We start from the raw sequence: 57,671 nt of genomic DNA, 5'->3' as shown, positions 1-57,671 counted from the left end.
GGGAATCAAAGAATGCCAAGAAGAATTGGGCCAACTATGGTGTGAATAAGTTCTTTCAAGAGTTCAGAATGGCAACGAATAAACTTCGCTCGAAAGGTGGCCTTTATACTCAAATGGGTGAGAGAGTGAATTATGCCTTTCAAGAAGTTGTTTATAAAGGTGAGTCCGTTATTGTTAACCTAGTTGATAAAGAGTCTATGTTCAATTCTATGCCAGCTGTTGCTTATAGCTTTGATAGACCTAATCGCGTTCTAAGAAAGAGATCTGTTCTTCAATTAGGGCAGCTTGGTCTAAGTTTTCTGACTATAAATGGTACGATCAAAGATATGGCGACAAATTTTATTAAGTCATTCTATGAGAATCAAACGTTAACAGAGGGAGCTCTTTATGCTCACTTTGATATTCAAAATAACGAGTTCATGAAAAATGAACTTAAGAAGCAAACAGTAAATCCATTTGAAACAAGTCTCTAATATTTCATAAAAGGGGGAGTGTATTCCCCCTTTTCTTTCAAAGACCCTTTAAAATTCTCTTCTTTATTTGATATGATAAGTAAAACGATCATCATCTAAGGGTTTTTCTATGACAATTCAATCAAAAATCGGTTTTGGTGCTTACAGAATAAGTATTCGATCAAATGAGCACTATCTGGCCTTAAAATCAGCCGTTGAAGCTGGACTCGATCTTATCGATACATCGGCCAACTATACAAATGGAGAGTCTGAAAAACTTATTGGTAAGGTCTTAAAGGAGTTTCCTGATAAAGATATTAAAATTGTCACGAAGGGTGGTTATATCCAAGGTGATAATATTAAGTTGTTAGAAGTTCTAAACTCTGAGGGCAAGGCCAAAGAAGACCTTGTTGAGGTGAATGATCAACTCTATCACTCAATTCATCCCGAATTTTTACAGTCGCAAATTGATTTAAGTTACGAGAGGTTAGAGCACCATAAAATTGATTTTTATCTCCTTCATAATCCTGAGTATTATTTCTATGAAGACAACGCTAGTCAGGATGAATTTTATCGTCGTATTGAAAAGGCCTTTCTCTTTTTAGAGAAAAAGGTGGAAAGTGGAGAAATTGAAAATTATGGAATTAGCTCTAATGGATTTGTTTTAAGTGAAGATGATAAGCAACATGTTTCTCTGAAGCGCATTATTGAAGTTGCAAATAAGATAGGAGCGAAGAGGTTTAAGGCCATTCAGTTTCCGGCCAATCTCATTGAAGTTGGTGCCTTTGAAAAAGATAGTGAAGGACTTTCACTTATAGATAGGGCCAAGCAAAGTGGTTTGATTACATTTTCTAATCGTCCGCTCAATGCTTTTAAAGATCAAAGATTAGTTCGACTTGCTTCTTATGAAAAGCTGTTTTCTATACCAACGATTGAAGAAGTAAGAGCTCAGTTAGATCACTGCTTAAACTTGATGGAGGAGAAATTCCAGTCTCAATATTCAGACGATGAGCAGCGCTTTAAGGAGCTTCCTCTTGTGGTCCAGCTCACTGAGATTTTTGATACTCTTCCGACGCCAGATGCTGTTGATCAAGTTTATTTTGAGCACTTCTTTCCTTTGATTGCAAAGGTGTGGGGTGGAGAGGGCCTAAGTGCTGAAGAATCAGCTCCCTTCTATCATCTTTACGAACTAAATCAACTTCTTGCTAGAAAAAATATGGGTGATATTGGAAAGAGCTTTTTTACACAAGCACAAAATATGGGTCTTATTCAGGCCCAAGGTGATAGGCCTCTGTCTGTTATTGCTATTGAATATTATTTAAATAATGGTATCGATCATGTTCTAGTAGGTATGAAGAAAATAGACTATGTGAATCAGCTAAAAGACTTTTTCTAAGAAAGTTTTACGCCTTCAATATTTAGTCTTTTGATTCTTCTTCTTTTTTTGAAAGAGGGAAGAATTGTAGATTCAATTGATATACTTCATCACCTGGATTAGCTTCGAATTTTTCAGAGAATTTGATTTGAAAATCTCTTATGAACTCTTTCATTTCTGCAAGCTTTTCTTTTTTCACTGTTAGTGTTGATCCATGGAAAGCACGTTCTGTAAAAGGAACATCAAAGGCTTCTTTGCCGTTTTCCATTTGGTCTGTGTGGTATTGTCTGGCATGTTCTCTGTTAATTTCTTGTTTTGGAACAATGTGATTTGTTGGTCTAAGTTTTCCATCTTCATCGGATAGAACACCCTCTTGAATCATTTGCTTAATGATAACAGAAATCATATCAGGAGAGATTTTATTTTTAAGTCTTTTGCTGATCCATACGGGATCATTTTTGAATTCTTTTAATTGAGTGATTTCTCTAATAGCATAACTGGCCCAGTTAAAGACGAGTTGGATTTTATCTTCTGTCGTTCCTTTCAGTTCTTTGATCTCTTGAGATTGCTCAAGCATCAAGACAACATAGGAAGGATCATCTTTTGCTGATTTTTGAATCTTAACGAGCTCTCTAAAGTAGCGCTCTTCTTTTTCTTGGAATTTAAAATATTGGCAGATCTTGTCTTGAATACCTTTTCCGGCATGACGTTGACCATTAATAATCATCGTAATAGCAGATACGCTACTTAGGCCCATTTGTTTTGCCCACATACCAAAGGACCACTGAGGATGAGTGGACTTCTTTTGGTTAAAGTGATCTTTCAAAAAGTCACGATAATCTGTGTACTCGAGGATATTAATCTTTTTTGATTCCATATATCACCTATTTAACAACTTATCGGCATCTAAATCTAGAAGCTTAAGTGTTTTTTCACACCTTTTGTGAAGGGAATTTGCTCTAAACATTTTTCAAATGCTTTGAAATCTAATCCTCAACAAATTACATTCGGTTCACCATAAAAGGGGAACATCGATGAAAAAGTTTTTAACAGGATTAATGATCGCGCTTAGTATTGTAAGCCATTCTGTACAGGCTGATAGCCAAGTTGTCTATAGTTGTGTCGATTCTACAGATGTCGTTGGTGATTCTCAGGTTGTTTATAACCTTGCAAATTTTGGACTACCAGAAGAGCTTCATGCACAAGTAAATTGTATGATCACAAGAGCTCTTGTTGATAATTGTCTCAATGTTTTTGAGGCCGGACGTGAGATCATTCTTAAGAATATCCGCTTTAGAAAAGATGGGGCACAGAAATCAACAAACTCTGGAGAGCTCGTTATGGATCTAGAAATTAGAGTTGAAAAGTTAAGTCGCTCTAATGGGAATATTCTCAAGTCCATTGGAACTGAGACGATCCAAATTAAATTTGAATCAGAAGATAAGTTAAAGCCTACACTGGAAAATATGAAAGTTGTTGACATTTCCTCCAGTGGTGTGTGTAAGTAGGTTTTATTGGGGCAGGTGGCGTGGATGGCCATTTGCTCCTTTCTTAAAGCTCTTTGAAGCAGCTTCCATCATGAAAATCTGGCCTCTCTTGCGGGTGATCTAATGCAAGAAATTCTTGATTATAATCATAAGAAAGAACCGCAGTGGCGTTAAAGAAATCGAAATCATCTAAGTTATAGGGCGATAAATTAATCTTTGTGTCAAAGCTTCTCTCTCCATTCCAGTAAAATGCAACGGGTCCTTGAATCTTTGCTTCTAGGAGATCAGAACGATAGGATGCGAACTCGTAGCAATTCCAACGACCATCATGGGTGAAATTGAATTCTAAGTAGTGGCCATCTTTTGATTTTAAAAATAACTCAAAACATGTTTCCATCCATAGCTCTCTTTGTCTTTTCTCTTTGCTATTGGAACTATGAAACAGGGGAGAATCTCCGATTATTTCATAGGAGAGTTGTATTAGGTCATCATGAATAGATTGGAGTTGAAATTTAATAGAGAGTCCCTTTTTCTTAGAAAAAGGGACAAGTGTTTCTATTATTTTCATTTCTTTTCAATCATTGACTTCATAAGATCGATTGGCAGTGGAAAGAACGTTGTTGATTTTCCTTCTCCTGCAGATATTTCTCTCATGGTGTCAAGATAGCGAAGTGTGATGGCATTATCTTGAGTGTTGAGCATCTCGGCTGCCTTTGCAAGCTTTTCCGAAGCTTCAAGCTCTCCTTGAGCACTAATAACTTTCGCTCTCTTATCTCTTTCTGCCTCTGCTTGTTTGGCCATGGCCCTTTGCATTTCTAGTGGTAGGTCAATGGCCTTCACTTCAACTGCACTAACTTTAATTCCCCAAGGCTCAGTTTGCTCATCGAGAATTACCTGGAGTTTAGAATTAATTTTATCTCTTTGTGAGAGAATTTCATCTAATTCAAATTGACCAATAACAGAGCGAAGTGTTGTTTGCGCAATTTGTGCTGTGGCCGACCAATAGTCTTCTATGGCGATGATGGCCTTTTCCGAATCTTCAACGCGAAAATAGAGAACACCATTAACTTTTAAAGTAACGTTATCTTTTGAAATAATATCCTGAGAGGGAATATCCATTGTAACTGTTCGAAGATCGACTCTTCTCATTTTTTCAAGTCCAGGGATAAGAATGATAAGACCCGGTCCTCTTACACCTGTTAATCGACCTAGTCTAAAAACAACGGCACGTTCGTATTCTGTTAAAATTTTAATCGTATTAAAAACGAGAATAATAAGAATAATAATCAGGGGAAGAAATGAATAAATTTGAGGCATTGCCTTTGACTCCTTTTAAGATTCATTAGTATTCTATCCTTACAGATTATTTATTGGCAACAAGTGGCGACAAAGGAGTGTTTGCCTCATGACACCATTTCTACTGAGAAAACGTAATAAGCAGCAAGAGCGCTATGATAAAAGAAAGCTTAAAAAAAGCTTAAGAAGAAGTGGTCTGCACGAGAAAACCTGTAATGAGCTAGTTGAAAAAATGGAAAAGGAACTCTCTAGAGAAGTCTCCACGACCAAGCTTCACGGTATGGCCAGAAGAGAGCTAGAAAAGCACTCTAAAGTAGCTGCCGCTAATTATCATATAAAAAGGGCCATGGAATTACTTGGACCAACTGGTTACCCGTTTGAGATTCTCTGTAGTGAACTTTTAAAGATGAAGGGTTTTAAAACCAAAGTCAGTCTTAATGTTAAGGGACAATTTGTTTCTCACGAGGTCGATGTCTATGCCACGAGAGCTGACATGGACTTAATGTGTGAATGTAAATATCACAACTCAAGAACTCATAAAAATGACATTAAAACGGCCCTCTATGTTTATGCTCGAAGTTTAGATATTAAGGCCAATCCCATTTCTCCTGGTTTTGATCATTTTCTTATCATCTCAAATACATATTTTTCAAAAGATGCCATCACTTATGCAGAGGGAGTTGGACTTGGATTAATCTCCATGAATTATCCCGATAGTGAGTATAACCTTGTCGAAAATATTATTCGTTATAAAGTTTATCCTGTAACCGTTTTAAAATCCTTAAAGGTCTCTGATGCCAAATCTCTTTTAGGCGAGGGGATCGTTGTGATTAGACAACTAAAGCGCAGAAGAAAGTTTGTGCAGGAACATCTTGGCCTTGATCATGATAAAATGGAAAAGATTATTGAAGAGATCAATTGCCTTTTGGCCAAGGCGATAAACTCAAAGCGAGGGGATTTATGAACATCACTTTTATCGGGGCCCTTGGAACTGTAACAGGTTCTAAAACGCTTATAGAAATAGAAGGGAAGAAGTACCTTATCGATAGCGGTCTTTATCAAGGAAGTGATCTTGTTCAAAAAAAGAATTTTGATGCTCTAGGCTTTGAAGCAAATGAGATCGAAGCAATCTTTTTGACACATGCTCACCTCGATCACGTAGGGCTCATTCCACTTCTTTATAAAAAAGGTTTTCGCGGAAAAATCTATGCCACAAAACCTACAATTGAAATTAGTAAAATCATTCTAGAGGATAGTGCAAAAATTCAAGAGCATGAAGCGAGAGAGAAAAAAACGAGCCCACTCTATACAATCGAAGATGCCTTTAGTTGTTTTGATTTGTATGAGACGATCAGTTTTCACAAATTATACAAATTGGACAATCTAAGTTTTCGCTTCTTAAGGGCCTCTCATGTTCCAGGTGCCGCAGGCATCTCCTTATATGATGGAAGTCGTGGAGAGAGTATTTATTTCTCTGGGGATCTAGGGCGCAAAAATGATGATCTTCATCACTCTTATGATGATTTGCCAGAAGTTGATGAACTCGTTTTAGAAGGAACCTATGGTGATCGACTGCACGGTGCTGATGATTTTCTAATAAAAATGAAAGAACTCATTATGAAGGCCAAAGCTTCAAATGGACTTCTTTTAATCCCTTCATTCGCTTTGGCGCGAACTCAGGTTCTTATTTATCGACTCTTTGAACTCATGAATCATGCTCCTGAATATAAAATCCCTGTCTATGTTGATAGTCCAATGAGCACAAAGATCACTGAACTGTATCGAACTTTTGGTGATGAATTGAAGATTAGCGAAAAAGATTTGAATAAGGCCTTTGAATTCGCACATTTTATTGAATGGTCAAAAGAGCGAGAGAAAATCTATCGAGATAATGAGGCCCGAATTGTTTTAAGCGCAAGTGGAATGGCAACAGGTGGTCGCGTTGTCGACTACCTAGAACGTTATCTTAAGTATGAATCAACGAGTGTTCTTTTTTGTGGATACGTAAGCGAGAACTCCCTTGGTCGAGAGCTACTTAATGGCGAGAAAGTTGTTCGTGTTAATGGACACAAACAAAGAGTTCGCGCCCATATCGACCAGCTTCATTCTCTTTCGGCTCACGCTGATTATCAGGAGATGATCGATTGGATTTCTAAGTCAGATAAAAGGCCAAGAAGAGTTTATTTAATTCATTCGGAACAAAGAGTGAGGGAGAATTTTAAGAAGATTCTTATGGAGAATTTTGATTTTGAAGTCATTTTACCTTAATGCTGCTTCGAGTTGTCTGAATTGACTAAAAGTTGACATTGAGATGACGCAAAGATGGGAGAGAATTGCTTTAATAGATATCAAGAAAACGGGGATCGGAAACGCAATCCAAAAGTTTAAGTAGCGACATCCCATTCGATACTTATCATCTTGTTTCTGACTTTCTTCTCTCTCAAAAAGGCTCCGGTCCCATTTCTAAGGTTAGTGCAAAGAATGAGCTCGACAATCGTCGGGCTTTTCTTTTATTTTGTCTTAGAAACTAAGGAGAGATTATGAATACATCTGAATATGTTAAAAATGCTATTAAAACTGAAGCGACTGACTTTAAGGCCATGGATGAGCGCCTAAGCGATGATGGATTAAAGAGACTTTTACACGCTGGCATTGGTCTTTCTACTGAAGCAGGAGAGTTCTTAGATGCTCTTAAAAAGCATATCTTCTATGGAAAAGAGCTCGATCGCGTAAATCTAGCTGAAGAGATGGGTGATCTCTTTTGGTATATGGCCATCATCTCTGATGAGCTTGGAGTAGAATTTTCAGATGTTATGAATCGTAACATTACGAAATTAAAAGCAAGATATGGAGAGAAGTTCTCTGAAAGCGCCGCTGAAAATCGTGATCTTGAAAAAGAGAGAGCAATTCTAGAAGAGCAATCGTTTAAATCTTAGTAGCATCTATTCTTTTTTCACACTCTCTATCTCTAATTCTATTTCTTTTATAGAATTGTACGAAAATCAGTAACTTAAGGGATAGAGAGTGAAATATTTCAAGGCCTTTTTCTTGGCCTTCTATTTATTGGCATCTTCGACTATTGTCGATGCAGCTCCAAGAAAAACAAATTGTTTCGCTCTTGTTGAGGAATTTATCGGTTCGATGGATACCTCTCCAACGCGAGATTTTTCGGCCCGCATAGAGGAAAGTTCTATGGCCCAAAGGGAGCCGATAATAAGAAGTTTCGTCTCATCTCAACCATCGCCATTTTGGTCATCAGATTTTTTCAAACAAGATTTCTTTTTAAAAAATAGACGCTCTCCCGTTGTAGGAGATGCTTTTGAAAGTATGAAAAGGCGCGTATTTGCTTTAGATAAAAAAATACAAACTCTTTCTTCACAAGTAGAGACTCACGAGAATAGTTTTTATTTTGATACATTTCGTTCTCAATTAAGAAAGATTGTCATTGCGGCCAAGAAGAACTTTGAAAAGTCTTCCCTTGATAAGAAGCGACTATACACTCACTCTGATCACTATACGATTATTTCGAACTTTCTTCTTGTTCCAACTCTAGGGGAATTAGCGGAATTAAAAGTTGCTCTTTCTAGGGCCAATGTTATAGGCCGTAGTATTTATCCATTTACTTTAAAAGGGATAAATTTAAGTAATATGACACTGGTTCAAAAGATATTTAAAGAATCCCTTGAGCGCGAGATAGATCATTTAGTCAGGAATATTGAGCTTGGTGGATTAAGTGTTGATAAGATTAAAAGGCAATATCCTAGACTAGCTGGAACAATTGTAGAAGATGAGAAAGATATTTTTGTTAACAAGCTCCGTTCAAAGATAGAAACAAAAGAGATTGATCTCATTAGTATCAATCCTGAATCGGGAAAAATTACGTTTCACGAAGTAAAGCACTCAGAAAAAACAGTGGGGCGAATTGCTGGAACGAGAAAAAGTATTGTGGATCAGGCAAGGTTAACGTTAGAAATTCTGCAGTTTACTAGACTTGATAAAATTGTTGAAACTGAGGTTGTATTTCCATTTGGCGGAGACAAGGAACTGGCAAAAAGTCTCGAGGCCATTGGCGTCTATCACGACGGGGAAGTTCGCGTCTCGGAAATCCCCATCGATGAAATGGTTGTGGTTCCCGATTTTTTAAAAGAGGGCCTTGAAAGTAATTAGTCCTTTAAACCAATTAGCAAATTCTCTTCTAAGCCATTCAATTTCTTTCATCGAAATCTCTCCCTGCTTAACAAGAGTGAGAGCAATATTTAAAACGTAACTAAAACGGACGCGTTGGGCCATTGTTTACTCCTAAAAATAAAATGATTTACCAAAATGTAGTCGATCTCTTTTAGATGATCAATTGCATATTTGTATTTTGTTCTTTAATTACAACTTTATCACCTTGATTGTGCTGGATAGGACTTTGGGCCTTCCAAAACTCCCCGTTAACTTTCACTTGATACAGATAAAACTCACCCTCTTGTCCAAGGGAAGTGATAACTGTCCCCTCTAGGCCAACAAATTTATTGAAACTCTTTTTTCCTACATTTTTTTGATCTCTCAAAATAATATAGGCCATAAAAATGAGAAAAAGCACAATGGCCGACGTGGCAGAGAAAATAAGTTCTCCGCTAAGATGTATGTATGAGTCATTGGTGCGAAAGAGAAAGAGTGAGCCGGTCACTAAACTCGCTATTCCCGCTATAGAAAGAATCCCATAAGAAGTGATATAAACTTCCATGATAAATAGAATAAAGGATAGGGCCAATAACCCTAGTGCTCCAAGGTTCAGTGGAAGAACTTGAAAACCAATGGCCGCAATAATAAGAGATACTGCCCCAAGTGCTCCAGCGATCATGCCTCCTGGAGTTTGTAGTTCAAGATAAATCAATGCCGCACCAATTAGAAAGAATAAGTAGGCCAGAGATGGGTTGGCAAAGATATTGAGAAGTACTTGGCCTAGATCCATTTCTTGTTCAACGACTATAGGAGTAGCACTCATTTTTAATCGACTGTCAGTTCCCTTGATGTGGATGACTTTATCGCTTAGAAAGTTTAGTAGCTGAGCTTCACTATTAACTATGCCATCGATAACTTTCTTTTCTAAGGCCTCTTTGGCCGTAAAACTTTGGGCCTTCGTGATCATGAGCTCAAAGGGCGCTGGATTTCTTTTTCTGGTTTCACTTAGGCTTCGAACAAGGGCCACAAGATCGTTTATCGCCTTGTCTCTAAGGTCGTCTTCTTTTATTTTTGAGCCCATTTGAACAGGTGTTGCCGCGCCGATATTGGTTCCTTCACTCATTAGAAGAATATGAGCACTGGATGAGATGATCGCTCCTGCACTTGTGGCACTCGAACCTTCTGGGGCCACCCAGACAATAAAGGGCAGGGGAGAGTCCCCGATGAGCGTGAGAATTTTCTTGGTCGTCGAGATGAGTCCACCAGGAGTATTCATTTTAATGACGACTAGGTTGAAGTCTTCTTTAATGGCCCTTTTTAAAGCATTGTCTAAATAATTAAAGGTTGCAGGATTAATTGATGAATCAATTGTGGTTAAAAGGATCTTATCTACTTTGTAGGTCGTCTCATTTGGAATTGTTTGCGCCATAGCACTTAGAAGTGGCGCTAAACAAAGACAAAGGATTGCGTAAAAACGTAGAAAGTGATACCTCATGATGTCCACCTTTTAAAAATTGAGGAGAATTCTTTTGAATCCATTATACAAGATAATCTTATGTGATTATATCAACCCTTTATCGGATAAAAAGTGCGAGTTTGTTAAAAATGGCGCTCTTGTCTTAAAAAAATATAAAGATGGCTATAAATTTGTAGAAAAAGGCCTAGAGAAAAAAATCCTACCGAAATACGCCAGTAAAAAATCAATTGAAGTAAAAGATGCTATCGGTCAAGTGGCCATGCCTGGTTTCTATGATATGCACTTTCACTGGGTGCAAGATGATGTACGCCTCATGCCAAAAGATAATCTTCTCGATTGGCTTTCAAATTATACGTGGCCATATGAAGCTAAATTTAAAGAGAGGAAATATTCTAAGGAAAAATCTGCTAGTTTTGCCACAGAACTTCTTGCTTGTGGAACACTTGGAGGAGCTGTTTATGCGTCTATTCATCCACACACAGTAGATGATGCGCTAAAGAACTTTGTTGGGGATTACATTGTCGGAAATGTCCTCATGACAATGAACTCACCAGAGTACTTAAGCCAAACAAAGAAAAACGCAATTAGCAGTGTTACAAAATTAGCGAGTAAGTACAAAGAAAAATATGCCATGACTCCTCGCTTTGCTATCACAACGCATCCTGATGTCATGAAAGAGTCTGCAAAGATTGCGAGACAAAATAAATCTTTTATTCAAACTCATTTGAGTGAGACTCTCAATGAGATCGATTTTGTAAAATCAATCTATAAAGATATTAAGGGTTTTGAAAAGGTTCCAACTTATACTGATATTTATAAGAAAAGTGGTGTTCTTGGGAAAAAGACAATCATGGGTCATGGAATTTATCTTTCAAAAGAAGAGTTGAAAACGCTCGCTAAGACACAAACGGCCGTTGCACACTGTCCAACATCAAATGCACCCGTTAAAGAAAAAGGTCTTGGTTCTGGACTTTTTGATTTCAAGTTTACTGAAAAGCACGGAGTTCGTTGGGCATTAGGAAGTGATATTGGAGGAGGACCATTTCTTTCAATGTTTGATGTTATGAGAAGTTTTGTTGAGCAAAATGAAAAGAAAAAAGTAAAGGGTGCAACTTATATTAAAGCACTATACCGTGCAACAATGTCTGGTGCTGAAATTATGGGTAAAGAGAAGAAAACTGGAAACTTGGAGAGTGGAAAGTTTGCAAACTTCATTCTAGTAGATGCTCCTAAGTACCAAGACAAAGATAAGGCCGAAGAAGTTTTAAAGAAAATCATCGCGCCAATGAAAAAGAAAAGGGCCGAGTACGATAAACTCGTCAATGAGACTTATTTTCTCGGCCAGTGTGTTTTTTCTAAAAATGACTAACTAGTTAGTATCGATTTCTAAGACGATTGGGCAGTGATCACTGCCCAAGATGTCTATTTGATGGTAACAGTCCTTTAAACTCTCTTTTAGGCCTTTTGAAACCCAAAAGTAATCAATGCGCCAGCCAATATTTCTTTCGCGACAATTAGAACGATAAGTCCACCACGTGTAATGGCCGTTGCCCTTAGGGTTGAAATGGCGAAAAGCATCGATAAAACCCGATTCTAATAACTTATCCATCCAGGCCCTTTCGTTGGGAAGAAAACCTGTGGTTTTTTTATTTGTCTTTGGATTGGCAAGGTCGTCTTCTGTATGGGCCGTATTGAAATCTCCTGTGATCACAATTTCTTTACCCGTATCTTTCATTAGTTCTTTTGCTTTCGCTAAAACAAGCTCACAGAAGTCCATTTTATAGGGGACGCGTGCGTGATCACGCTGACCATTGGGGAAATAGCAATTTATTAAAAAAAAGTGCTTAAACTCAGTAATTATTGTTCTTCCCTCATCATCAAAAATATCTTCGCCAAGTCCTATTTTTGAATTGGCCTTGAGATTTTTATGAATCCATGTAGAAACACCACTATAGCCCCTCTTTTTTGCGGGGGCGTATAAAGTATCGTGATCTGGTGGAGTGACAACTTCTTCTGGCAACTGGTCAACCATGGCCTTGGTCTCTTGAAGGCAGACCACGTCAGGGGCCGAATTAAGGTACCAGTTATAAAATCCTTTTTTTACACAAGCTCGAAGGCCTGCGACGTTCCATGAGGCTATTTTCATACAAAATCCTTAGTTTTTCTTTAGGTATTTATTACAAATTAGCTTTATTATTTCAAAAGTATTTATTAAATAAATTGGGGTTGCTAAAAAAAAAGACTTGATTTATGATAGAGTTAGAGTTGAGGTTGTCTTTAGTTAGGTGTCTTAACTTGTTGAAAGTTCGTTTTTGCTTGATCTTGATCACCTAAACAAAATAATGTAAGGTAAGATAACCTTAATTTAAAACAAAAGTAAAGGTGTTTAGGCTAAATCTCGAGTTTTATTTAGAAGTAATAATTTGAGAATGCGAAGATTAACTAATAATTATTTTGAATTTGATCATATGTTTTTTGATATTGTCTTAGTTAAGTTAAGACAAATAAACGGAGATTTTACAGGAGAATATTTATGCGCTGCTTTGAAAACATTGCAAAACTAATTAGAACAAAAAGAATCAACCACCCAAAAGGTTATTCTCAATCTGAACTTTCACACCTTCTTGGTTACAAGAATGGTCAGTTCATCTCGAACGTTGAAAGAGCACTTTGTAACATTCCACTAAAAATGCTTACAAGAGTTTCTGAGGTTCTAGACATCGATCCAGCTGAACTTAAAGCTGCGATCCTTAAGGATCACGAAAGAACACTAGATAACTACCTTGAGAAAGGAAGAGCACAAGCTGCTCAAACTAGTGAAGTACAAGAGTCTTCTGCTGCTCTTATGTAATTTAAAAAAAATGGTTGCGAAAAAAAGCCCCGCTTTATAGCGGGGCTTTTTGTTTTTTAGGCTTAGTTTAGAGACCTTTGTAGGCCTTGTAGTCTTCTATTGATCCCACACTTTCCTCTGTATCTTCAGAGTAGTCAGAATCAGACTGAGTCGTTAAATAGTGAGGATCTTCGATATCTTCATACTTAACTTCGATCTCTCCCATCTTTGGAAGTTCATGATTATTTGAATAGATTTGATCGGGAGAGAGGCCATCGAAATGCTTGTTAAAGATTTCCTTTTCCTTCTCATTGAGTCCACTTTCAAACTCTCTCACTTTATTCATACTGGCTTCGTAGTTGCGCTCAAGCTTCGCAAGCTGTCTTTCATCAGCACGGTAGTATAAAGAAAAGTACTTTCTTCTAGCATGGAGATGTTGTTCTAAAATATTGAGGTACTTCGTAATAACTCGCTGAGGTCCGCTAGGGGCCTTTCTATTATTTCTATTTTGAGGTCTACGACGTCTCTTATTATTGGATGAACCAGAAGTTTTCTTTGGACGAGTCGCCTGGGCGCTCTTTTCTCCTGTGTTGCTTTTTTGAGCCTCTGGATTATTTGAGCGTGGTTTATTAGAAGAGTTATTTCTTCTTCTCGACTTACTTCTATTTGGGCGGTTCGAGTTTTTGGCCGGACGGTTTGGTTTCGAACCATTATTTTTATTGTCTTCAGACATAGTGTGTTACCTTCCTTGAAAGTTTAATAATAGTCAAGGCCGACTCTACCGTCAACTTTTGTCCATAACACATTGGGACTGTTCAAACTGTGAAAATTTGATACTGTTAGGGAGATTTCTATTGATACTTAGGATGCCACAAGGAGTTTTTTTTATGGCAAATAAAAAAGTTAAAGTTGCGGTAACTGGTGCCGCTGGTCAAATTGGTTATGCAATCCTTTTTAGAATTGCTTCTGGACAAATGTTTGGACCTGAAACAGATGTAGAGCTATCTCTTCTTGAACTACCTCAAGCACTTGGTGCTCTTGAAGGTGTGAAGATGGAACTTGATGACTGTGCTTTCCCACGTCTTAAAGGAATTACTTGCACAGATAAGATGGAAGTAGCTTTTAAAGATGTAAACTGGGTTCTTGCAATTGGTGCAGTTCCAAGAAAAGATGGAATGGAGAGATCTGACCTTCTTAAAGTAAATGGTGGAATCTTTGGTCCACTTGGTAAGGCCATGGCAGCTCACGGTGCTGATGACTGTAAACTTTTTGTTGTTGGTAATCCATGTAACACAAACTGTCTTATTGCTATGGAAGCTTCTGGTCTTCCTAAAGAAAGATTCTTTGCTATGACAACTCTTGATGAAAATAGAGCAAAGACTCAACTTGCAATGAAAGCAGGTGTTGATGTAACAGAAGTTAAGAACATGACAATTTGGGGGAACCACTCAGCAACTCAATATCCAGATTTCTACAATACTAAAATTGGTGGGAAATCAGCTGCTGAAGTCATTACAGATACACAATGGCTACAGGGTGATTTTATTTCAACTGTACAAAAGCGTGGTGCTGCGATTATTAAAGCTCGTGGAGCTTCATCTGCCGCTTCTGCTGCTAATGCATGTGTTCAAGGTGTTTACAACCTTACTCACGATACTCCGGCCGGTGAGACATTCTCTATGTGTCTTTCTTCTAAAGGTGAATATGGAGTTGATGCTGGTCTTATTTTCTCATTTCCATGTAGAGTTGAGAATGGTCAATTAAAAGTTGTTGAAGGTGTTGAGCACAACGAATTTGGTAAACAAAAATTTGAAGCAACTCTTGATGAACTAAGAACAGAAAGAGATACAGTTAAAGAACTCGGACTTATCTAATAAAAAAGGCTCCCTAAGGGAGCCTTTTATTTTTGCATTTCATTAAACATTTGCATTCTTTGAAATTGGGCCTCTTGTTGATTGGCCTGCTTTTCATCATGATCTTCAACCCAACTTAGTGGGACGCGAAAATTATTTGATGTACAAGCACTCACTACAAGCACAACGAAGAGACAAGGCAATAGCTTTTTCATAAGAACTCCTTTTTAAGTTCTTATCGTCATATTTGATTAATACTTGAGCTTATTTGTCGCCTTTTGTGATTGAGAGAATATGTCTTTGTTCTTCTATTGATAAGGCCTCGATTTCATGGACTTTTTTCTTCTTCAGTCCATTCTTTCTTACAAGCTCATCGGCTTGGCGAAGTCTCTTTGTTAAGTCTTGTCCCATGCGATAGAGCCAGTTTGGAAAAACTTTTTGGCTTTCCTCTAGAGGTAATTGAATTAAAGTACAATCTGTCTTGGCCATGACATAGGCCGATCGTTTTTGATGATCAAAGTAGGAGAGTTCCCCTAGAAATTGTCCTGAAGGAATAATGGCAACAGGATGAACCTTCGTTCCCTCTGTTACAAAAACGAGGAGCTCACCTTGTTCAACCCAATAGAGATCAAAGTCTTCATCTCCTTGAGAGCATATGAGTTCGTCTTTTTTATAAGTTTTTCTAATTCCAGCTTCCATTACTTTCCCTATAAGTTAAATGTTTGCTCTATTTGAAAGAGAAGTTCTTTTTCTAGTTGCTCGTAGTAAATCGACTGAGGCGTATCATCAGATAGAAAGAGTGCCTTTCTTCCAAGCTGAATGTTAACCATGTGATCGAAGTCGATAATTGGAATAGACTCTCTCTTTGCTTTATTTCTAATAATAGAGTTTAAAACAGGGTGTGTTCGCCAAAATTTACAATCATAGGCATGGGCGAGCATTAACTCTTTTTTTGCTTCCCCGTATTTTCCAAGTCTCATGGCACTGTGGCCGACAAGATAGTGTGAATAGGCATTTCCATTGGTCACAGAGAGAAGTTTTCTCGATCTATAATAGGCATCTTTAACTTTTGATTCTTTAAGAAGTCTTCTAATATCATTTTGCTCAATAACAATGGTGTTGCTATTGGCGTTGTCGCAAACTTCTTTAGGCGCAAGCTCAAAGTTTATGGGATCAGTGATAAAAAGTAGCTTTGAGTTGTTTTGCCTGGCAAAGTAAATTAACTCACTGAGTTCCAGCTCAAAGATTTTAAAACTAACTTCTAGAATGATTTGCTTGGCCTTTGTCGATATGTCTTTATCAAAAGGGATAATTTCTTTCGATAGCAAAATTGGCTTCACTGGTTCATAGATAAATCGACTTAAATCGGGAAGTGTCATTATGAGTGAAAGAAGTTTTTGATTATCGTAGCGTTCGATATTTTTTAGAATCTTTTGGTATTGATTCGGACGAAATTTCAATTCCGTATGCTCTGAAGATCCAAGGTAGACGATAATCATCTTTGGAAGCTTTTTGAGAGATTTTAATTTGTGGAGAATCCTGTGGAGACCTTCATCTCTTTGTGCCCAAAATTCAACTTTCAGAGGATAGCGTAGGTTTTTTGATGTTACTTTAACGATATTATCGGTAAGTGATTTTAATTCGAGTGCCTTTTGGTCGCCAAAAACGAGGACATCGCTCTGGTTAATTTCCTGGTTAGGGGATTGTTCATAGGTGAATTTGTATGGGTAGGGCTCAATCTGCTTTTGAGTACTTATGAACCTGTGTGTCACAACTCCAATAGCACCTAGAATTAAGAGCAAGAAAATATATTTAATCTTTTTGAGCATAGAGCTAAAATCCGATGTTTTGGGGTATAAAAAAGCATCTATACCTTTATTGTATTAGAAAAATCTGGTAGTTAAAAGACGGGTTTTTCTGTCCTATTTTTAAGACTTGGATTTTGCTTATGACAAAAAGATGGGTGCCTGAGCTACTTGCTCCGGCCGGTAATTTAGAGAAATTAAAAGTGGCCATTCTTTATGGGGCCAATGCTGTCTATCTTGGAGGCCAAAAATTTGGACTTCGATCGGCCGCCGATAATTTTACATACGAAGAGCTAGAAGAGGGTGTGCGTTTTGCTCATGAGAGAAATGCTCAAGTTTATGTCGTACTCAATAGCTTTTTACATGATAAAGAATTAGATGAGCTTCCTGAGTTTTTGGAATTTTTAGAAAGTATTGGCGTCGATGCCTTAATTGTTTCTGATCTTGGTGTTATTACGACGATTCAAAATCATTGCAATATAGAAATCCATTTATCTACACAAGCAAGTTGTTTAAATGTTTATGCAGCAAAAATGTGGAAAGAGATGGGAGTGACTCGCATCGTTCTTGGTCGTGAGGTTTCACTAAAAGAAGCGTCAAAAATTAAAAAAGAAACTGGCCTTGAAGTTGAAATGTTCATTCATGGTTCAATGTGTATGGCCTACTCGGGAAATTGTGTGATCTCAAATTACACTCAAGGGCGTGATTCTAACCGTGGAGGTTGTGCTCACTCTTGCCGTTTCGAATATAGCTTAGATTTTGAAGAAGAACAAAAGAAGGCCTACTTCATGAGTTCAAAAGATCTCGAAGGAATTCGTGTTCTGCCTGAGTTCATTGACTGTGAGATTGATTCGCTAAAAGTTGAAGGTCGAATGAAATCTCATCACTACGTTGGAACGATTTCAAAAGTTTATTCTGATGCCATTAAATATTATGAAAAAGAAGGGCATCTTCTTAGTGAAGATATGAAGGAATGGGAAACGGAGCTAAGAAAGATTACTCATCGTGATTATACTCAAGCCTCTCTCATTGAACCTGCTGGTGCCGACTCTATTTATACGGAACGTCTTCACGATGAAAATGAATACGTGGTAGTAGGAGTAGTTCTCGATGTTCATGAAGATGACCATCTTGTGATTGAAGTTCGCTCAGCCTTTAGACCTGGTGATACCTTAGAGCTTGTTCCTTTTTCTGGACCAAGCCAAGAAATTGAAGTTTCCTTTGCTACGACCATTATGGATGAACCTTATGAAAAAACTAAGCCTGGTTACTTAGTTAAAATTCCTTATGTAAAAGAGGCCCAAAAGTGGAACATCGTCAGAGCGAGGTTATCATGAAATTAATTAGTTATTTGCAAAAAGAAGAAGACCTCATAAGGGCTAAAGAAGCCGGTCTAGAGGAAGTAATCATTGGTACAGATGTCTTTTCTCGCTTTGGTTCACTCACAATTGATAAGGCCAATGATCTTGCAAAAAAGTGCCTTGCTCTTAAAATACGACCTGTTTTTGAATGGGATGTTTTGATGGTGCAAACTAAATTTGAAATAATCGTTCCAAAATTAAATGAAGTCGATTTCAACTCTTTTAAGGCCATTCGTGTTCAGGATCCAGGGGCCTTTGGTTATATTTTAGAACACTACCCAAATTTACCAATTCAACTTAATCTTGAAACTGGAAATCACAATCTCATAGGGATTCAGCGATGGATCGACTCGGCCAAAGAGAGAGTTGAGCGAATCATTTTATCTATTGAATTTCCAAAAGCTAAACTAGAAGAATATATTACCAAGCTCAAGGTTTCTGTAGAATTTTTGGGACTTGGGCGTATCTTGTTATTTTACACGCCAAGAAGTCTTCTCGGTCCACTTGTTTTTGATCACGATGATTCAGAAGTCGTCTCTGTTCATAACAGACCTATTGAAGTTTATGGATCAAGTGAAGAATCACCACACAGTGGTTTTCCAATCATTGAAAATAGACATGGGACTTTTATGTTCAATATAAAAGATCATTGTCTATTAGAGAACTTTCTAGAACTGCAGCAGATGAATCTTGCTTATTGTCGAATTGATCTTCGATTCGTTGAACAAAACACGAATCTTTTAAAAGATATTCAAACTCTCAACGATTCTTTTGATAGTGAACTGGCAAAGTCAATCAAAGAGAAGTATCCAGCGAAGGTCATTCGTGGCTACTATCAAGTTAACAAAAGTGATGCTCTTTTCTCTAAACTTAAGAACAAGAGAACTCTTAGAAATGATGAGAACTATCTTGGAGATATTCTCGAAGTGAATAAGAAAAAGCACTTAGGCCTTCTCATTCGAAATGAATCAAGACAGTTAAAAGTTGGCGATCAAATCGAAATTAGAACACCTGATGGAAAAGTGAAAAATACAGTGATTCACGAACTTAAAAACTCTAAGCACGAAAGTTTAGAGGAAGCTTCAAATGGACAAGTGGTTTTCTTTTCTCATGTTAGTGGCGTTAGTGTGAAGTCGAGTGTCTATTTAGCATGATTTTATCCCTGCGCATTCTCCTTGTTTTTGCTTTGTTTCTTTTGACTAGTACGTTTGCAAGAACAGACTTGGATTATCGATTTCAAGGGAGCTTTCGTTCTTACCCACAAGGGGGAGCGGTTGATTCAGACCTTGGAATCGGAAAGCTTCTTTGGAAGAAAAATCCAATTCTCTATGGATATGTAAGATCTTCTTTGCAACTAAAAACAAGTGCAATCGTTAACTATGCAACAGCGCAGCTTGAAGTCTTTCCGGTATCATTTATTGGCCTTTATATTGCTAAATCATATGGACATCGATCATTAACGAATCTACAGGGGTTTGATTGTCTTGAAGTCAATTGCACAAGCTCTGTTAGGAAAAATGTTTTTGGAATGAATATTGCCCTCGCTTATAAGAAATTTAAGTTGGTTCACTTTTTTCGCCAAGAGCAAATTCATTACAAAGATGAGCAAGGAAGTTTTGCCGAGGAATTATCAAACCTTATTTTAACTCAAAGTGATAAGCTTGATTCGTTTACGACTATCTTTGGGCGAGATTTAAAAGATCAGTGGTTTGTTGGTGCACTTCATCTCTATTCGAAGGCCCATCATAGCAAGAATTTTACTTCGATGAATTTTCTTGTCGTTCAAAAGACTATCGAGCGCTGGAGTTTTCAAGGAGGAGTTGGTAAATTTAGAACTTCTCTTGGTAAGGATCATCTAAGCTCTCTTTTTATTGTTCGTTATAATGGTAAAAAGGGATTGAGGTTATTTTAATGAAATCTATTCTTTTACTTTGTTTTCTTTTTTCTTCTTGTTCTGTCATGTACAAAAAACTTGGTGGTGATTTTTCTCATAAACCAGATGAAATTAACCAGGTTCTATCTCAAGATGCACAAAAATTGATCAAAGAGAGTTTCACTAATATAGATTTAAAAAAGATTGAAGATCTTCATATGCACGTTGCTGGTCTTGGAAAGGGAAATACTGGTCTTTGGGTCAATCCCAATATGAGAAAGTGGTGGAAGCACCTTGGAAAATATAATCGTTTTAATGTTTATCTATCAGCAAGTGGTGTTCAGGACATTGATAAGGCCGATCAAGAGTATGTTACTCGTTTAGTATCGCTTCATAAAAACCTTCCTTTTGTATTTAAGTCTCATATTTTTGGTTTTGATTATCATTATAAAAAAGATGGAACGATAGACTATCATCATTCTGAATTCTATGTTCCTAATGATTATATTGTCGAACTATCAAAGAAGAATCCTGAATACTTTGTTCCTGTTGTCTCTGTTCACCCTTATAAAAAGGGGGCGATAGAAGAGCTTGAAAAGTATGCTGAAATGGGGGTTCGCCATGTTAAGTGGCTCCCAAATGCCATGGGAATGGACCCTTCTGATCAGTCACTTGAGCGCTATTATAAAACTCTCATCGCTAATAACATGACTTTGATCACTCATACTGGTGAGGAGAAGGCGGTTGAAGGAGAGGCCTTTCAAGAGCTTGCGAATCCTTTAAAACTAAGATACCCCCTCGACCTTGGGGTCAAAATCATCATGGCCCACATGTCTAGTCGTGGTCAGTGTAAAGACTACGATCATCAAAATGTGAAAGTGGAATGTTTCGATCTATTTTGGCGACTTTTTAAAGAAAAAAAATACGAAAAAAATCTCTTCTCTGAAATGTCAGGTCTTCTTATTCACGCGAGAATTGGCCGTCCTCTCAATAAATTAATTGAGCATCCAGAAGTTCATCATCGCATTGGTTATGGATCTGATTATCCATTAGTTGCAATTAACTTCATCTATCGAACGAGTCAGTTGTATGAACTTGGTTACTTAACAGAAGGTGAGAAAGAGGCGCTTAATGAAATCTATGGCGTAAACCCTCTTCTTTTTCATTACGTTATGCTTAGAACTGTTCGTCATCCTAAGACAAAAGAGAAGCTTACAAGTGAGGCCTTTCATTCTCCATTTTTATAGAGAATAAACTTCACATCCATTCCGCCATTTTGAAAGAGAAGTTCTTTTTCTTTTAATAGACCTTTAACTTTTGGATCTCTAAATTTTTTAGGAATGAGAATACCTATAAACATTGGCTCATATAGCTCTTTCCATTTCTTTAAAAGAAATTCGAAATACTCTTCTTTATTGCCTGCTATTTTGACTCTTTTTCCATAGGGTGGATTGCAAATGATCGCGAGATTGGTGGAGTCGATTTCTTTTTTTTCTAGTCCATCACCTTTTGATGAAAGAATCCTTTTTGTTGTGTCTTCATATGTTGATTCAAAGGCCTTGATATTTTCAATGAGCCCTTGGTAAGTGGATGCATCCAGCTCGTTGGCATAGAGGTTATTTAATTTAAAGGGGACTTTTTCTTTTAAATCTTTTGGTACAATAGCTTTAAAAGCTTTCATGTACTCATATTGAAAAGATCTCTTTTGATCTTTTGCAAAACTTAATGCTTCAAAGAGAAAGGTGGCCGAACCGCACATTGGATCATACAGATCAATTTCTTTATTTTGATCTTTTAGAAAACTAAATAAACAGGCACTGGCAAGATTCTCTCTAAGAGGGGCTTCACTAGAGTGGAGTTTGTATCCTCTTTGATCGAGCCTATTTCCACATAAGTCGAAATTTAGACTTACGAGATCTTCAGTCACTCTGACATTCAACTGAAATTTCCCCAGAGTTCTCGCAAGCTCTAGGTCTTTTTTCTTTGGCGCCTGTGCTTTATAAAAGTCTTCGATTCCTTTAATTATTGAGGACTCAATTTTTTTTGTGTGCATGAGACGCGAATTTTTACAGGTGACTTTGATTGCGGGAACTTCTCCTAAGAGATAGTCACTCCATTTAATTTTTGTAGTTTTTTTATAGAGCTTAGGAAGATCGCGACACTTAAATTGATCGATTCTAAGTAATATGCGCGTAGGTATTTTAAGCTTTGGAATGAGGGCACTTATCTCTTCTAAAGTGAAGAGACCTTCGAGTACTCCTTTGGCCTTTTCAACTTTAGTGTCTGTTAAAAGTTTGAGCTCTGCTTGTGCGAGTTCTTCTAGTCCAAGAGGTATTTGAATAATGATAGGGAAGTTCATGTCCAATCTATCTCATGGAAAGCTCACAAATAGCTAGGCATATTCTAGACTTTTTCTGCTAAATAGATCTTTGTGAGTAAAAAATTCAGATACTTGGAACCTTTACAGGGCTTGTTTAAGCATCTGTTTTTTGTCATGACGTAAAGGGTCAGACATGTTATGTTCTGCCTGTCATGACAGTATTAGATAAACGAAAAACAGACCACATTGAACTGGCCGTTCAGGCCCAATTAGAAAGTGCACAAGTCGATGGGCGCTTTTACTATGAACCTCTTTTTGGTCATCATCCTAAAGAAATTGATTTGCAGTGTTCATTTCTCGGCAAGAAGATGGGGGCCCCTCTTTGGGTTTCATCTATGACCGGGGGAACAGGACCTGCGAGACATATCAATCAAAACCTTGCCCAGGCCGTAAAAGAGTTTGGACTTGGAATGGGACTTGGCTCTTGTCGCTCTCTGCTAGAGAGTGAAACATATTTTGAAGACTTTAATCTTCGTCCTATTCTTGGAAAAGATGTTCCTTTTTATGCCAATATTGGAATTGTACAAGTAGACGAGCTTTTAAAAACAAAAGAAATTCATCGCCTAGAAGATCTTTTAGAACGTTTGGATGTCGATGGAGTTTTTGTCCATTTAAATCCCTTACAAGAGTGGTTTCAGCCTGAAGGAGATTTCCTCGAGAGAAGCTCTCTTTCTATCCTAGAAGAGCTTATTTCTAGCTCTAAGATGAATGTTATAGTGAAAGAGGTTGGACAGGGAATGGGGCCTAAAAGTCTTAAGGCCTTAATGACAATGCCATTGGCCGCTATTGAATTTTCTGCTTTTGGGGGAACTAATTTTTCTAAGCTTGAGATGCTTAGAGATCACCAAGGGATAAAAACAGCTTACGAACCACTTGCAAAAGTCGGTCATACCGCTAGTGACATGGTCGTCCTTGCTAATGAAGTGCGCCGTAGTCTTGGTGATGATTGTTTAGTGAAAGATTTCATTATCTCTGGTGGGGTGAAAGATTTTCTCGACGGTTATTATCTAACATCCTTATTTGAAGGCAATGCTGTTTATGGCCAAGCAAAGGCGCTTTTAGAGCAAGCTAATCAAGATTATCAAACATTACAAACATATATCCGCTATCAATTGCTAGGACTTTCCATGGCCAAGCAATTTTTGACCCTAAGGAGTTCACTTTGAAACCAATTAAGGGATTTTCTAAATTAACAAAAGTAGAGAAGTTAAATTACATCGTTGAGAATTACTTAGACGCTTCTAAGCACAAGCTCGAAGAGATTAAAAGCTTTTGGCACTCTAATGCTCAAGCGCAACAAATCCTTGATGACTTTTCTGAAAATACTGTTTCGAATTTCTTTTTCCCTTACGGGGTGGTTCCTAATTTTAAGCTCAATGAAACTCTCTACTGTGTTCCAATGGTTATTGAAGAGAGCTCTGTTGTCGCAGCTTGTGCTCGCTCAGCTAATTTTTGGTTAAGCCGTGGTGGCTTTAAAGCGGAAATTGTTGGGACAGAGAAGGTTGGGCAGGTTCACTTTTCTTGGAAAGGTGAGAGTTCAAAATTAATTAAGTTTTTTAATGAGAGCGCAAAAGAACTTCTACTCAATGAAGTAGCTCCCCTTCTTACAAATATGGAACAAAGAGGTGGTGGTCTCAACTCGCTGGAGCTTAAAGATTGTACAGATAGAGAAGATGACTACTATCAACTCTGGGCCACATTTGAAACATGTGATGCGATGGGTGCTAACTTTATCAATTCTGTGCTAGAGGCCCTTGGTCAAAAATTTAGAACTCTTGTTAGTGATAATGAGAGTTTCAATGAAACTGAAAAAGATCTTCTGGTTATCATGGCCATCCTTTCCAATTACACGCCAAATTGTCGTGTGAAGGCGATGGTTGAGTGCCCAGTTGAAGATTTAGAAGATAAAAGTCTTGGAATGAGTGCTGAACTTTTTGCTACAAAAATGAGAAAAGCTGTTCGTATTGCCGAGATTGATGTCAATAGAGCGACAACTCACAATAAAGGGATCTTTAATGGTATTGATGCTCTGATTCTTGCTACTGGTAATGATTTCAGGGCGATAGAGGCCTGTGGTCATACATATGCAGCAAGAGATGGTCAGTATCGTTCTCTTACGCACTGTGAGATAAAAGATGGACTCTTTCGTTTCTGGATAGATATCCCACTCGCCCTTGGAACAGTTGGAGGATTAACCAAGCTTCATCCAATGGCCAAACTATCTTTAGATATGTTAAATAAGCCTAGCGCAAAAGAATTGATGATGATTGTTGCTGCTTGTGGACTTGCTCAAAACTTTGGAGCACTTCGTTCACTGGTAACTTCTGGGATTCAAAAAGGTCATATGAAAATGCACCTTGTGAATATTTTGAATCAGCTTGAGGCTTCCGAACAAGAGAGAGAGATTGTAAGGGCCAAATTTCAAGATCGCATCGTTTCTTATAAAGACGTGAGAGAAGAACTAGCAAGTTTAAGAGACTTACAATAATAGGGATTTAAATGTATACGCATTCCGAAAGGTTATCAAAATATATTGGTAGTGGTGGTGCCATGCTTGATCCGCATACGACTGATCAAAAATTCTTTGGACACGGAAAACTCCTCCTTTCTGGCGAGTACTTTGTGATGGATGGTGCAAGTGCTCTTGCTCTTCCAACTAAAGTTGGTCAATCACTTCAGGTTCGTTATAGCCCTTCTTTTGATCCTAAGCTCACGTGGAAGTCTTATGATTGCCATGGAAACCTTTGGTTTGAGGCAAGTTTTGAGTTTTGGCGTTTTCAGTGTACGAATGATACGGTGACACCTGAGGCTCAAGTTCTTCAGCAACTGCTCATTCAGGCCAGAAAACAAAATGCTCATTTTCTTAGAGATGAAGTCGATGTCGAAGTTATTACTCACCTAGGTTTCCCAAGAGACTGGGGACTCGGTTCAAGTTCGACTCTTATTTATAATCTTGCTCAGTGGGCCTATATTTCACCTTTTGAATTACTTTTTAATACGCAAGGTGGTTCAGGTTACGATATTGCTTGTGCTCAGTCCCAGGGACCAATCATGTATCAGAAAAAGAGCTCTGGTCCAGAGTGGTCACAAGTTGGATTTAATCCAAGCTTCAAAGAAAATCTTTATTTCGTTCATTTAAATAAAAAGCAAAATTCACGTACAGCTATTGAGTACTATAAAGCTCAACGCCCTCACTCGCCTGAGGTTATTAGTAATATATCTCGTATCACTGATGATCTCGTTCGTTGCTCTGGCCTTGAGGAATTTGAGTTTCTCATTAACGCTCATGAAGATATTGTTGCCTCCAGCTTAAAGTTGACGACGGCCAAAAAGAATCTTTTCGATGATTACTGGGGGTCTGTTAAGTCTCTCGGTGCATGGGGAGGGGACTTTGCTTTGGTTAGTTCTACGCGATCACAAGTTGAGACAGAAGAGTACTTCACGTCCAAAGGACATGATGTCATTCTTCCTTATGAAGATCTCATCTTGAGTTCACCACTCAATTCAGAGGAATTTCATGGAAAAACATTACATTAATAAGAACCTACGTATCAAGGGTGATGCCGGTTCTGGACGCTTTGCTTGGCGAAGTCCTTCTAATATTGCCATTGTTAAGTATTGGGGAAAGTATGGAGTTCAACTTCCAAGCAACCCCTCGCTAAGTTTCACTTTAAGTGAAGCAACAACTACGATGGACCTCTCTTGGGCCATGAAAGATAAGCCTAGTGAGAATATTGAAATCGATTTCTTTTTTGAAAATAAAGAAGCTCCTAAGTTTAAAACAAAAATTGAAGCTTTCTTAAACTCAATTCAAGATGTTTTTCCTTTTTTAAAGCAACTTGAACTAGAGTTTAATTCTACGAATACTTTTCCACACTCTGCGGGAATTGCATCTTCTGCTTCAAGCATGAGTGCCCTGGCCCTTTGCCTATGTTCTCTTGAAAAAGAAATTTTTGAAGGGAAAGCAGGTGAGCTGACTGATCAAGAGTTTCTACAAAAGGCCTCTTATATTGCTAGGCTTGGCTCAGGAAGTGCTTGTCGTTCACTTTATCCACATGCTGCTACATGGGGAGAATTTGGACAAGAGGGAAGTTCTAAGTTTTACGCCTCTGCTTATACTAAGCTACATGAGGTCTTTAAAACATACTGTGATTCTATTTTAATCGTCTCTTCTGGAGAGAAGCCTGTCTCTTCTCGAGCGGGTCACGCTCTTATGAAAGATCATCCTTTTAGTGATGTACGCTTTTCAAATGCAAGAGCAAATTTAGACAAACTAACGTGGGCGCTAGAAAATGGTGAACTTGATGAGTTTGGAGTTATCTTAGAACGTGAGGCCCTCGAGCTTCATGGTCTTATGATGAATTCAAATCCAAGCTTTATTTTAATGAGACCAAATACTCTCTCTATCATAGAAAAGGTAAGAGCGTTTAGAGCACAGACGAAGTGTCCTCTCTATTTCACTCTCGATGCTGGACCTAATGTTCACCTGCTTTATCCTAAGGCAGTGGAGAAGCAAGTTAGAGAGTTCATTCAGTCTGATCTTTTAGAGCATTGTGAAGGTCAACAAGTTATTCATGACTTTGTAGGAACTGGTCCTCTGGATCTGTAAAAGGCTTTTATGACCCCTTCTAAATCAAACTTTAACTCTAAGGTTCTCCTCTTTGGTGAATATTCTGTTGTTCGAAGTGGGGATGCTCTTTGTCTTCCTTATTCTCTTTTTGATGGCCATCTCACATTTCCAAAAGAGAACGTGCGAATCGATTCTGAGTTAAAGGCCCTTTGCCAATATTTAAAGAAATTAAAAAATGAACAAAGACTTTTGATCGACCTCGATGTCACAAGTTTCGAATTTGATATCTCACAGGGACTTTCTTTTAATTCAACAATCCCACAAGGCTATGGTGTTGGGAGCTCTGGAGCTCTTTGTGCTGCTGTTTTTGATCGCTACCACAATAGTGATCTTAAAGCGCTAAGTGAGGTTGATTTGAAGGCCGCTTTTGCTCAAATTGAATCGCATTTTCACGGCTCTTCTTCTGGAATTGACCCCCTTATTAGTTATTACAATAGGCCTATTAAAATTGTTTCTAAGGGACAACTTGAATTTGTTGATTTGCCAAATTTTGAAGGAAAGGGAAAGGGAGCGATCTTTCTTCTTAATACCGGACGACCTCGTCGTACAGAGCCCCTTGTGAATCTCTTTTTAGAAAAGTGCAAGACAGACTCTTTCTCTAAACTCTGTGATCAGGTCCTTCTGCCTATTAACGACAATTGTATCGAGCACTTCTTGTGTGGTGATATGGATCGTCTTTATGAAGACTTTAAGGAATTGTCTGATTTTCAATTCAGACACTTTGCTCCTATGATTCCAAAGCTGTGTGTTGATATCTGGGAAAATGGTATCAATGGAGAGGATTACTACCTGAAACTTTGTGGTGCTGGTGGAGGTGGTTTTCTTTTAGGGATGACCAAAGACTTCGATAAAGCGGCAAATTCTCTCTCTGGGCATGAAATTCGCCCCTTAATTCGTTTCCCATAAAGTATAATAATTCCATATATTTATGTAATCCGTTTTGTTGCGTCTATATAGAAGTGCGTAAGTTTTGCGTAAGTTTCGTTTTTTTGATATGATTGCTTTCATGAAGAATCTAAAACCAAAGGGAGCAGGCCTTTATTTGTCGCGTATCCCTTGCGGCTTTCCAAGCCCTGCCGATGATTACCTCGAGATGAGACTCTCTTTGGATGAGTATGTTATTAAGAGAGAGTCCTCGACATTCTTCGCGCGAAGCGAGGGACAGAGCATGGAGCCTTTGATCTTTGAGGGTGATCTCGTTACTGTTGATCGTTCCATTTCTCCTCGCAGCGGAGATGTCGTTTTATGTATTCTTGATGGAGAGTTTTGTATAAAGCGTTTTGTTCTTACTTCCAAGGGGGGCGCTCTTGTCTCAGAGAATAAGAAGTTTAAAGATATTTATGTTGATCAACATCGTGATTTTTCAATTTGGGGTGTTGTGACTTTTGTCATCCATGAGTTTAAGAGATAGGCCTTATGGTTGAGAAAGTTTATGCCCTTGTCGATTGTAATTCTTATTACGTCTCTTGTGAGAGGCTATTTAATGCGCGCTTAAGAGATATTCCTATCGTTATTCTCTCTAATAATGATGGTTGTGTTGTTTCTTTATCTAAAGAGGCCAAGCTCCTTGGTATTAAACGGGGGAGTCCTTATTTTAAAATAGAGAAAATTTTAAATAAGCATGGAGGAAAGGCCTTCTCTTCTAATTACACCCTCTATGGAGATATGTCGGCAAGAGTGATGAAGACTCTTGCCTCGATGGTTCCTGGAATGGAGATTTATTCTATTGATGAGGCCTTCTTAGATTTAACAGGCCTTGAGCATCACGATCTATCGGCCTTTTGTCATGAGATAAAAATGCGAGTTGAAAAAGAAGTCGGGATTCCTGTTAGCCTTGGTTGTGCGCGAACAAAAGTTCTTTCAAAGGTTGCTAATAGATTGGCAAAGAAATCTCCAAAGGCTAATGGTGTTTTAAACTTAGTTGATTCTCCCTATCTCGATCTTGCTTTGGAGAGAACTCCCATTGAAGAGGTGTGGGGGATCGGTAGAAAATCGGCAGAGAAACTTATCTTTCAAGGAGTTCGATCGGCCTATGATTTTCGTGAATACAAAAATGAAAGAATGATTCAGAAGCTACTAACAAAGGTCGGAAGACAGATTCAAGAAGAGCTTAGAGAGGTTCATTGTTTCAATTTGGAAGAGGGTATCGAATCTAAAAAACAAATTATTAGTTCAAAGTCTTTTGGACGTCCAATTCTTCTTAAAAGTGAGATGAAAGAGGCCATCGCCAATTATGTCTCAAGGGCCAGTGAAAAACTTAGAAGACAAAAGAGTGTTTGCTTTCAAGTGGGACTTTGGCTTACGACAAATCCTTTTTCAAACACTCCTCAATACCATAATCAAGTTTTTATGCCCCTTACGACAGGATCACAAGATACTCTCTTTCTTATTGATTGTGCTTTTTCTTTACTCGATCACATTTTTGAGGAGGGTTTTAGTTATAAAAAAGCTGGAATTATTTTAAGTGATCTTAGAGATGAAAGAGAAAATCAGCTCTCTTTATTTGGACCTGTTCTCGACCCAAAGAGAGAGAGGCTTATGAAAGAGATCGATCGCATCAATTTACTCTATGGGAGCGAGACCATTAAGTCTTTGGCCTGTGGTCTCGATCCCATGTGGAAGATGTTGTGTGAGAAAAAATCTAAAAACTTTACGACAAGATGGAGCGATATTATTAAGGCCCGTTAAGCGTAATTTTTTTCAACTTCTTTTCTTTTTAATGTTGAGCCAATTTCACGGGCAGGAGTGAAGTCTTCTTTTTCTTTTTTCCAGTCTTCAATGCTAAGAGTGGCCATTTGAAATGAGTCGATTTTTTCAATGCGCTCTTTTTCAAAGTCGACATCGTAAACTTTGAAGGCCATTTTACTTTGTAAGCGTGAAATTGGAGAGACATCACGAAGGTAGGTGAGGATCTCTGATATTTCTTCATTGGCGGCATAAGTTGAAAGAAGAAATCCGTTGTGAATAAGAGTTTCAGTACTAGGTTTTTTCTTAGAGTAAATCCAATTTTTTAGATTCTGCATTCCAAAAAGTTGGTGGGCCCTTTCATACATTGGCGCCTGCGGCATAAGACCTCTTTCTAGAAAGTTGAAATTCAATGAAAGGCCTGAACGAGCAATGCGAATATCAGCGCAGAGAGCGAGTTCAATTCCCTCGGCAGCGACATCTGTCCTAAGATCTGCAATGACTGTTTGAGGTAAGTAAGTGAGAGCATTTGTGAGCTTAGAAAAACGCTTAAGGAAAGCCTGGAGTTCAGATGGCCCTTTATCTTTCCAATCTTCTAAATCAATTCCTTGGCAAAAAATATCACTATGAGATGTGAGTATGAGAGTTGAGATCTCAATCTTTGAACTTAGCCAATTAAAAAGGCCTTCAAGTTCGAAAAGCATTTCTCTATTGATGGTCTCCCTTTTAAAAGTAAGAGTGAGACTTCTTGTTTTCTTACTTAGAGACGTATCAAACGTTTGGTAGTTAAAGATATCCATGTGACCAATCCTCGGTTTGTGATTCTTCATGAGTTCAATCATTGAACTCTAGAGATATTCTTTCAAGGTGGTCTTGGTCTGTCAAAAGAAAATTAATAGCCGCGTCATTGACTCGGTTTTTATGAGACTTTTCTCTTGATAATTTCCTCTAAAATCTTTTTATGAGTGTCAAAAAAGATTGTGGAATCGCTATGTTGAGCAAGTGATTCTATGATCTTATACATCTTCTTATTGCGTGTGGGGACATAGACTTTTTGATCAGGTAAGAGATCTAAATAAAAGTCATTCTCAGGATTGTACTTCATCATAGACTTCTTAACGACTTTCTGAAGCTCAGTGAAATTGCCTGGCCATGAGTGGGAGAGGATACGATCGATTGTTTCTTCATCAAGTTTTGGCCTTCTGAGATTACGCTTTTGAGCCTCTTGCTTGATGAGATACTCTGCGATGTCGATGATTTCACTCTCTCTGTTTCGTAGTGGCTTTAGGTGTAAAAGGGCCTTAGAAAGAAAGAAGTAGAGCTTCTTTAAAAAGCGACCATTTTCAACAAGACTCAATAAGTCCTTAGATGATGTTGTTAAAAATCGTTTTTGAGATCGATTAATTAAGTTATAAAGTGATTTTTGTTCTGAGATTGAAAGATTGCCAACCTCTTTAATGATAATTGTACCTGGGGAGTCTAGTCCTAATTTTTCTAGAAAATCTTCTTTATCAAATTCCTCGCGAACGGAGTCTTTTTGAAAATCTAAGATCACAAGTTCATCACTTGATTGACATCCCTGATTATGGATTCCTGTGGCAAGAAAGTTTTTTCCAACCCCTTTTTCTCCAACGATCAGAAGGTTTTCAGACTTTGTTTTAAGAGAGTTAATGATTTTTCTAATCTCAATTGATTCAAGACTTGTCCCAACGTAGAGAGATTGGAATGTTTGATCAAGAGGATTAAGTTCTTCAATTTGAGTGACTCTCGATTGAGGGACAAAGTCATCAAAATGGTGTGAAACTAAACTTGCAACGAGTTTTACAAAACGCTCATCATTAATTGAAAACTTCTTAGAGGATTTTTTATTAATAAATTCAATAACCCCAATTGTTTTATGATCCCTATTGTAGAGAGGGTGAGCAAGGGCCGTTTTCATATTTGGCTGATTGAAAGGGTGCTTGTCGACTCGTCTTAAATCTAGATTATAAAGAGAAGAACTAGAAAAGACGGCACCAGTTAGTCCCTTTCTGTAATCTTTTTCTTTGATCGTTTTCTCTTCTGTTGTTGCTATATTCTCTAGAGTTTGATTGTTAATATTAATTTTATAAATTCTTCCAATTTCTACATCGAGAATCTGACAGGCATTTTCTAATTCTTCTTGAAGTGGATCTTTTGTACTTCCGACATATAGAGCACACATGAGAGAGTAGAGCTCTATTCCTTCTTCTGACGAGATGCGCTTTTCAGCTATGGCCGATTCAATGAGATAGTTTTTAAGTCTAGACTTTGAAAAGCGATGGATAAAGTCTTTTAGAAAATAATGAAGTTCAGAGTCTTTATCTTGAGTCTCTAGCTTTACACCGTAGACGATTTCACTTTTTCCTTCGGCGCTGAAAAATGAACGAACAACGCGCCCTTTAACATTGAAATCCCAGTTGTTAAAAAACCTCTTGGTATAAATGAGAATATCTAAATCCTCTCCATCTGCTATTTTCTTTTGGGAAGATAAATTTAATCCAGTGAGATTGATATTGATAATTCTTCCACTGAAGACTTCTTCAATATTCCCTTCTTGTTTTCTCGTTATTTTTACAAATACTTTATCCTTCTCTTCCATTGGCATACGAAAAGATTTGTAAAATTGGTAGTTTAAAAGGGTTTTATCCATATGAATCTCCTAGTGTCCTTGTCGGTCAAAAGGTCTGGAAGATTTAGTAAAGAGGACTTTATTTTTTCCGATAAGTTGAGGGTGTAGCGATCTTTAAGGAAGAAGAATATGGTAAACAATATTAGCAAGTTAAGGTCACATCGTTCATTTCGCATCCCTGTGACGAGTGAAGATAAAATCCAATTTTCAGTATCTACCAGTTCCAATATTGAGGAAAATTTAATTGGTGGGATTGAATTAGTGAATTTGTCTCTCTCGGGAGTGGGTTTCTATAGTCGAACGAATATGCAGCTAAATCAAACATACTATGTTGCTCTTTCTTTCAAAGGCGTTGAATTTTTCATCTCATCACGCTTAACGAGAGTTAATCAAATTCTCAATGACTATGGTGAATGTATTAAGTATTTTTGTGGCCTTGAGTTCGATGTTGAACAGCAGGGGATGAGTAAAAAGTTCATTGAAAAGTTTATTTCTAGCTTTTCTACTAAGAGATTAAAAAACCATCTCATTGAATTGATTAGTAATGAAGGGATGGTAAAAAAACAAACCAGTTTACAAAAAATCTCACTTCTTAAAAGTCTCTATCAAGACATGAGAAAGTTTGATCAGCTTCGAAGTTTTCAAACAGTCATTTTTAGAGAAACGGCCAGAGTTATTAAGGCCAAAAGATATCACTTCTATACGATCAATAGAAAGCGTTCTCAAGTCGTCTTGTATGATTTTGAAAAGGAAACGCTCTCAGATAACGTTTTCTCTTTTCGTCACTCTCTTGTAGAAAAAGTTTTAAACGAAAGAAGAATCATTAATACAAGAATAACAAAGTTTTCAACAGATCCTCTCTACCGAGAGTTAACAGAATATTACGACATTAAAACGACAAGTTTGATGCTTATCCCGGTATATGATGATCAGGGCTCTATTGTTGGTATTTTAGAGTTTGCCAATAAAAAAGGAGAGGACTTCTTTTCTGGAGAAGATATTCTCTTTTGTGAAATCCTCTCATTTACGATTACATCAATTTGGAGAGACTTTCATCGAACACCTCTTAAAGATAGTGAGTTAGAGTTTGTTCAAGATCAGTCTTTCTCTCTTGTCGGTGTTTCAAAGCAAAACGATGACCTTAAGCGCTTTGTAAATATGGTGAAGTCTACAGATGAAACAGTTTTAATTACAGGCGAATATGGTGTAGGGAAGAAGCTACTAGCAGAAATGATTCATCAAGAAAGTGAAAGAAAGGATCTTGGCCGTGGGGTCGTCAATTGTCATGATGTACTCGATGTCAAAGATCTAAATGATTTACTCATTGGAGGCGATCAAAAGGTAGGTAAACTAGATCTCTATTCTGGTGGAACAATTATTTTTAAAGATATTTGCTCTCTTACAATTGAGTGTCAAAATGAACTTTTAAAATTGATGAAATCAAGAGCAGATATTCGATTCATTTGTACGAGTCCAAAGAGTTTGATTTACTTAAAAAATAGCTCAGACTTTGAATTGAGTTTGTTTGAAGAAATCTCTAAGAAAATGATTCACATTCCTTCTCTAAGAGAGAGAAAGGAAGACATTATTCCACTCATGAAACTTTTTTTGGAAAAGGTTTGTCACGAGCAAGGTCAGTATGTCAAAAGGCTTGGTCCTAAGATTGTTGATTTTTTTAAAAACTACGATTGGCCAGGTAATATTCAAGAGTTAAAAACCGCAATTGATCGATTAGTTCTTTATAACTCGAGCTTTCATTATATCGAAGAGATATCTCCGGATGTTATTCCTGTTATCGATGTTGACCTAGGACAATTTCATATCTTTGAATCAATCCTTGAAGGTGTTGAACCAGAGAAGTTGAGATCTCTTTCTCACGCAGACTTAGAAACACTCTATTTAACAGCTCTCTCGGATAAGCATTTGCAAAAAGGACTTACTCTTGAAGAGGTCGCTGATAAGTTTCAAATGAAAGTTGATGCCTTTAGGGAACGACTTTTTCATGGACGAGAATTATATCGAAATTACTTTGGCATTATATTAGAGGAATCGGAATCTTTAGCCAGTTAGTTGCACTGGTCTTGAGTTTACCTAAAATAGAGATATGAAAAAAATATTTATTTTATTTTTCTTTTTTCTTTCGCTCCAATCTCTTGCGAGTGTTCATCATTTAATTTTTATCCATGGAATCGCTTCAGGACCTGGAACATTTGACTATATGGATGAGGGTCTGCTTAAGAAGTTAGGAGATGAGTATCCCTTAAGGGCCCATAAGAAATATATGTTCTCCTATCCTACTGGACAAGATCAATACGATGTAAATGACTTTACAGAGATGCTAGATTCTTATTTAAAAGAAAATCTCGATCTTTCACAGAATGATAAAGTTAGTGTTATTGCTCACTCTCAAGGTGGTCTTGTTACATTTAATTGGATTAGAGCTGCTCTTCGAAAAAAGTTAAGTCAGCACTCCTATGAGATTGTAAAAAATCGTATAGAGCACATCATAACTTTGGGTACTCCTTTTCAGGGAACCCAGATTGCTAAGGTGCCTCTCTATCTTCGTAAGGTGAAAGACTTTATCTTTGGAAAAAAAGAATTGAGAGATATGCTCTTTGGCTCAGATTTTCTCGTTGGACTTAGAAATGATTTTTTCTTCGATCAAAAGCTTAGAGATTATATTCACAGTGTGAAGATTTTAAATGTCGTCGGGAACTTTCGATTGGCCAATACAGGAAGTCTTTCTTTTTATCTTCAGGATGATTTGGCGGTCCCTGTAACTTCTGCTCATTTAAATTATTATTACTATTTAGAAAGAGAAAGACCAGATCCGTTCTCATCAAATAGAAGTATAAAATATCTCAATTTCGAACTCGGTGAACAGGCCTTCTTTACAAGACCACACATGGATTTTTTACGAAAACAGGGGCTCTCTGGTGCAGAGATTGAATGTGTTGAATACGTCTGTGAAAATGATGTCTTTTGGAAAGTGTTTCAATTTCTAAGTGAACAGTCTAAGAAAAGTGATATTGATGGACGTTCAAGTAGTTTTCTTGTTCATGTTCGATTAAATTTTCTAAAAACTTCAAAGTATAAAATGAGCGATAATTCTAAAAACTATAAATTGTCCCTAAGTGAAATTAATGGTCATGGAGAGTTTGGCGGGGGGCACGTATTCTACACACGATTTATGAAATCTAAGGATCCTCGGTATAAGTCTAGTGCTGATTTCTATCTTGCTGGTAAAATTAGAGATGGCTCAAAAGCAAAAGGACTTCTTGAAATTTCCATACGTGGTGGCTATATGATTCGAAAAGTTCCAATTAATTTAGAGCGTTCTAAAGCAACAATTGTTGAGTTAGAGGCCTGGGGCATCAAGGACTACCTTCCTTAATTTGATATTTTATCATGATTGAATCAATCTTTCTTGATTTGGAATGAGCTCAGGTAAGAAACCTTGATTTTTTGTTAAGGTAATCTTTATTATCTATCTAAGTAAAAACCTTGCTAAAATTTATCTATGGAAAATAAAGTACTTTTAGTCGATGATGATGCGTTTTTAAGAGAGATACTCAACGAGTTTTTACAGGATGAGGGAATCAACGTCGTTTGCGCTAGTGACGGAAAAGAGGCCCTTGATCTCGTTGATGAAACTTATTCCTGCGTCGTCACAGATATGGCCATGCCTAAGCTCGATGGTGTGTCTCTTGTCCAAAAACTTAAGGCCGATTATCCGGCACTCAAGATTATTGCAATCTCAGGTGGTCGCGTTCATTCGGGAGATTTGTACTTAAAGCTTGCTGCTAAGGCCGGAGCTGACCGTACATTTTGTAAGCCGTTTGATCTTGAGGAATTTTTAGCGTGTCTAACAAGCGAAAAAAAAGCGCTCAGTGTGTGAGCGCTTAATTCATTATTCGTTTTCTTCTAGAAATCTTTCGGCCCTTATGGCGGCCTGACATCCACTACCTGCTGCAGAGATTGCTTGTCTGTAGTAAGAATCTTGAACATCACCACATGCAAAAACACCAGGAATATTTGTATCTGGATATCTACCTTCTGTGATAATGAAACCGTGATCATCTAATTTGATCTGACCATCTAGGAAATCTGTATTTGGTTTGTGACCAATACCCATGAAAAGACCATCAGTTTTTCTCTCTGTGATCTCACCAGTTTTAAGATTCTCTACCTTAATGGCCGTAACACCAGTTGGGTCAGCGATAATTTCTGTAACAGCACTATCCCAAACAAATTCAATTTTTTCATTGGCAAAAGCACGCTCTTGCATTGGCTTACTAGCACGAAGTTCATCTCTTCTGTGAACAACGTAAACTTTTGAAGCAAATTTTGTAAGAAATGTTGCCTCTTCCATTGCCGTGTCTCCACCACCGACGACGTGAACGACTCTGTCGCGATAGAAGAAACCATCACAAGTTGCACATGCTGAAACACCTTTACCAATTAGTTCTTTTTCATTTTCAAGTCCGAGGTACTTCGCAGAAGCGCCTGTTGAAATGATGAGAGACTCGGCAAGGTATTCATTTCCATTCTCACACTTAACGTGGAATGGTCTTTTAGAAAGATCAACACTCGTTACATGAGTCGTTAAAAACTCAGTGTCAAAACGAGCAGCTTGCTTTTTCATATTGGCCATTAGTTCTGGCCCCATAATTCCCTCGGGAAACCCTGGGAAATTATCTACATCTGTTGTTGTCGTAAGTTGTCCACCAGGCTCATGTCCTTCAATAACGAGAGGAGCAAGATTTGCTCTAGAAGTATAGAGGGCAGCTGTGTAACCCGCAGGACCTGAACCTACGATAATAACTTTACGCTTTTCCATGCTAAATTATCCTTGGCTTTGTTCTAATTGGATCTTAATTTCTTCTGGTCTATCATCTTCTTCAGGGTTCATTTCGTAATAGGCCTGAACACTGATGAGGTCATCTGGATTCTTTGCTTGCTTAGTCGTCTTGTAAGTTTCACCAGTAATGGTACACTCGTAACGATAAATCTGCTTTTTTTGTCTTCTTTTGGCCATGAGGGCTCCTGATCTTAATTTAATAATTATCCAGTATTTATAAGGGAATTTACACCTTTGTTCAAGGGCCGACGTGCAACTTTGCACGATGTCATATCTTTCCGCTCTCCTTTTCAAATCCACCCATTGTGGTAGAATAAAAAGAAAGTTATGTATTGATTTTCGCTAGGGAAGGCGATGAAATTACTCTTGATATTTACAATTGTTCAGCTTTTTAGCTCGATTAGCTTCGCCTCAGATACTGCGGTGCGAGCTAAAGTTGTTACAATTAGCGCTAGTGGTAAGAGCTTTATCCTCGATAAAGGGAGCTTTTATGGTTTGAAGGCCCAAGATTTAGCCAATATTTCAATTCAAATCGGATCTTTAGATAAACCAAAAATCTTTCTCATTGGTAGGGCCGAGCTCGTTAGGTCTGAGGAAAATAAATCTTATTGGGTTTTTATTGAGAGAAATAAGCGAATTCCCCTCAGGGCAAATAACTCAGTAACGATTGAAAAAGATGATTTTCTTGTTCAGGGAAGGGCCACTCTAGAAGTTAGAAGTCATACTCGACTAGAGGACAGTCGTCTCGATCGTGAAGATATCGATTATGAAGATACTCATGGTATGAGAAAAGAGCTTTTGGCCCATTCGAACGAGTATTATTCTGAAAAAAACCTCATTCCCAAAGAGGCCAAAGAAAGCGCTCATATTAGTGCAGTTAAAAGAAAGAAGCTCAAGTCATTTGGAAAGGTTATGCTTTCTGATTCAATGATTGATCGTAGAGTTGTTCCAAGTGAATCATTTCAAAGTGAAGCATTAGGGGTAAGAAAAGGTGTCGATGAAATTATTTCAAAGTCTTTGAGTCAAAATAGAATCGATAAAACGAATTCCTTGGAAAAGGGGATTAATCAGCTCTATTTTGAACATGAACGTGATCTTGATAAAGGGCAGATTTTGAAAGATAGCTTTGTGAATGTTTTTAGAGGATACAAGGAAAAGTCGAAGGCCAAAAATAAAATCGATCCAAAGTTTGTTGCTAAAGTTAAAAAAGAAGGTGCCCTTTGGAGTGCTGGTCTCAATGATAGAGAAATTAGAAATTATCTCATTAAGACCGGAGCAGCTAAAGAAAAAAGGATGCAGGATTTAGCTCTTAATGAAAAAATCTCACATGAAGTCGATATTAGTCTTTCATCATCCCTAGTGTCTCATGCAAATGCTGAAGACCCAAATCACCAAGGAAATGGCTACACAGTTGGTCTTGCTTATGAATATCACTTGATTCGTGTTTCTCCAGATCATTTTCGTTGGTCGCTGGAATTTGGTTTAGAAAGAGGTGTTTCAAATATTGATCTAGGTGGTATCAATGGAAGATTTACCTATGGAAACTTCTTTGGAGGGATCAATTATTACTTTCTTCAGTCTCCTGCGAAATTAAATAAAGTAATTGGCTATCTTGGTGGGGGTGTAAAAAGAGGAAGTGCTGATGTCACTTCAATTGATCTCTCTCAGGATTACACCTATCAGCAAGTCGTCTTGCCGGCTCTTTGGATTGGTCTGAAGTATCGCTTTGATGAGCCAAGAAGTTATGAAATTGATAATCCTACAGGGGTTGGACTTAATGTGCGACTTGTTAGTGAAACGACAAAGTGGACTGCTGTTGAAACAGCGGCCGACGAAATAGAAACATCTAAAACTTTGAATGATATAAAATTGAACCTTTCATTGAGTGTTTATTTTTAGGAGTAATTTTTATGCGCTTACGTTTACTTTTGATCATGGCCGTCTTGTCTGTGCAAACATTAGGTCTCGAAATTGATGAGAAGTTAACATTGAGGATTTTAGAATTATCTTCAACGAAGAAAACAGCTCTTATTAATCGTGGTCTAGAAGATGGACTGGTTGTTGGAGATCATGCCAAATTCTTTCTAACAACTGGAGTTGTTGCTAGGGGTGTTGTTGTGAAAGCTTCACCAAGTCGATCTGTTTGGTCATTTTATCGCTTAGTTAACGATGAAGAAATTGAAAAGAATAAAGTGATGAATCTTAAAATTGCAAGCGAAGTGAAAATTACTGAAGATCCATCAAAGAGCTTGGTTGAAGTTAAAACAACTCGCGGTTCTGATCGCGTAAAAATGGTGATGGATGAAAAAGCGCAGGCAGAAAATCTTTCGAGCGATGATATGGATGAGCTAAAATCCTTGGCCGAGGGTCCTTCTAAAACAAATACATTTTCGAAAACGTCGGATCGTTCCCTAGAGGTTTTTGGACTTTTAAATTTTACAAGTTTGAGTGGTGACTTTGATGATGGAACCGCAACGACAACAACAAGTGCAAGCTCTCTTGATTTCTCCGCAGGGATAGAGAAATTCTTTCCAACATCTACTAGCTTTTTAAAAAATATGTCAGTTTACGGATTTGCTACGAAGAGATCTTCAACTTCTGGTGGTGAGTTAGAGACGACTGTTGATTGGACTGAGTTTGGTGCAGGTGTGAGTTATTATTTTTATAATTTACCTCATGAAGTTCAAAAAGTTGTTTTCTATGCCACAAGCTCATTTGCTCTTGGAAGTGCAAGTTACACCGTTGAAGCTGCAGAGGGCTCTTCTGTACCCGACTCTGTTAATAACGACTTAACTGGATCTAGTCAGTTTCTCTCTTTTGGAGTTGGGACACGCTATCTGCTTTCAAATAATTTCAGTGCCATTGGTCTTGTCGACTATATTCAATCATCTACATCTTTTGATACTGATGAGGGAGATACTAGTGTTTTGACTGTTAGTGGACCGAGAGTTCGTGTTGGTTTGGCCTATCGTTGGTGATAGGCCTTAATCTTAGTTTTGATATACTCTTTTTGTTCGTCTGTTATTTGAATGAAAGGATTATTGATTCTTCTTTCAATGACATCTTCAACTGATTTAACGTGTTCTTTTTGAATAATTTGATCGATCTGATCATTAGTAATTTCCTCTAATAATGAAAAGGGAAGAACGGTACTTTTTACTCGAAGTGGACTGAGTGTTTTTCCTTCGTCATAGAGTCTGTGATGTCTTGTGCAAATGATTCGGCTAACATCTTGGGCCATGATTCTAAAAGTTGTATACTTTCCACCAATGATGATGTGCATATTTGAGCGAGGTTGAAAGTACTTATGATCTCTTGCTGTTTTTGCTCTATCTGTTGAGCTGTCTTCTTTTACAAGTGGGCGTATCCCAGAGAAACTAGAAATAATTGAATCTCTTGTCACTTTCGCATGAGGGAAATACTGATTAAGGTTTTCTATTAAGTAATCTACTTCAGATTGATCGGCCTTTTGATTAAAGGCGACATCTTGAATCGATACTTCTGTCGTTCCAACAAGAACCATATTTTTTTGTGGAATAACAAAGATGACTCGGCCATCATTTGGAGTGAGAACGATTGCATCATTAATATTGAGATCTTCCTTTTTAATCCATAGGTGAGAACCTTTTGAAGGGAGGAGATGATCTTGCCAGTTGATATTGTGGTTTCCTTTTAAGACTTTGTCTGTGAAAGGACCTGTTGCGAAAACGATATCTTCGCAAAAGAACTCTCTTTCTTCGTTCGTTTCTACATCTTTAAGAGTTACGCGAATTTCATTTTCTGATAAGTGTTCGTGCTTAACATATTCTGTATAGTTAAGGGCCATTGAACCACTTTCTTCTAAACCATCATAGATTACTTCTAGAGTTAACTTGGCATCATCGACTATGGCATCGAAGTAAATACCACTTCCTTGTAATCCATCTCCTTTAATTGTTTTAAAGTGCTCAATAGTTTCTTTTGTGTTGGCCATTGAGTGGGGAGAGTTTTGAAAACTTGAAAGTAAGTCATAAAGAAAGAGGCCAACTCTTAACATCCATTTTGGTCTTAGCGAGTCTTTGTAGATTGGTAAGTAAAATTTTTTTTCATAACATAAGTGGGGGGCCAGCTTAAGCCATAGGTTTTTCTCATGCAGAGCTTCCCACACGAGTGCGAAGTCCATATTCTCTAAGTATCGAATCCCACCGTGTAACATCTTTGATGAAGACATCGATGTCTGGGACGAAAAGTCATTCTTATCAATGAGAAGAACATCTTGTCCTTGTAAACTAAGATCTCTAAAAACACCTGCACCAACAATTCCTCCGCCAATGACGATAGTATTAAAATGTAGAGGTGCTTCTAAAAATGTTTTTTTCATTAGTAAACTCCGCTCCCCGGGCGGTCCATAATCCATACAGCATTGGCCGAGCATGTGATTTTAAATTCACTTTGCTCTCCTTCGCTCAGACGAAGTGTTTGATAGTTAAGTCCAATCAAAGCGTTGGCCTTAAGAGCATGGGCCTTGAGGCGAAGCTGTTCCTTTAATTGGTCAAAAACTTCACTCTGGTCTAGTTCAAATTTTTCCATTTGATCGTCTTCATTTTGATTTCGACGTAAGTCATGTTCTGATACGATCTTATGAGACGTAACAATATCTATGTAACGAACAATTTGCATATTCTCAAGTTGAGGTGCAAGAGTTACAAGAATATCTTTTGGTGCAATTTCTTTTTCTTCAAATTCTTGAAAAATGTTTTTGTTCTGATTGAGGTTGGTTTTGGCAATAAGTCCCTTTTCTTCATTTTCATATGATTTAGAAGGGCGAATCTCCTCAGAAAGTCCCATTAAAATTTCTAAGTCAAATCGGCGAAGTTTATGGCAAAGATAGATCGCTGCGTATTCGCTTAGTTGAGAGAGAAGGAGAGTTCCATGCTGAATACTTTGCTGCATAACTGCTTTATTAGATGTGTTGACAAGACCGTGCTCTTCGAGAATCTCAATGATCTGCTCACCATCTTCAAGGTATTTTATTTTTTTGAGAACAATACTAAAAGGAGGATTTCCTCCTTGGGCGACGTTTCCATAAGTTATGTTTTCACTAAAGCGCCTTAAATCTTCGAAGTTTTCTCGTTCTTTTTGGGCCGGTGCCTCTTGCTGGATTTGTTCGCTAGCACTCTCTTGAATATTATAATCTTCTTCAGAGGGACTTTCATTATCACTACTTTGTTCAAAAGCAAGTGACTCTTCTTGCTCGTCTTCTTGATCGTCTTCTTGCTCCTCTTCAAGACCTTCATCAAATTCATAAGAGTCATCTTCATTTTCAATACTCTCGCCGTCTTGATCAAAGTTAAGAGTTTCTTCTTGGTCGAAACTTTCTAGTTGATCATCCTCTTCAAAGGCATCTTCTGTCTCATCATCTTGATTGTCTTCAAAACTTGTTTCGAAGCCGTCATCAAAGTTAGATTCAAAACCACTATCTTCTTCTAGGGAAGAATCACTTTGAAAGTCTGTTTGAAATTCTTCTTCATCTACTTCATCTTCCATATCATTCTCTTGTGGAAGTTCTGGCATTTGAAAGTCGGATTGTGTTTCTTGATCGTCGTTAAAGGAATCTTCATCACCGAGCGCGAAGATTTCTTCTTCGGCCCCATCTTGATCGTCATCGAGAGAGTCAATAGAGGAGAGGTCTTCTCCAGTTGCGATGGCATTATTTTCGTCTTGTTGATCGTCTCGGCCCTCGAGTAGGGCATCGGTTTCAGGATCATCTTGGTGCAAAAATTCAGAAAGATCTTCTATTCGTGTTAAATCTGGCTTTGTCTTATCCTCAGACATAATCTCTACTTCCTATAGGTTCGTTGGTAGCTATTATTATAGCAGAGAAAAGAAAGGGGAGCTATGAGCTCCCCTAATTTTTTTAAGCGCCATGGCACTGTTTAAATTTCTTTCCTGAACCACAAGGGCAAGGGTCATTTCGACCAACTTTGTTTCTACCACGAGTTAGAGGGGCCATTTTCTTGGCCTCTTCTAATCTCTCAGCTTCTTCTTGTGCTCTTTTATAGGCTTCAAGTTGTTTTTCAAGCTCTTCTTCATGTTGCCTTCTAAGCTCTTCAATTTCTTCTTGAGTATAAAGTTTTACTGTGAAGATGTTTCTGATAACCGATTTCTTCACCTCTTGTCTTACGTTTTCAAAAAGTGAGAAAGACTCACGCTTGTATTCTGTCAGCGGGTCTTTTTGAGCATAGGCCCTTAGATTGATCCCTTCCTTCATGTGGTCCATTGCAAGAAGGTGCTCTTTCCAATGGTTATCAAATGTAGAAAGAAGAATTTCTCTTAGTGCAAGCTTGATTTGTTCTTCATCGTATTGAGAGAATTTTTTATCAAGAAGCTCTTTTGCTACCTCTGAGAAGTAGTGATCGAGATCGCCATCAAATTTTTGAGAACACTCAAGAGCATCAATTTCATAGTCTGTGTTGAATGTTGTTTTAAAACCTTGTTTAAGCTCTTCCCATGGCCACTGCTCAAGTGGGATTTTCTTGTCTGGTCTGTGAATATCAACAAGAAAGCTTGCCACATCTTCTGTCATCTCTTTTACAAAACCTAAATTGTCATTGTCAGAGAGGATTTCACGACGGATACGATAGATAACACGTCTTTGTTCGTTCATGACGTTATCGTACTCGAGAAGGTGCTTTCTAATTTCAAAGTTATGTGTTTCAACTTTCTTTTGTGCTTTTGCAATGGCATTAGAGATCATCTTATGCTCAATTGGCTCATCTTCTTCCATTCCAAGGGTGCTCATAACCTTTGAAATTCTATCACTACCAAAGATTCTCATGAGATCATCTTCAAGAGAAAGGAAGAATTTCGAGTGACCTGGATCACCCTGACGTCCTGAACGACCTCTTAGCTGGTTGTCGATTCGACGAGACTCATGTCTTTCTGTACCAACAATATAGAGTCCACCAAGGGATTTTGTTTCCTCAGTTAACTTGATATCTGTTCCACGACCTGCCATGTTCGTTGCGATAGTAACAGCACCTTTTTGCCCAGCATTCTTGATAATGTCGGCTTCTTTTCCGTGTTGTTTTGCATTGAGAACATTGTGTGGGATACCAGCTTTTTCTAATTCTTCTGACAAGTGAACTGATGAATCAATTGAAATTGTTCCAACGAGAACAGGTTGCCCTTTAGCGTGAAGCTCTTTTACAAGATTGATGATCGCTTTGTGTTTGGCCGAAGTTGACTTGTAGATGACATCTGCTTCATCGACACGAGCGATAGGCTCATTTGTAGGAATAACAACGACATCAAGTTCGTAGATCTTTCCAAATTCCTCTGCTTCTGTATCAGCCGTTCCAGTCATACCAGCAAGACTTGAATACATTTTGAAGTAATTTTGGAAAGTAATAGAGGCGAGAGTCTGGTTTTCAGACTTAACATCAACGCCTTCTTTTGCTTCAATGGCCTGGTGAAGTCCATCTGACCATCTCGAACCATCTTTAAGGCGCCCTGTGAATTCATCAACGATAATGACTTGCCCTTCTTTAATGACATAGTCGATATCATTTTTAAACAGATGGTGTGCTCTTAGGGCCTGGTTTAGGTGGTGAAGAAGATCAGAGTTTTTAATATCATATAGATTTTCAATTCCCATGATCTCTTGAACTTTTACGATTCCATCATCTGTAAAAATAGCAGATTTAGATTTCTCATCAATTGTGAAGTGCTTTTCTATTGTAAGCTTAGGTATTACTGTATTGGCCATAGCGTAGGCATCAGTGTTTCCTTCGCTAGGTCCAGAGATAAGAAGTGGAGTTCTTGCTTCGTCGATAAGAATAGAGTCAACCTCATCGACAATACAGTAGCGGAAATCTCTTTGAACGTAATCTTCCAAAGAAAATTTCATATTATCTCTTAGATAATCAAAGGCAAATTCATTATTTGTCCCATAAGTGATGTCTGCTCTATAGGCCGCTTTTCTTGCTTCGTCTTCCATATCAGCAACAATACAGCCAACATTCAGACCAAGCCAATTGAAGAGCACTCCCATTTCCTCAGCATCACGACTAGCAAGGTAATCGTTAACTGTAATAATGTGAGCACCTTTTCCTTCAAGGGCGATAAGATATAGAGGAAGAGTCGCCGTTAGGGTTTTCCCTTCACCTGTTTTCATTTCAGCAATTTTTCCTTGATAGAGAACAACTCCACCTACAAGCTGAACATTGTAGTGTCTCATTCCAAGAACACGTACAGAAGCCTCTCTTACTGTTGCAAAGGCTTCGACTAGAAGAGAATCTAGTGAAGCTCCATTTTTAATCATCTCTTTGAACTTTGGAGTTTGCGCCTTGAGCTCTTCATCACTCATCGACTTCATTTTCTCTTCAAGATCATTGATCTGATTAATAACGGGCATGATCTTTTTAATGTCGCGATCATGTTTTGTGCCAAAAATGGCCTTAAGCGGGTTTAACATTTTTACTCCCTATAACGGTTAGAAAGATAATCCTTACTAATCTAAAATATAATATAGAGGGTCAACAGGTGTACCATTTACTCTCACTTCATAGTGAAGGTGAGGACCTGTTGAAAGACCTGAATTACCAACTTTAGCTATAAGCTGGCCCCGCTTGATGATGTCTCCTTTTCTCACAGTGTTTTTCGAATTATGGGCAAAAACTGTTTCGATTCCATATCCATGATCAATCTGAACATAGTGTCCGAAACCTGGTTTTTGGCCAGAAAATGTGATGATTCCATCGGCGGGGGCGATAATCGGCGTCCCAATATTGGCTCCAACATCAAGTCCCTCATGCATCTTAACTCTCTTTGAGTAGTGAGACATTCTTGGGCCGTAATAACTAGTGATCCATCCCTTTGTCGGTAGAAGGGTGGGGGTGGCCTTAAGAAAAGATTCTCGATCAAGCAAAAATTGATCAAGTTGGTGAATGTCTACTTCAAGGTCTTTAATATGCGACTTGATTTTTGAGTATTTGTAATCGAATTCAGCAAAGTCACGCGCAAGGGCGAAACTTTGTTTGGTAAGCTCATTCCACTCTTTAGTGAAGGCATACCCAGTGACGAGCCCAAAGTTCGTTGCGATCTTTTGCTCGTAGAGATCCTTTAGCTCAAGAAATTTTGAATCATTATTCATTTCCCTGAAGTTATTAAAGATATTTAAAACCGAGGGAATCTCTTTGGCATTTGACTGTGAGTGATCGTGATTATGATCACCATCCTGTGAGTCATCAATACTATTTGGTACGCGCTCGTTCACATCTTTTGGTGACGAGGAATTCGTCTTAGGTGCTTCAAGTGGACTTCCGTGTGAGCCCTCTTGGAAACCTGTAATGATACGAAGCTTATTTTCGAACGTCTTAATTCTTTCAATATCTCCTGTGAGAGAATTGAGCTTCATGTGAAAGAGCTGGATTTGCTCTTTTAATTGTCGGTTCTCTAAGCTTAGGTGTTTGTTTTGATAAACTTGCTTTAGGATTTTAAGGTAATCGTATATCAACACTCCCGAAAAGAGTGTGAAAATGACTGACATAAATATAAATGCATGAAAGAGAATCTTTGGGATTCGAAAAGAGCGCACTCCCTTGTCTCTTTCTGGGACAAACATAATGGTAACGTAACGTTCCAACACTAACTCCGTGTTTGGTTATCAGGTATAAATTGTAGAGCTTCCTTTTGGTCATGGCAATAATGATAAGCGTTAAAAAAGGCAAAAATTATGGTCATTTATATAAAAAAAATCTAATGCGATGGAGCTTATTACCGGGATTAATTTATTAGATAAAAAATATTTTTGAGCGGTGGGCAATTTGACGATGAAGTAAAAAACATAAGTGAGGGAATATGAAAAAATTAACTTTACTACTTTTGAGTGTTTTTGCGATCGCGCAGGCTCAAGCAAATACGACGAAAGTTGATGCTTTCAAAGGAAAGAAACTGGTTTTTACCAACTCTATTGAAGCGACTAATGGAGCGGTAATTTTTGTTAAAGATCAAAATGGTCTCTTTGCAAAAGCAAAAGTTACAAAGTGTGCGAAGACAAAATGTGTTGCACAGATTGTTGGACGTAAAAAGGGTTACCAATTAGCAAAAGGACACAGTGTTTTTATGAGAGGGGCGAAGAAGGTCCGTTCGACAAAGAGCACAATTGCTAAAGCGAGTACAAATATTGCCAATAAAAGCCAAAAGAAAGTCACTTCGAGCTCATCTTCTTCAAAGGGACATTACTTTGGTAAGCTTGGAACCTCTGGCCCTTTGATGGGAACTTTTTCTATAGAGGCCGGAAAAACATTTCGCGAGAAATTCTCTTATGGGCTCAACTTCTCAAGTCAGCTCATTAGTCGTTCTGATGTAGTATTAAAAAATAATTCACTCGGTCTAAAAGGAAGCTATGCTTTTAATGGGCAAAAAGAGAGTACTTTCTTTGTTAGTGGTGTTCTTGGAATGGGAATGGTTACTTATGAGGCGACAGAAGAGCTAAATATTCTTCCTTTTGAAACGAGTGAAACTGTCATCTATACGAGTGCTCTGGCGGGATATCGCTATAAGAAGGGGAATTACTTCTTCGATGGTGGGCTTGGTTTTAGCTATATTACTTTTTCAGAGCAAATTGAAACAGATGATACAGTCTTGAATAATCCTTACACAGCATTTAATGTAGCACTTGAAGTAACTATTGGAATGTTTTTTTAAAGGAAGAGGATTATGAGTAAAATCGCTGCAAAACATATTCTTGTCGCTCAAGAATTTGAAGCAAAAGATCTTGTTAAAAAATTAGAGTCTGGTGAGAGTTTTGAAAAACTTGCTGCAGACTTTTCGATGTGTCCTTCTGGCCAAAATGGTGGAGACCTTGGAGAGTTTTCTAAAGGAATGATGGTAAAGCCTTTTGAAGAGGCTGCCTTTGCTTTAGAGGTCGATCAAACTTCTCCAATTGTAAGAACACAATTTGGGTATCACCTTATTTTACGCTATAAATAGACCTTTCTAACGAAAGGTCTATTATTTTTCAAAACACTTTCCTTTTTCGCCTTCATTCAACTGAGTTGTTGCCGCCATTTTTTCAATAACACTAACAAATGCATTTCTTGCTTTCGAATCATTTTCGAGTGGTTTCTTGTGTACCTTTAAATCGAATTTTAAAAATGGGGCAAGGTTATCGAAGCGGCTATCGACAAAGGCCCTAATGATGAGCTCGTCTTGCATATCGGCCAAGATGTGCTTTTTTGGGTCTAGATCGACGTGATAAAGCTTCGCTGTCTCTTTGATTGTTTCTACTCGGTTGAGATGAGTCATAATCATTGGTTCTATTTCTAGATCTATCTGAGACATCTCAAGATATTCTTTCAAGTATCCTATAATTGAAAAGACACTGGAGCCTCGTATAGAGAAGTCTAAGACTTTAATCTTTGTAACACCAGAGCGAATGGCCGTACTTAATTGGTGAAATAAGTGATTTTCAAAATGAAGAATCAGTCGGTCTCTTTCACTAGAGTTGAGGCGCATACCAAAATTTCGACCTTGAATATGATCATTGTGTTTATTATAGCGAAAATTAGAAATAGGAAGTTGTGTTATGTGTTCTCTGTCGATAGACCTTAGAAAATCTATAATAGGAGTAGGGCTTCTACCAATTCCAAGAACAAAGCAGTCTTCTTGAGGACAGGCCTTATCAATCGTTCGAGAATACTTGATGATCGACTTTAATACTTCTTTATCACCATTTTCTTTTTCGCTAAATAGACCAGCGTAAGAATTAAGGGTAAGACCTAAGAATATAACGAATGTGAAGAGAAAATATTGCTTATTCATTAGAGTTTCTAAATACAATTTCTATGCCAAAACTTTTCCATTCTAAATCGATTTTATACCCCTAGAATAGGGAGGGCGTAAAAGATTCATTGGCAAGAGGTGTCAAGTATTTAAACACTAACTATCTTTTTATGCATTTTTTATGCATTTGATTTTGGGAAAAACATGCCTTTGCTGATCTCAAAAGAGCTCTGACTTAGATTTGTCACTCATTTGACGAAACGACCTAAAAGGGAGTTTCTATGATTTTTAAGATAACAGTGATGTTTGTTATTTTAACCTCTTCATTGTCGGCCATGGCCAATGTTCAGTGTATTGCCCATCGAGGATTTAGCTCAGCTTATCTCGAAAATTCAATGGAATCTGTTCTGGCGGCCATTGAAATTGGAAGCCATGGTGTTGAATTTGATATTCAGCATACAAAGGATGGCCTTCCCGTGCTTTTTCACGATGATTCATTAAAGAGAGTCGTTGAATCGAAAGAGGGCAAAGAGTGTCATTTAAAAAAGGGGATCTCGGATTATTCATTTGCAGATCTACGTGAACATTGCCAGTTAAAAAATGGTGAGGATATCCCGCTTCTTGAAGAGGTCTTAGAGAGAAGTTCTGATGTTGAAAGCTTTTTTTTCGTCGAACTCAAAGATAGACCAAGAGTGAATACGTTGGAGTTATTAGAACAATTTTTCTATTACCGTATGAACTCGCTACGTATCATTTCATTTAAAAAAGATTATCTAGAAGCCGTTGATGCATATGCCGTTGTTCGCCCATTTTGGAAAGAGATAAAAATGCTTCGCATCTACCGTTTTCTTCCCTCTTTGTTTGATGACTATGGTGTGAATATTTATCATAAAACACGTTATATGAGTCGCATTCCTTATCGCAGAGGTAAAGAAGTGAGTGTCTGGACTGTAAATAAGAGAAAGGACCTTAAAAAGATTATCGATCGTAAGAAAGTCCATTTTGTTACAACTGATAGACCTGATATTTGCTTAGATCTCAGTGAAAAAACTTATTAATTTATTCTGTTAGGTGCGCTGTACACATGAAGTTGAATTCTCTTATTGTTACTCTTGTTGCTGTTTTATTTGTTGGTTGTGGAACTCTTAGACAGAACCCTCAATATCTATCGATAAATAAAGATAGAGACCTGAAGCTGTCTTACAAAAATAAGTTATATACTCTTCCACGCATTGTTGAAGTTGATCCTCAAAGAAAATTAAAACTAAAGCTAAGTAACGGAGATGAGGTTATTCATCGATGTAATATAAATTACTCAAGAGCTTTTATTCCCGATGTTGCTTTAAGTGTATTTAATCTATCGGCAGGTGTTATTTTTGGACTTAGTGCACTTGGAGTCGATTATCTAACAGGACATCTTTTTGACTGTAATGACTTTGCAAATAATTCGAGTCAGGCCCTTTTAGATCGTGAAAAGGTCTATCTCGTTCTTCCCTTTGATACAGAATATTTTTCTAAAGAAAGTTATCTAAGAAAAATGGCCTACGAAAAATTGAATAAGAATAAATTAAAATTTGAAAAGATTAATTTTGGCGAAGACTATGAAAAGAATGGAGTCTATGGTTCTTATAGAAATGCAAAAAAAAGGGATGTCATTAAGTTGCTACCTGTCGCTAAAAAATATAGTGCTACAAGTGGGTTAACTTATTTTAGTAAAGATCAAAAAAAATTCGATGCCTATGAAGTAAGTTTCCAGTCTGGGAAAGTCAAAAGGAATCCAAGATTAGATTTTGTCGATGCTCTAAGCCCAAAGAGAACATGGAAAGATGTCTTGAAAGACTCTTTGATTTTACTTCCAAATTCATTAACAGTAACTTTTCCTTCTCAACCAGGTGTTCAATCGAGCAATCTCGCTGGAGATGACGAGAGAACACGCTCTGGCGATGATCATCCCAATGCTCTTCCTCAGGCCTTACGATTTTTAGGTGTCTCTTCAATTGATCATCCAAATCGTTTTAATAATTTTGATTATAAAATAAGCCTCGCTCCAGTTATTGGTGGGCATTCGTATTCTCTCGCCTTTAACGATCAACACTTTGATTGGTATGACTTTTATTTAAACTATTCTCTAAAATTAACAGGGTTTACTCCTGTAGGGCAATTCTCTGCGAGCTTGGGTTACGGGGCCATGTATTCACATTATAAAGTAAGAGAGTTAGATGAGTCTTCTGATAAGGTTGTTCCAAACCTTTATCTGGCACTTAACTACTATGCCTTTCTTTCTCCTCGTGTTTATTTTACTTGGAATTTTGAAAGCTTTGATCTTTCGGATGTTAAGGTACAACAACTTGATCGCTCTATAAAGAGTATGTACCAAGTGAGCGTTGGATTTGGTTTTACTTACTTAGAAATTGGCGATGCTCTTAGGTCTCTTTTTTAAATCTTTATTTTGCAACGACAACAATAACAGAAATATTGTCTTGTCCACCATTGGCATTCGCTTGAGAAACGAGGGCATCTGTTAGTTGATTAACATCATCCTGAGTGCATTTAGAAGGACTTGGAATGTATTTGTTGATCAGAAATAAAATGTCAGCGTCTGAGACTTTTCCATGAAGTCCATCGGAGCAAGAGAGAAAAATATCGTTTCTTGAGACTTTATAAGTGAAGACATCGACTTCAACATCTGTATCAAAACCAACGGCGCGAACCAGGACATTTTTTTCTGGGTCTTTTTGTGCCATCTCACGATTATAAATTCCAAGATTTAACTTTTCTTGAACTAATGAGTGATCTTTCGATAGTTGATAGATACGAGCATTGTTAACGAGGTAACTGCGAGAATCACCAACGTTTGCAACATAGAGAGTGTCGCCTTTGAACTTCAACAAGTTAACCGTTGTTCCCATACCTTTTAGGTTGGGATCACTTTTTGAATGAGATTGGATTTTCTCATTGGCATATAAAATGGAGTTGCTGCTAACGTTTAGAACATCGTCATTTTTGTGATCTGCGAAATGCTCTGGAATATATTTTACGGCCATCGCTGAAGCGATATCTCCACCATTATGCCCACCCATTCCATCAGCAACAACAAAAAGGTATTTCTTTTGGTCTAGAAAAATTGAGTCTTGGTTTGTTTTTCTTTTCCTTCCAATATCAGTTTTTCCCGATGAGATGAGGGCCATTTATTTCTCCGAATCTTTAATAATGATATTTTATATTTTGTTAAGTCCTTGCTTTCTTGTCAAAAATGGGAAGAAAAAGCCTTTTGTTATCTGAGGTTAATGCTTGGTTATTTTTGAGAATACAAATGATTTCGTGTAAGAAGTTTTTAAACTCTGCTGATAGCCCTTTACTGGCATTAATTGAGGGTTTTGGTGTCTTTTTGTCCCTTTGAATTTCTTATATTTATTATTTATTTCCTTTGTATATCTTTAAATTCGGGGCATAATATTAGTAGATAGGCGAACCTTTCAAGGATGGAGGATTCAGGATGGCCCAGATTGATATTAGAAGTTTCATGAATGAAAATTATAAGATTGAAGATTTCACACATCTTCATTGGGAAGGATCTTTTCAAGATTATCTTGATATCGTTTCTAAAGATCCAAAGTGTTCACGCAATGCCTTCCAACGCGTTTATGACATGATCATGACGTTTGGAACATCTACATATACAGAATATAAAAAAGAAATAACTCGTTATCACTTTTTTGATGACCCAATTCAAAATGGTAAAGATGCTGTTTTTGGAATTGATGTTCACTTAATGAAATTAGTTAACTTCTTTAAGTCAGCTTCTATGGGTTATGGAACTGAAAAGCGTGTTCTTCTTTTGCACGGGCCAGTTGGTTCTGCAAAGTCTTCGATTGCTCGTCTTTTAAAGAAGGGACTAGAGCACTATTCAAAAACTGATGAAGGATCGCTCTTCACTTTTGAATGGTATGACGCTGAAGAATCAGACATTCTTGGTGGTCAGAAAATCTTTCCTTCGCCAATGCATGAAGAGCCATTAAAATTAATTCCTGTTGATATTAGAAAGAAGTTTGTTGAAGAACTTAATAAAGGCCTTGATGGTCATAAGGTTCAAATCAAGGGTGAAGTTTGTCCGGCCGATCGTTATATTATGAGTGAGTATCTCAAGAAATATGATGGTGATTGGATGAAGGTTATGGATAATCACGTAAGAGTTAAGAGATTAACTCTTAATGAGAAAGATCGCCTTGGTATTGGTACTTTCCAACCTAAAGATGAGAAGAACCAAGATTCAACTGAACTTACAGGGGATATCAACTATAGAAAGATCGCTCAATACGGTTCAGACTCTGATCCAAGGGCCTTTAACTTTGATGGTGAGTTTAATATTGCTAACCGTGGTATTATTGAATTTATTGAAATGCTTAAGCTCGATGTCGCTTTCCTTTATGATCTACTTGGAGCTTCTCAAGAGCATTCAATTAAACCTAAGAAATTTGCTCAAACAGATATTGACCTTGTCATTTTAGGTCACACAAATGAGCCAGAGTATAGAAAACTACAAAACAACGAGTTCATGGAGGCCCTCCGTGACCGTACAGTTAAAATCGATGTTCCTTATATTACGAGACTAGATAATGAAGTAAAGATTTATCAAAGAGATTTTAACGCTGAAAAAATTCCTCACGTTCATATTGCTCCTCATACACTTGAGATGGCGGCAATGTGGGCGGTCCTTACAAGATTAGAAGAACCAAAAAAAGCTGACCTTACAAAAGTTCAAAAGTTGAAATTGTATAATGGAAAAACTCTTCCAGGTTACAATGAAGACAACGTTAAAGAACTTAGAAAAGAAGCTGTTCGTGAAGGTTTAGAAGGGATATCACCACGTTTTATCCAAGATAAACTATCTAATGCTCTTGTAAAATATGGACATACAGGTTCGTTAAACCCATTCATGGTTTTTAATGAACTTGAAAGTGGTCTTAAAAATCACTCTCTGATCAATTCTCCAGATCAGCTTGATCACTACAAAGAGATGCTTGCGATTACTCGTCAAGAGTATGAAGATACAGTTAAAAACGATGTTCAAAAAGCAATCAGTCTCGATGAAAGTGCTATTGAAACACTATGTTCAAATTATATTGATAACGTTAAGGCCTATACTCAAAAAGAAAAAGTTCGTAACAAGTACACGAACAAACTTGAGGATGCGGATGAGCGTTTCATGAGAAGTATCGAAGAGAAAATTGATATTGCTGAATCTCGTAAAGAAGATTTTAGACGTGAGATCATGAACTATATTGGTGCTCTTGCGATTGAAGGAAAACGTTTTGATTACAAGACAAATGAAAGACTTCACCGCGCACTAGAGCTTAAGCTTTTTGAAGATCAAAAAGACTCAATTAAGCTTACATCAATCATTGCGAATGTTGTTGATAAAGAAACACAAGAGAAGATTGATGTTATCAAGTCACGTCTAATTAAAAACTACGGCTATGATGAGATCTCTGCTACAGATGCTCTTAACTACGTCGCTAGTATTTTTGCTAAAGGTGATAGCGCGAAGTCCTAAGGGGCTTTGCGTTTCACATACACTCCACGGAGGGTAAATGGACCATCCTATCAAAAGGGACCACGCCAGGTTTCGAAAAATTATTAAAGGGAAAATTAGAGATAATTTGAGAAAATATGTCTCTCAAGGTGAAATGCCTATTCCTAAGGGCAATGGTCAATTCAAAGTTCCCATGCCCCAAATTGAAACACCTCGTTTTCGTTTTGGTGATAAAAGCCAAGGGGGAGCAGGTCAGGGAGAAGGACAACCAGGTGATCCGGTAGAAGGCGGTGAACAAGGTGAAGGTCAACCTGGACAAGGTGAGGCCGGTGAAGGTGAAGGAAATAAAGAATTAGAAGTTGATCTTTCTCTTGATGAGTTGGCCCACATTCTTGGTGATGAACTTTCTCTTCCTAATATTGAGCCTAAAGGCAAAAAGAATATGGAATCGACTGTCGATAAGTACACAAGCATTGGTACTGTCGGTCCCGATTCACTTCGCCACTACAAGAGAACCTATAAAGAAGCTTTAAAAAGACAAATTTCAATGGGAACTTACAACGCTAAGAATCCCGTTATTATTCCAATTCGAAGCGATATGCGCTATCGATCTTCGACATCAAAAGTAGAATTTGAAAACTCTGCCGTTGTTATCTATATGATGGATGTTTCAGGTTCAATGGGAGATGAACAAAAAGAGATTGTTCGTACGGAATCTTTTTGGATCAACCTGTGGCTTAAATCTCAATATAAAGATATTGAAATACGCTATATTATTCACGATGCTTCAGCAAAAGAAGTTGATGAAGATACTTTTTTTAGAACGCGTGAAAGTGGTGGAACACTCATTTCTTCAGCTTTTAAATTGTGCCGAGATATTATTCAAAGCGATTACAATTCCGACGAATGGAATATTTATCCATTTCATTTTTCAGATGGTGATAACTGGTCAACAGAAGATACAAAACTCTGTTTAGACATACTTGATAATGACATTATCCCTCACTCTAACATGTTCTGCTATGGACAGGTTGAAAGTCGTTACGGTTCTGGCCAGTTCTTTAAGGATCTTTCGGCAAAGTATACTGAAAACCACGAACGAGTGACATTGAGTAAGATTAAAAATAAGGAATCAATTCTCGATTCAATCAAAGATTTTCTAGGAAAAGGTAAGTAATATGGAGAGAACAAAGGCCATTAGGGGAGAACTACTCGAACTTAAAAACGAGATTGAAGGTCATGCTCTCGACTATGGACTTTCTTTCTATCCTGTTGTTTTTGAAGTTTGCAATTACGATACAGTCTGTATCCTCGCTGCTCAGGGAGGCTTTCCAAGTCGCTATCCTCATTGGCGTTTTGGAATGGATTACGATCAGCTTTCAAAGGGTAATACTTATGGATTTCAAAAAATCTATGAGCTAGTCATTAACACAGACCCTTGCTATGCCTATCTTCTAAGTTCAAATCGCTACGTTGATCAAAAGCTTGTTATGGCCCACGTTTATGGCCATGCTGATTTTTTCAAAAATAATTCTTGGTTTAAAAATACTGATAAGAAGATGATGGATGTTATGGCCAACCATGGAACGAAGATACGTCGCTATATGGAAAAGTATGGTCACGATAAGGTTGAGGCCTTTATCGATACTGTCCTTTCTCTTGAAAACCTTCTTGATATTAATGTTCTCTTTCAAGGACCAGGAGCTCAGAAATCACAAGTGCTTGATGATGACTTCGAGCCTATTGATAAAAGATCTCAGGCCCTTCGCTCTTTCATGAATAGCAAGCTTGATAAGCGCAACACGAAAGAGACTGCTAAGGTAGATGAAGATGATTCAACACTAAAGAGTATTGATGAAAAGGTTCGTGGTACTCGAGATATTATGAAATTTCTCATGGACTGCGCTCCTATAAAGGAATGGCAGGCCGATATTATCGGAATACTTAGAGAAGAGGCCTACTATTTTCTTCCTCAACGTATGACGAAAATTATGAATGAAGGCTGGGCCAGCTATTGGCACTCGAAGATTCTTACTCAAAAAGCTCTACGTGACAGCGAGGTTATTGACTTTGCTGAGGTTCACTCAGGTGTTATGGCTATGAGCCAAAAGCAAATCAACCCTTATAAAATTGGAATTGAACTCTTTAGAGATATTGAGTATCGCTGGGACACTGGAAAGTTTGGTAAAGACTATCTGGAATGCACTGATATGCATGCCAAAGAGAATTGGAATAAAGAAACAAATCTTGGGCGTGAGAAAATTTTCGAGGTGAGAAAGAGTCATAATGATATTACTTTCATTGATGAGTTTTTTACTGAAGAGTTCTGCCAAAGACAGAAGCTCTTTACGTATAAATACAACCCAAGAACAGGGCGCAATGAAATTGATTCGCGCGATTTTCAAGAGATCAAATCAAAACTCTTAAGTCAGCTGACAAATTTTGGGACTCCTCTTATTGAAGTTGAATCAGCAAACTTTCAAAATCGCGGTGAGCTAATGCTAAAACACGTTCACCAGGGAGTTGACTTGGATATTAATTACGCTGCAGATACTATGCGCAATATTTATAAAATCTGGAAGCGCCCTGTTAATATTCATACAATCGTAGAAGAGGCGTCTGTGGCCTATTCTTTCAATGGTAAAGAGTTTCAACAGATCAAACTTTAAATTTCATAAAATTATATTTGACCATGAACCTTAGATTAGAGAAAATAACTGAAAACTATTTAAGGTTCATGGATGAATGTCAAAAACAAATTAGTCTTCACTAGTATTCTATTTTTATTTTCTATCAGCTCTCATGCGCTCATGTATGCGAAAGTCTTAAAGGTGCGTGGAACTGTCACAAAGTTACTTCCCGGAGCTATTAGGGCCAATACAGTTAAGGTAGGAGATCGTCTTCCTGAAGACACATCAATTGTTACAGGGAGCAAGAGTTTTGTTCGAATTTCATTTGAAAATAAATCCACAGTATCTCTTGGACCTTCAAGTAAGCTTGTTGTTGCAAGCGTCAAAGCAAATAGCCCTAGTGTCATCTCTCTTTTAAAAGGTCAGATCCGTTCTAAAGTAGAAAAGGATAAGAGTAAAAATATAAACAAGCTTTTCATTAAAACCAAAACGGCAGCTCTAGGTGTGAGAGGAACTGATTTTCAAACCGTGTTTAACCCTCAAAATAATGTGACAAG

Annotated in this window: 55 protein-coding genes (2 of these 55 cut by a window edge); 34 read left to right on the top strand and 21 right to left on the bottom strand. The window is 37.7% G+C overall.

Annotated elements, in window-relative coordinates:
- Together HBN50_RS08730 and HBN50_RS08725 are read left to right on the top strand one after the other, a co-directional pair.
- Window positions 1–473, top strand: partial view of a hypothetical protein gene (locus HBN50_RS08730; RefSeq protein WP_273869302.1) — the 3' end only. It extends 730 nt beyond the left edge of the window; only the last 473 of its 1,203 coding nucleotides appear in the window; the start codon falls outside the window, past its left edge; its stop codon occupies window positions 471–473.
- 109 nt (window positions 474–582) lie between these two features.
- Window positions 583–1,848 carry an aldo/keto reductase gene (locus tag HBN50_RS08725; RefSeq protein ID WP_273869300.1) on the top strand — a complete coding sequence of 422 codons (1,266 nt, stop codon included), beginning with the start codon at window positions 583–585 and terminating at the stop codon, window positions 1,846–1,848.
- A 22-nt stretch (window positions 1,849–1,870) separates the two neighbouring features.
- Here HBN50_RS08725 and HBN50_RS08720 read toward each other — a convergent pair whose 3' ends face one another.
- Window positions 1,871–2,704, bottom strand: coding sequence for a TIGR02147 family protein (locus tag HBN50_RS08720; RefSeq protein ID WP_273869299.1), 834 nt, complete (start codon window positions 2,702–2,704; stop codon window positions 1,871–1,873).
- Window positions 2,705–2,861: 157 nt separating this feature from the next.
- Between HBN50_RS08720 and HBN50_RS08715 the strand changes: the two genes are divergently transcribed.
- On the top strand, window positions 2,862–3,335 hold the full coding sequence (locus HBN50_RS08715) for a hypothetical protein (RefSeq protein WP_273869298.1): 474 nt from the start codon (window positions 2,862–2,864) through the stop codon (window positions 3,333–3,335).
- 43 nt (window positions 3,336–3,378) lie between these two features.
- Here HBN50_RS08715 and HBN50_RS08710 read toward each other — a convergent pair whose 3' ends face one another.
- Together HBN50_RS08710 and HBN50_RS08705 are read right to left on the bottom strand one after the other, a co-directional pair.
- Complete coding sequence (locus HBN50_RS08710) at window positions 3,379–3,882, bottom strand: hypothetical protein (protein ID WP_273869297.1); 504 nt, start codon at window positions 3,880–3,882, stop codon at window positions 3,379–3,381.
- Window positions 3,879–4,631, bottom strand: coding sequence for a slipin family protein (locus HBN50_RS08705; RefSeq protein ID WP_273869296.1), 753 nt, complete (start codon window positions 4,629–4,631; stop codon window positions 3,879–3,881). Before HBN50_RS08705 ends, HBN50_RS08710 begins: the two co-directional genes overlap by 4 nt.
- Window positions 4,632–4,719: 88 nt before the next feature.
- Between HBN50_RS08705 and HBN50_RS08700 the strand changes: the two genes are divergently transcribed.
- From HBN50_RS08700 to HBN50_RS08685, 4 genes are all read left to right on the top strand, one after another.
- Window positions 4,720–5,574, top strand: coding sequence for an ATP cone domain-containing protein (locus tag HBN50_RS08700; protein WP_273869295.1), 855 nt, complete (start codon window positions 4,720–4,722; stop codon window positions 5,572–5,574).
- The gene (locus HBN50_RS08695) at window positions 5,571–6,878 is read left to right on the top strand and encodes an MBL fold metallo-hydrolase (protein ID WP_273869294.1); all 1,308 of its coding nucleotides are present in this window, start codon (window positions 5,571–5,573) and stop codon (window positions 6,876–6,878) included. The genes HBN50_RS08700 and HBN50_RS08695 overlap by 4 nt, the downstream gene beginning before the upstream one ends.
- A gap of 272 nt (window positions 6,879–7,150) precedes the next feature.
- A complete protein-coding gene (locus tag HBN50_RS08690; protein ID WP_273869293.1) occupies window positions 7,151–7,546 on the top strand; it encodes a nucleoside triphosphate pyrophosphohydrolase family protein in 396 nt (131 codons plus the stop codon).
- Between the two features lie 88 nt (window positions 7,547–7,634).
- A complete protein-coding gene (locus tag HBN50_RS08685) occupies window positions 7,635–8,777 on the top strand; it encodes a hypothetical protein (protein ID WP_273869292.1) in 1,143 nt (380 codons plus the stop codon).
- Here HBN50_RS08685 and HBN50_RS08680 read toward each other — a convergent pair.
- On the bottom strand, window positions 8,751–8,900 hold the full coding sequence (locus HBN50_RS08680; protein WP_273869291.1) for a hypothetical protein: 150 nt from the start codon (window positions 8,898–8,900) through the stop codon (window positions 8,751–8,753). The two genes, HBN50_RS08685 and HBN50_RS08680, sit on opposite strands and share 27 nt — an antisense overlap.
- Before the next feature lie 49 nt (window positions 8,901–8,949).
- Complete coding sequence (locus HBN50_RS08675; RefSeq protein ID WP_273869290.1) at window positions 8,950–10,275, bottom strand: NfeD family protein; 1,326 nt, start codon at window positions 10,273–10,275, stop codon at window positions 8,950–8,952.
- A gap of 34 nt (window positions 10,276–10,309) precedes the next feature.
- Here HBN50_RS08675 and HBN50_RS08670 point away from each other — a divergent pair, with 34 nt between their 5' ends.
- Entirely contained in the window at window positions 10,310–11,626 is a 1,317-nt protein-coding gene (locus HBN50_RS08670) for an amidohydrolase family protein (RefSeq protein WP_273869289.1), read from the top strand.
- On the opposite strand, the gene HBN50_RS08665 is transcribed toward HBN50_RS08670, so the two are convergent.
- Window positions 11,627–12,403, bottom strand: coding sequence for an exodeoxyribonuclease III (locus HBN50_RS08665; protein ID WP_273869288.1), 777 nt, complete (start codon window positions 12,401–12,403; stop codon window positions 11,627–11,629).
- Window positions 12,404–12,790: 387 nt separating this feature from the next.
- Here HBN50_RS08665 and HBN50_RS08660 point away from each other — a divergent pair, with 387 nt between their 5' ends.
- Complete coding sequence (locus HBN50_RS08660) at window positions 12,791–13,108, top strand: helix-turn-helix domain-containing protein (RefSeq protein ID WP_273869287.1); 318 nt, start codon at window positions 12,791–12,793, stop codon at window positions 13,106–13,108.
- Window positions 13,109–13,175: 67 nt separating this feature from the next.
- Here the strand turns inward: HBN50_RS08660 and HBN50_RS08655 are convergent, their stop codons facing one another.
- On the bottom strand, window positions 13,176–13,820 hold the full coding sequence (locus tag HBN50_RS08655; protein WP_273869286.1) for a hypothetical protein: 645 nt from the start codon (window positions 13,818–13,820) through the stop codon (window positions 13,176–13,178).
- A gap of 154 nt (window positions 13,821–13,974) precedes the next feature.
- Here HBN50_RS08655 and HBN50_RS08650 point away from each other — a divergent pair, with 154 nt between their 5' ends.
- A complete protein-coding gene (locus HBN50_RS08650; RefSeq protein ID WP_273869285.1) occupies window positions 13,975–14,961 on the top strand; it encodes a malate dehydrogenase in 987 nt (328 codons plus the stop codon).
- Window positions 14,962–14,987: 26 nt separating this feature from the next.
- Here HBN50_RS08650 and HBN50_RS08645 read toward each other — a convergent pair whose 3' ends face one another.
- Genes HBN50_RS08645 through HBN50_RS08635 form a run of 3 tightly spaced genes read right to left on the bottom strand, consistent with a single transcriptional unit; the run spans window position 14,988 to window position 16,769 of the window.
- Window positions 14,988–15,155, bottom strand: coding sequence for a hypothetical protein (locus HBN50_RS08645; protein ID WP_273869284.1), 168 nt, complete (start codon window positions 15,153–15,155; stop codon window positions 14,988–14,990).
- Between the two features lie 49 nt (window positions 15,156–15,204).
- On the bottom strand, window positions 15,205–15,639 hold the full coding sequence (locus tag HBN50_RS08640) for a Crp/Fnr family transcriptional regulator (RefSeq protein WP_273869282.1): 435 nt from the start codon (window positions 15,637–15,639) through the stop codon (window positions 15,205–15,207).
- Between the two features lie 8 nt (window positions 15,640–15,647).
- A complete protein-coding gene (locus tag HBN50_RS08635) occupies window positions 15,648–16,769 on the bottom strand; it encodes a hypothetical protein (RefSeq protein WP_273869281.1) in 1,122 nt (373 codons plus the stop codon).
- A 119-nt stretch (window positions 16,770–16,888) separates the two neighbouring features.
- Between HBN50_RS08635 and HBN50_RS08630 the strand changes: the two genes are divergently transcribed.
- The 4 genes from HBN50_RS08630 to HBN50_RS08615 all read left to right on the top strand — a co-directional run bounded on the left by HBN50_RS08630 (window position 16,889) and on the right by HBN50_RS08615 (window position 21,226).
- Window positions 16,889–18,082 (top strand): U32 family peptidase C-terminal domain-containing protein, encoded by a 1,194-nt coding sequence (locus HBN50_RS08630; RefSeq protein ID WP_273869280.1) that lies wholly within the window; start codon window positions 16,889–16,891, stop codon window positions 18,080–18,082.
- Window positions 18,079–19,260 (top strand): U32 family peptidase, encoded by a 1,182-nt coding sequence (locus tag HBN50_RS08625; protein WP_273869279.1) that lies wholly within the window; start codon window positions 18,079–18,081, stop codon window positions 19,258–19,260. The genes HBN50_RS08630 and HBN50_RS08625 overlap by 4 nt, the downstream gene beginning before the upstream one ends.
- A 68-nt stretch (window positions 19,261–19,328) precedes the next feature.
- The gene (locus tag HBN50_RS08620; RefSeq protein WP_273869278.1) at window positions 19,329–20,018 is read left to right on the top strand and encodes a hypothetical protein; all 690 of its coding nucleotides are present in this window, start codon (window positions 19,329–19,331) and stop codon (window positions 20,016–20,018) included.
- Entirely contained in the window at window positions 20,018–21,226 is a 1,209-nt protein-coding gene (locus HBN50_RS08615) for an amidohydrolase family protein (protein ID WP_273869277.1), read from the top strand. Before HBN50_RS08620 ends, HBN50_RS08615 begins: the two co-directional genes overlap by 1 nt.
- Here HBN50_RS08615 and HBN50_RS08610 read toward each other — a convergent pair.
- Window positions 21,208–22,338, bottom strand: coding sequence for an N-6 DNA methylase (locus tag HBN50_RS08610; protein ID WP_273869276.1), 1,131 nt, complete (start codon window positions 22,336–22,338; stop codon window positions 21,208–21,210). The genes HBN50_RS08615 and HBN50_RS08610 overlap by 19 nt on opposite strands.
- A gap of 173 nt (window positions 22,339–22,511) precedes the next feature.
- Between HBN50_RS08610 and HBN50_RS08605 the strand changes: the two genes are divergently transcribed.
- From HBN50_RS08605 to HBN50_RS08575, 7 genes are all read left to right on the top strand, one after another.
- Complete coding sequence (locus HBN50_RS08605) at window positions 22,512–23,525, top strand: hypothetical protein (RefSeq protein ID WP_273869275.1); 1,014 nt, start codon at window positions 22,512–22,514, stop codon at window positions 23,523–23,525.
- Window positions 23,522–24,847, top strand: a complete 1,326-nt coding sequence (locus HBN50_RS08600) for a hydroxymethylglutaryl-CoA reductase, degradative (RefSeq protein ID WP_273869273.1) — start codon at window positions 23,522–23,524, stop codon at window positions 24,845–24,847. Before HBN50_RS08605 ends, HBN50_RS08600 begins: the two co-directional genes overlap by 4 nt.
- Before the next feature lie 11 nt (window positions 24,848–24,858).
- A complete protein-coding gene (locus HBN50_RS08595; RefSeq protein WP_273869272.1) occupies window positions 24,859–25,896 on the top strand; it encodes a GYDIA family GHMP kinase in 1,038 nt (345 codons plus the stop codon).
- Window positions 25,877–26,968: a diphosphomevalonate/mevalonate 3,5-bisphosphate decarboxylase family protein gene (locus HBN50_RS08590; RefSeq protein ID WP_273869271.1), complete on the top strand. Its 1,092-nt coding sequence runs from the start codon at window positions 25,877–25,879 to the stop codon at window positions 26,966–26,968. The genes HBN50_RS08595 and HBN50_RS08590 overlap by 20 nt, the downstream gene beginning before the upstream one ends.
- A 9-nt stretch (window positions 26,969–26,977) precedes the next feature.
- Window positions 26,978–27,895, top strand: a complete 918-nt coding sequence (locus tag HBN50_RS08585; RefSeq protein WP_273869270.1) for a mevalonate kinase family protein — start codon at window positions 26,978–26,980, stop codon at window positions 27,893–27,895.
- 100 nt (window positions 27,896–27,995) lie between these two features.
- Window positions 27,996–28,400, top strand: coding sequence for a LexA family protein (locus HBN50_RS08580; protein ID WP_273869269.1), 405 nt, complete (start codon window positions 27,996–27,998; stop codon window positions 28,398–28,400).
- A gap of 5 nt (window positions 28,401–28,405) precedes the next feature.
- Window positions 28,406–29,677 carry a Y-family DNA polymerase gene (locus HBN50_RS08575; protein WP_273869268.1) on the top strand — a complete coding sequence of 424 codons (1,272 nt, stop codon included), beginning with the start codon at window positions 28,406–28,408 and terminating at the stop codon, window positions 29,675–29,677.
- On the opposite strand, the gene HBN50_RS08570 is transcribed toward HBN50_RS08575, so the two are convergent.
- Together HBN50_RS08570 and HBN50_RS08565 are read right to left on the bottom strand one after the other, a co-directional pair.
- The gene (locus tag HBN50_RS08570) at window positions 29,674–30,504 is read right to left on the bottom strand and encodes an enoyl-CoA hydratase/isomerase family protein (RefSeq protein ID WP_273869267.1); all 831 of its coding nucleotides are present in this window, start codon (window positions 30,502–30,504) and stop codon (window positions 29,674–29,676) included. The two genes, HBN50_RS08575 and HBN50_RS08570, sit on opposite strands and share 4 nt — an antisense overlap.
- Window positions 30,505–30,593: 89 nt before the next feature.
- Window positions 30,594–32,345: a sigma 54-interacting transcriptional regulator gene (locus tag HBN50_RS08565; RefSeq protein WP_273869266.1), complete on the bottom strand. Its 1,752-nt coding sequence runs from the start codon at window positions 32,343–32,345 to the stop codon at window positions 30,594–30,596.
- A gap of 108 nt (window positions 32,346–32,453) precedes the next feature.
- On the opposite strand from HBN50_RS08565, the gene HBN50_RS08560 reads away from it, so the two are divergent.
- From HBN50_RS08560 to HBN50_RS08550, 3 genes are all read left to right on the top strand, one after another.
- Complete coding sequence (locus HBN50_RS08560; RefSeq protein ID WP_273869264.1) at window positions 32,454–34,394, top strand: sigma 54-interacting transcriptional regulator; 1,941 nt, start codon at window positions 32,454–32,456, stop codon at window positions 34,392–34,394.
- A gap of 34 nt (window positions 34,395–34,428) precedes the next feature.
- Complete coding sequence (locus HBN50_RS08555) at window positions 34,429–35,718, top strand: lipase family alpha/beta hydrolase (protein WP_273869263.1); 1,290 nt, start codon at window positions 34,429–34,431, stop codon at window positions 35,716–35,718.
- Between the two features lie 126 nt (window positions 35,719–35,844).
- Window positions 35,845–36,222: a response regulator gene (locus tag HBN50_RS08550; RefSeq protein WP_273869262.1), complete on the top strand. Its 378-nt coding sequence runs from the start codon at window positions 35,845–35,847 to the stop codon at window positions 36,220–36,222.
- Window positions 36,223–36,234: 12 nt separating this feature from the next.
- Here HBN50_RS08550 and trxB read toward each other — a convergent pair whose 3' ends face one another.
- Window positions 36,235–37,164 carry a thioredoxin-disulfide reductase gene (gene trxB / locus HBN50_RS08545; protein WP_273869261.1) on the bottom strand — a complete coding sequence of 310 codons (930 nt, stop codon included), beginning with the start codon at window positions 37,162–37,164 and terminating at the stop codon, window positions 36,235–36,237.
- 6 nt (window positions 37,165–37,170) lie between these two features.
- A complete protein-coding gene (locus HBN50_RS08540) occupies window positions 37,171–37,362 on the bottom strand; it encodes a hypothetical protein (protein ID WP_273869260.1) in 192 nt (63 codons plus the stop codon).
- Between the two features lie 177 nt (window positions 37,363–37,539).
- Between HBN50_RS08540 and HBN50_RS08535 the strand changes: the two genes are divergently transcribed.
- Both HBN50_RS08535 and HBN50_RS08530 read left to right on the top strand, forming a co-directional pair.
- Window positions 37,540–39,084 (top strand): hypothetical protein, encoded by a 1,545-nt coding sequence (locus HBN50_RS08535; protein WP_273869259.1) that lies wholly within the window; start codon window positions 37,540–37,542, stop codon window positions 39,082–39,084.
- Window positions 39,085–39,095: 11 nt separating this feature from the next.
- Entirely contained in the window at window positions 39,096–40,163 is a 1,068-nt protein-coding gene (locus tag HBN50_RS08530; protein ID WP_273869257.1) for an outer membrane protein, read from the top strand.
- Here the strand turns inward: HBN50_RS08530 and HBN50_RS08525 are convergent.
- The 4 genes from HBN50_RS08525 to HBN50_RS08510 all read right to left on the bottom strand — a co-directional run bounded on the left by HBN50_RS08525 (window position 40,151) and on the right by HBN50_RS08510 (window position 46,810).
- Window positions 40,151–41,545: a glycerol-3-phosphate dehydrogenase/oxidase gene (locus HBN50_RS08525; protein ID WP_273869256.1), complete on the bottom strand. Its 1,395-nt coding sequence runs from the start codon at window positions 41,543–41,545 to the stop codon at window positions 40,151–40,153. The genes HBN50_RS08530 and HBN50_RS08525 overlap by 13 nt on opposite strands.
- Window positions 41,545–42,999 (bottom strand): hypothetical protein, encoded by a 1,455-nt coding sequence (locus HBN50_RS08520; protein ID WP_273869255.1) that lies wholly within the window; start codon window positions 42,997–42,999, stop codon window positions 41,545–41,547. Before HBN50_RS08520 ends, HBN50_RS08525 begins: the two co-directional genes overlap by 1 nt.
- A gap of 82 nt (window positions 43,000–43,081) precedes the next feature.
- The gene (gene secA / locus HBN50_RS08515; RefSeq protein WP_273869254.1) at window positions 43,082–45,640 is read right to left on the bottom strand and encodes a preprotein translocase subunit SecA; all 2,559 of its coding nucleotides are present in this window, start codon (window positions 45,638–45,640) and stop codon (window positions 43,082–43,084) included.
- Between the two features lie 36 nt (window positions 45,641–45,676).
- On the bottom strand, window positions 45,677–46,810 hold the full coding sequence (locus tag HBN50_RS08510; RefSeq protein WP_273869253.1) for a M23 family metallopeptidase: 1,134 nt from the start codon (window positions 46,808–46,810) through the stop codon (window positions 45,677–45,679).
- A gap of 215 nt (window positions 46,811–47,025) precedes the next feature.
- Between HBN50_RS08510 and HBN50_RS08505 the strand changes: the two genes are divergently transcribed.
- Both HBN50_RS08505 and HBN50_RS08500 read left to right on the top strand, forming a co-directional pair.
- A complete protein-coding gene (locus tag HBN50_RS08505) occupies window positions 47,026–47,874 on the top strand; it encodes a hypothetical protein (protein WP_273869252.1) in 849 nt (282 codons plus the stop codon).
- 12 nt (window positions 47,875–47,886) lie between these two features.
- Window positions 47,887–48,159: a peptidylprolyl isomerase gene (locus HBN50_RS08500; RefSeq protein WP_273869251.1), complete on the top strand. Its 273-nt coding sequence runs from the start codon at window positions 47,887–47,889 to the stop codon at window positions 48,157–48,159.
- A gap of 21 nt (window positions 48,160–48,180) precedes the next feature.
- Here HBN50_RS08500 and HBN50_RS08495 read toward each other — a convergent pair whose 3' ends face one another.
- Entirely contained in the window at window positions 48,181–48,990 is an 810-nt protein-coding gene (locus HBN50_RS08495) for a hypothetical protein (protein WP_273869250.1), read from the bottom strand.
- 242 nt (window positions 48,991–49,232) lie between these two features.
- On the opposite strand from HBN50_RS08495, the gene HBN50_RS08490 reads away from it, so the two are divergent.
- Window positions 49,233–50,009 carry a glycerophosphodiester phosphodiesterase gene (locus HBN50_RS08490; RefSeq protein WP_273869248.1) on the top strand — a complete coding sequence of 259 codons (777 nt, stop codon included), beginning with the start codon at window positions 49,233–49,235 and terminating at the stop codon, window positions 50,007–50,009.
- A 26-nt stretch (window positions 50,010–50,035) separates the two neighbouring features.
- Complete coding sequence (locus tag HBN50_RS08485; RefSeq protein WP_273869246.1) at window positions 50,036–51,391, top strand: hypothetical protein; 1,356 nt, start codon at window positions 50,036–50,038, stop codon at window positions 51,389–51,391.
- A gap of 4 nt (window positions 51,392–51,395) precedes the next feature.
- Here HBN50_RS08485 and HBN50_RS08480 read toward each other — a convergent pair whose 3' ends face one another.
- Complete coding sequence (locus HBN50_RS08480; protein ID WP_273869245.1) at window positions 51,396–52,139, bottom strand: Stp1/IreP family PP2C-type Ser/Thr phosphatase; 744 nt, start codon at window positions 52,137–52,139, stop codon at window positions 51,396–51,398.
- A 308-nt stretch (window positions 52,140–52,447) separates the two neighbouring features.
- Between HBN50_RS08480 and HBN50_RS08475 the strand changes: the two genes are divergently transcribed.
- The 4 genes from HBN50_RS08475 to HBN50_RS08460 all read left to right on the top strand — a co-directional run.
- Window positions 52,448–54,505 (top strand): PrkA family serine protein kinase, encoded by a 2,058-nt coding sequence (locus HBN50_RS08475; RefSeq protein ID WP_273869244.1) that lies wholly within the window; start codon window positions 52,448–52,450, stop codon window positions 54,503–54,505.
- 37 nt (window positions 54,506–54,542) lie between these two features.
- Window positions 54,543–55,661, top strand: coding sequence for a DUF444 family protein (locus tag HBN50_RS08470; protein WP_273869243.1), 1,119 nt, complete (start codon window positions 54,543–54,545; stop codon window positions 55,659–55,661).
- A gap of 1 nt (window position 55,662) precedes the next feature.
- The gene (locus HBN50_RS08465) at window positions 55,663–57,153 is read left to right on the top strand and encodes a SpoVR family protein (RefSeq protein WP_273869242.1); all 1,491 of its coding nucleotides are present in this window, start codon (window positions 55,663–55,665) and stop codon (window positions 57,151–57,153) included.
- Window positions 57,154–57,225: 72 nt separating this feature from the next.
- Window positions 57,226–57,671, top strand: the 5' portion of a protein-coding gene (locus tag HBN50_RS08460; protein ID WP_273869240.1) for a FecR family protein. 1,429 nt of this gene lie beyond the right edge of the window; only the first 446 of its 1,875 coding nucleotides appear in the window; its start codon is at window positions 57,226–57,228; the stop codon falls past the right edge of the window.

It is taken from the genome of Halobacteriovorax sp. GB3, from assembly GCF_028649655.1.
In the GTDB taxonomy this organism is placed as follows: domain Bacteria; phylum Bdellovibrionota; class Bacteriovoracia; order Bacteriovoracales; family Bacteriovoracaceae; genus BSW11-IV.
This window is presented reverse-complemented; position numbering and strand designations above follow the sequence as displayed.

Coding starts and splice junctions, on each gene's coding strand:
- HBN50_RS08725 (WP_273869300.1), top strand. CDS start 583: ATGACAATTCAATCAAAAATCGGTTTTGGTGCTTACAGAATAAGTATT.
- HBN50_RS08720 (WP_273869299.1), bottom strand. CDS start 2,704: ATGGAATCAAAAAAGATTAATATCCTCGAGTACACAGATTATCGTGAC.
- HBN50_RS08715 (WP_273869298.1), top strand. CDS start 2,862: ATGAAAAAGTTTTTAACAGGATTAATGATCGCGCTTAGTATTGTAAGC.
- HBN50_RS08710 (WP_273869297.1), bottom strand. CDS start 3,882: ATGAAAATAATAGAAACACTTGTCCCTTTTTCTAAGAAAAAGGGACTC.
- HBN50_RS08705 (WP_273869296.1), bottom strand. CDS start 4,631: ATGCCTCAAATTTATTCATTTCTTCCCCTGATTATTATTCTTATTATT.
- HBN50_RS08700 (WP_273869295.1), top strand. CDS start 4,720: ATGACACCATTTCTACTGAGAAAACGTAATAAGCAGCAAGAGCGCTAT.
- HBN50_RS08695 (WP_273869294.1), top strand. CDS start 5,571: ATGAACATCACTTTTATCGGGGCCCTTGGAACTGTAACAGGTTCTAAA.
- HBN50_RS08690 (WP_273869293.1), top strand. CDS start 7,151: ATGAATACATCTGAATATGTTAAAAATGCTATTAAAACTGAAGCGACT.
- HBN50_RS08680 (WP_273869291.1), bottom strand. CDS start 8,900: ATGGCCCAACGCGTCCGTTTTAGTTACGTTTTAAATATTGCTCTCACT.
- HBN50_RS08675 (WP_273869290.1), bottom strand. CDS start 10,275: ATGAGGTATCACTTTCTACGTTTTTACGCAATCCTTTGTCTTTGTTTA.
- HBN50_RS08665 (WP_273869288.1), bottom strand. CDS start 12,403: ATGAAAATAGCCTCATGGAACGTCGCAGGCCTTCGAGCTTGTGTAAAA.
- HBN50_RS08660 (WP_273869287.1), top strand. CDS start 12,791: ATGCGCTGCTTTGAAAACATTGCAAAACTAATTAGAACAAAAAGAATC.
- HBN50_RS08655 (WP_273869286.1), bottom strand. CDS start 13,820: ATGTCTGAAGACAATAAAAATAATGGTTCGAAACCAAACCGTCCGGCC.
- HBN50_RS08650 (WP_273869285.1), top strand. CDS start 13,975: ATGGCAAATAAAAAAGTTAAAGTTGCGGTAACTGGTGCCGCTGGTCAA.
- HBN50_RS08645 (WP_273869284.1), bottom strand. CDS start 15,155: ATGAAAAAGCTATTGCCTTGTCTCTTCGTTGTGCTTGTAGTGAGTGCT.
- HBN50_RS08640 (WP_273869282.1), bottom strand. CDS start 15,639: ATGGAAGCTGGAATTAGAAAAACTTATAAAAAAGACGAACTCATATGC.
- HBN50_RS08635 (WP_273869281.1), bottom strand. CDS start 16,769: ATGCTCAAAAAGATTAAATATATTTTCTTGCTCTTAATTCTAGGTGCT.
- HBN50_RS08630 (WP_273869280.1), top strand. CDS start 16,889: ATGACAAAAAGATGGGTGCCTGAGCTACTTGCTCCGGCCGGTAATTTA.
- HBN50_RS08625 (WP_273869279.1), top strand. CDS start 18,079: ATGAAATTAATTAGTTATTTGCAAAAAGAAGAAGACCTCATAAGGGCT.
- HBN50_RS08615 (WP_273869277.1), top strand. CDS start 20,018: ATGAAATCTATTCTTTTACTTTGTTTTCTTTTTTCTTCTTGTTCTGTC.
- HBN50_RS08610 (WP_273869276.1), bottom strand. CDS start 22,338: ATGAACTTCCCTATCATTATTCAAATACCTCTTGGACTAGAAGAACTC.
- HBN50_RS08605 (WP_273869275.1), top strand. CDS start 22,512: ATGACAGTATTAGATAAACGAAAAACAGACCACATTGAACTGGCCGTT.
- HBN50_RS08595 (WP_273869272.1), top strand. CDS start 24,859: ATGTATACGCATTCCGAAAGGTTATCAAAATATATTGGTAGTGGTGGT.
- HBN50_RS08590 (WP_273869271.1), top strand. CDS start 25,877: ATGGAAAAACATTACATTAATAAGAACCTACGTATCAAGGGTGATGCC.
- HBN50_RS08585 (WP_273869270.1), top strand. CDS start 26,978: ATGACCCCTTCTAAATCAAACTTTAACTCTAAGGTTCTCCTCTTTGGT.
- HBN50_RS08580 (WP_273869269.1), top strand. CDS start 27,996: ATGAAGAATCTAAAACCAAAGGGAGCAGGCCTTTATTTGTCGCGTATC.
- HBN50_RS08575 (WP_273869268.1), top strand. CDS start 28,406: ATGGTTGAGAAAGTTTATGCCCTTGTCGATTGTAATTCTTATTACGTC.
- HBN50_RS08570 (WP_273869267.1), bottom strand. CDS start 30,504: ATGAAGAATCACAAACCGAGGATTGGTCACATGGATATCTTTAACTAC.
- HBN50_RS08565 (WP_273869266.1), bottom strand. CDS start 32,345: ATGGATAAAACCCTTTTAAACTACCAATTTTACAAATCTTTTCGTATG.
- HBN50_RS08560 (WP_273869264.1), top strand. CDS start 32,454: ATGGTAAACAATATTAGCAAGTTAAGGTCACATCGTTCATTTCGCATC.
- HBN50_RS08555 (WP_273869263.1), top strand. CDS start 34,429: ATGAAAAAAATATTTATTTTATTTTTCTTTTTTCTTTCGCTCCAATCT.
- HBN50_RS08550 (WP_273869262.1), top strand. CDS start 35,845: ATGGAAAATAAAGTACTTTTAGTCGATGATGATGCGTTTTTAAGAGAG.
- trxB (WP_273869261.1), bottom strand. CDS start 37,164: ATGGAAAAGCGTAAAGTTATTATCGTAGGTTCAGGTCCTGCGGGTTAC.
- HBN50_RS08540 (WP_273869260.1), bottom strand. CDS start 37,362: ATGGCCAAAAGAAGACAAAAAAAGCAGATTTATCGTTACGAGTGTACC.
- HBN50_RS08535 (WP_273869259.1), top strand. CDS start 37,540: ATGAAATTACTCTTGATATTTACAATTGTTCAGCTTTTTAGCTCGATT.
- HBN50_RS08530 (WP_273869257.1), top strand. CDS start 39,096: ATGCGCTTACGTTTACTTTTGATCATGGCCGTCTTGTCTGTGCAAACA.
- HBN50_RS08525 (WP_273869256.1), bottom strand. CDS start 41,545: ATGAAAAAAACATTTTTAGAAGCACCTCTACATTTTAATACTATCGTC.
- HBN50_RS08520 (WP_273869255.1), bottom strand. CDS start 42,999: ATGTCTGAGGATAAGACAAAGCCAGATTTAACACGAATAGAAGATCTT.
- secA (WP_273869254.1), bottom strand. CDS start 45,640: ATGTTAAACCCGCTTAAGGCCATTTTTGGCACAAAACATGATCGCGAC.
- HBN50_RS08505 (WP_273869252.1), top strand. CDS start 47,026: ATGAAAAAATTAACTTTACTACTTTTGAGTGTTTTTGCGATCGCGCAG.
- HBN50_RS08500 (WP_273869251.1), top strand. CDS start 47,887: ATGAGTAAAATCGCTGCAAAACATATTCTTGTCGCTCAAGAATTTGAA.
- HBN50_RS08495 (WP_273869250.1), bottom strand. CDS start 48,990: ATGAATAAGCAATATTTTCTCTTCACATTCGTTATATTCTTAGGTCTT.
- HBN50_RS08490 (WP_273869248.1), top strand. CDS start 49,233: ATGATTTTTAAGATAACAGTGATGTTTGTTATTTTAACCTCTTCATTG.
- HBN50_RS08485 (WP_273869246.1), top strand. CDS start 50,036: ATGAAGTTGAATTCTCTTATTGTTACTCTTGTTGCTGTTTTATTTGTT.
- HBN50_RS08480 (WP_273869245.1), bottom strand. CDS start 52,139: ATGGCCCTCATCTCATCGGGAAAAACTGATATTGGAAGGAAAAGAAAA.
- HBN50_RS08475 (WP_273869244.1), top strand. CDS start 52,448: ATGGCCCAGATTGATATTAGAAGTTTCATGAATGAAAATTATAAGATT.
- HBN50_RS08470 (WP_273869243.1), top strand. CDS start 54,543: ATGGACCATCCTATCAAAAGGGACCACGCCAGGTTTCGAAAAATTATT.
- HBN50_RS08465 (WP_273869242.1), top strand. CDS start 55,663: ATGGAGAGAACAAAGGCCATTAGGGGAGAACTACTCGAACTTAAAAAC.